The 56,320-nt window shown below is 65.1% G+C and carries 53 protein-coding genes and 1 tRNA gene (1 of these 54 running past the window's edge); 39 read left to right on the top strand and 15 right to left on the bottom strand.

Features of this window, described 5'->3' with window-relative positions; translation table 11 throughout:
• Together ABIE57_RS02010 and ABIE57_RS02005 are read right to left on the bottom strand one after the other, a co-directional pair.
• Nucleotides 1–2,162: the 5' portion of an NADP-dependent isocitrate dehydrogenase gene (locus tag ABIE57_RS02010; RefSeq protein ID WP_354537305.1), read on the bottom strand. It extends 37 nt beyond the left edge of the window; only the first 2,162 of its 2,199 coding nucleotides appear in the window; the start codon lies at nucleotides 2,160–2,162; its stop codon lies beyond the left edge, outside the window.
• 117 nt (nucleotides 2,163–2,279) lie between these two features.
• A complete protein-coding gene (locus tag ABIE57_RS02005) occupies nucleotides 2,280–3,497 on the bottom strand; it encodes an MFS transporter (protein WP_354537304.1) in 1,218 nt (405 codons plus the stop codon).
• A gap of 131 nt (nucleotides 3,498–3,628) precedes the next feature.
• Here ABIE57_RS02005 and ABIE57_RS02000 point away from each other — a divergent pair, with 131 nt between their 5' ends.
• Nucleotides 3,629–4,852, top strand: a complete 1,224-nt coding sequence (locus ABIE57_RS02000; RefSeq protein ID WP_354537303.1) for a DegT/DnrJ/EryC1/StrS family aminotransferase — start codon at nucleotides 3,629–3,631, stop codon at nucleotides 4,850–4,852.
• Between the two features lie 2 nt (nucleotides 4,853–4,854).
• Here the strand turns inward: ABIE57_RS02000 and ABIE57_RS01995 are convergent, their stop codons facing one another.
• Nucleotides 4,855–5,034 (bottom strand): hypothetical protein, encoded by a 180-nt coding sequence (locus ABIE57_RS01995; RefSeq protein WP_354537302.1) that lies wholly within the window; start codon nucleotides 5,032–5,034, stop codon nucleotides 4,855–4,857.
• On the bottom strand, nucleotides 5,031–5,573 hold the full coding sequence (gene hpt / locus ABIE57_RS01990; protein WP_354537301.1) for a hypoxanthine phosphoribosyltransferase: 543 nt from the start codon (nucleotides 5,571–5,573) through the stop codon (nucleotides 5,031–5,033). Before hpt ends, ABIE57_RS01995 begins: the two co-directional genes overlap by 4 nt.
• Before the next feature lie 72 nt (nucleotides 5,574–5,645).
• Between hpt and ABIE57_RS01985 the strand changes: the two genes are divergently transcribed.
• Complete coding sequence (locus ABIE57_RS01985; RefSeq protein ID WP_354537300.1) at nucleotides 5,646–6,092, top strand: type II toxin-antitoxin system RatA family toxin; 447 nt, start codon at nucleotides 5,646–5,648, stop codon at nucleotides 6,090–6,092.
• Here the strand turns inward: ABIE57_RS01985 and ABIE57_RS01980 are convergent.
• The 3 genes from ABIE57_RS01980 to ispF are packed head-to-tail and all read right to left on the bottom strand — an operon-like array spanning nucleotide 6,083 to nucleotide 8,180.
• Nucleotides 6,083–6,562: a CinA family protein gene (locus tag ABIE57_RS01980; protein WP_354537379.1), complete on the bottom strand. Its 480-nt coding sequence runs from the start codon at nucleotides 6,560–6,562 to the stop codon at nucleotides 6,083–6,085. The two genes, ABIE57_RS01985 and ABIE57_RS01980, sit on opposite strands and share 10 nt — an antisense overlap.
• Nucleotides 6,562–7,056, bottom strand: coding sequence for a phosphatidylglycerophosphatase A family protein (locus ABIE57_RS01975; protein WP_354537299.1), 495 nt, complete (start codon nucleotides 7,054–7,056; stop codon nucleotides 6,562–6,564). The genes ABIE57_RS01980 and ABIE57_RS01975 overlap by 1 nt, the downstream gene beginning before the upstream one ends.
• Nucleotides 7,047–8,180 (bottom strand): 2-C-methyl-D-erythritol 2,4-cyclodiphosphate synthase, encoded by a 1,134-nt coding sequence (ispF, locus tag ABIE57_RS01970; protein ID WP_354537298.1) that lies wholly within the window; start codon nucleotides 8,178–8,180, stop codon nucleotides 7,047–7,049. The genes ABIE57_RS01975 and ispF overlap by 10 nt, the downstream gene beginning before the upstream one ends.
• 160 nt (nucleotides 8,181–8,340) lie before the next feature.
• Here ispF and dusB point away from each other — a divergent pair, with 160 nt between their 5' ends.
• From dusB to ntrX, 5 genes are all read left to right on the top strand, one after another.
• Nucleotides 8,341–9,324 carry a tRNA dihydrouridine synthase DusB gene (gene dusB / locus ABIE57_RS01965; RefSeq protein WP_354537297.1) on the top strand — a complete coding sequence of 328 codons (984 nt, stop codon included), beginning with the start codon at nucleotides 8,341–8,343 and terminating at the stop codon, nucleotides 9,322–9,324.
• Nucleotides 9,321–10,391 carry a two-component system sensor histidine kinase NtrB gene (locus tag ABIE57_RS01960; protein ID WP_354537296.1) on the top strand — a complete coding sequence of 357 codons (1,071 nt, stop codon included), beginning with the start codon at nucleotides 9,321–9,323 and terminating at the stop codon, nucleotides 10,389–10,391. The genes dusB and ABIE57_RS01960 overlap by 4 nt, the downstream gene beginning before the upstream one ends.
• Before the next feature lie 3 nt (nucleotides 10,392–10,394).
• On the top strand, nucleotides 10,395–11,756 hold the full coding sequence (locus tag ABIE57_RS01955) for a response regulator (protein ID WP_354537295.1): 1,362 nt from the start codon (nucleotides 10,395–10,397) through the stop codon (nucleotides 11,754–11,756).
• Between the two features lie 132 nt (nucleotides 11,757–11,888).
• Entirely contained in the window at nucleotides 11,889–14,120 is a 2,232-nt protein-coding gene (locus ABIE57_RS01950) for a sensor histidine kinase NtrY-like (protein WP_354537378.1), read from the top strand.
• Nucleotides 14,121–14,129: 9 nt separating this feature from the next.
• On the top strand, nucleotides 14,130–15,512 hold the full coding sequence (ntrX, locus tag ABIE57_RS01945) for a nitrogen assimilation response regulator NtrX (protein WP_354537294.1): 1,383 nt from the start codon (nucleotides 14,130–14,132) through the stop codon (nucleotides 15,510–15,512).
• Between the two features lie 18 nt (nucleotides 15,513–15,530).
• Here the strand turns inward: ntrX and ABIE57_RS01940 are convergent, their stop codons facing one another.
• Entirely contained in the window at nucleotides 15,531–15,854 is a 324-nt protein-coding gene (locus ABIE57_RS01940; protein WP_354537293.1) for a hypothetical protein, read from the bottom strand.
• A gap of 398 nt (nucleotides 15,855–16,252) precedes the next feature.
• Here ABIE57_RS01940 and ABIE57_RS01935 point away from each other — a divergent pair, with 398 nt between their 5' ends.
• The 11 genes from ABIE57_RS01935 (at nucleotide 16,253) to ABIE57_RS01885 (ending at nucleotide 25,078) form a co-directional block, all read left to right on the top strand.
• Entirely contained in the window at nucleotides 16,253–17,602 is a 1,350-nt protein-coding gene (locus ABIE57_RS01935; RefSeq protein WP_354537292.1) for a tyrosine-type recombinase/integrase, read from the top strand.
• Nucleotides 17,599–18,288, top strand: coding sequence for a hypothetical protein (locus ABIE57_RS01930; protein ID WP_354537291.1), 690 nt, complete (start codon nucleotides 17,599–17,601; stop codon nucleotides 18,286–18,288). The genes ABIE57_RS01935 and ABIE57_RS01930 overlap by 4 nt, the downstream gene beginning before the upstream one ends.
• Nucleotides 18,289–18,382: 94 nt before the next feature.
• Nucleotides 18,383–18,568 (top strand): helix-turn-helix transcriptional regulator, encoded by a 186-nt coding sequence (locus ABIE57_RS01925; RefSeq protein ID WP_354537290.1) that lies wholly within the window; start codon nucleotides 18,383–18,385, stop codon nucleotides 18,566–18,568.
• A gap of 310 nt (nucleotides 18,569–18,878) precedes the next feature.
• Entirely contained in the window at nucleotides 18,879–19,568 is a 690-nt protein-coding gene (locus ABIE57_RS01920) for a hypothetical protein (RefSeq protein WP_354537289.1), read from the top strand.
• A 134-nt stretch (nucleotides 19,569–19,702) separates the two neighbouring features.
• On the top strand, nucleotides 19,703–20,446 hold the full coding sequence (locus ABIE57_RS01915; protein ID WP_354537288.1) for a DUF7146 domain-containing protein: 744 nt from the start codon (nucleotides 19,703–19,705) through the stop codon (nucleotides 20,444–20,446).
• Nucleotides 20,443–21,945: a YfjI family protein gene (locus ABIE57_RS01910; RefSeq protein WP_354537287.1), complete on the top strand. Its 1,503-nt coding sequence runs from the start codon at nucleotides 20,443–20,445 to the stop codon at nucleotides 21,943–21,945. The genes ABIE57_RS01915 and ABIE57_RS01910 overlap by 4 nt, the downstream gene beginning before the upstream one ends.
• On the top strand, nucleotides 21,935–22,234 hold the full coding sequence (locus tag ABIE57_RS01905; RefSeq protein ID WP_354537286.1) for a hypothetical protein: 300 nt from the start codon (nucleotides 21,935–21,937) through the stop codon (nucleotides 22,232–22,234). Before ABIE57_RS01910 ends, ABIE57_RS01905 begins: the two co-directional genes overlap by 11 nt.
• A gap of 28 nt (nucleotides 22,235–22,262) precedes the next feature.
• Nucleotides 22,263–22,508: a hypothetical protein gene (locus ABIE57_RS01900; protein ID WP_354537285.1), complete on the top strand. Its 246-nt coding sequence runs from the start codon at nucleotides 22,263–22,265 to the stop codon at nucleotides 22,506–22,508.
• A gap of 159 nt (nucleotides 22,509–22,667) precedes the next feature.
• Entirely contained in the window at nucleotides 22,668–23,339 is a 672-nt protein-coding gene (locus ABIE57_RS01895) for an HK97 family phage prohead protease (RefSeq protein WP_354537284.1), read from the top strand.
• Nucleotides 23,340–23,343: 4 nt separating this feature from the next.
• Nucleotides 23,344–24,516 (top strand): phage major capsid protein, encoded by a 1,173-nt coding sequence (locus ABIE57_RS01890; RefSeq protein WP_354537283.1) that lies wholly within the window; start codon nucleotides 23,344–23,346, stop codon nucleotides 24,514–24,516.
• A 226-nt stretch (nucleotides 24,517–24,742) separates the two neighbouring features.
• Entirely contained in the window at nucleotides 24,743–25,078 is a 336-nt protein-coding gene (locus ABIE57_RS01885) for a P27 family phage terminase small subunit (protein ID WP_354537282.1), read from the top strand.
• Between the two features lie 756 nt (nucleotides 25,079–25,834).
• On the opposite strand, the gene ABIE57_RS01880 is transcribed toward ABIE57_RS01885, so the two are convergent.
• Nucleotides 25,835–25,922 (bottom strand) — tRNA-Ser (locus ABIE57_RS01880).
• A gap of 177 nt (nucleotides 25,923–26,099) precedes the next feature.
• Here ABIE57_RS01880 and ABIE57_RS01875 point away from each other — a divergent pair.
• The 7 genes from ABIE57_RS01875 to ABIE57_RS01845 are packed head-to-tail and all read left to right on the top strand — an operon-like array spanning nucleotide 26,100 to nucleotide 32,421.
• The gene (locus ABIE57_RS01875) at nucleotides 26,100–26,966 is read left to right on the top strand and encodes an SPOR domain-containing protein (protein ID WP_354537281.1); all 867 of its coding nucleotides are present in this window, start codon (nucleotides 26,100–26,102) and stop codon (nucleotides 26,964–26,966) included.
• Nucleotides 26,967–26,984: 18 nt separating this feature from the next.
• A complete protein-coding gene (locus ABIE57_RS01870; protein WP_354537280.1) occupies nucleotides 26,985–28,142 on the top strand; it encodes a D-alanyl-D-alanine carboxypeptidase family protein in 1,158 nt (385 codons plus the stop codon).
• Nucleotides 28,139–28,765 carry a dTMP kinase gene (gene tmk, locus ABIE57_RS01865; RefSeq protein ID WP_354537279.1) on the top strand — a complete coding sequence of 209 codons (627 nt, stop codon included), beginning with the start codon at nucleotides 28,139–28,141 and terminating at the stop codon, nucleotides 28,763–28,765. The genes ABIE57_RS01870 and tmk overlap by 4 nt, the downstream gene beginning before the upstream one ends.
• Nucleotides 28,762–29,880, top strand: coding sequence for a DNA polymerase III subunit delta' (locus ABIE57_RS01860; RefSeq protein WP_354537278.1), 1,119 nt, complete (start codon nucleotides 28,762–28,764; stop codon nucleotides 29,878–29,880). Before tmk ends, ABIE57_RS01860 begins: the two co-directional genes overlap by 4 nt.
• Nucleotides 29,881–29,898: 18 nt before the next feature.
• Nucleotides 29,899–30,690 carry a TatD family hydrolase gene (locus ABIE57_RS01855; protein ID WP_354537277.1) on the top strand — a complete coding sequence of 264 codons (792 nt, stop codon included), beginning with the start codon at nucleotides 29,899–29,901 and terminating at the stop codon, nucleotides 30,688–30,690.
• Nucleotides 30,690–31,487 carry an MBL fold metallo-hydrolase gene (locus ABIE57_RS01850; RefSeq protein WP_354537276.1) on the top strand — a complete coding sequence of 266 codons (798 nt, stop codon included), beginning with the start codon at nucleotides 30,690–30,692 and terminating at the stop codon, nucleotides 31,485–31,487. Before ABIE57_RS01855 ends, ABIE57_RS01850 begins: the two co-directional genes overlap by 1 nt.
• Before the next feature lie 4 nt (nucleotides 31,488–31,491).
• Nucleotides 31,492–32,421 (top strand): AEC family transporter, encoded by a 930-nt coding sequence (locus tag ABIE57_RS01845; protein WP_354537275.1) that lies wholly within the window; start codon nucleotides 31,492–31,494, stop codon nucleotides 32,419–32,421.
• Here ABIE57_RS01845 and ABIE57_RS01840 read toward each other — a convergent pair whose 3' ends face one another.
• From ABIE57_RS01840 to putA, 3 genes are all read right to left on the bottom strand, one after another.
• Nucleotides 32,422–32,790, bottom strand: a complete 369-nt coding sequence (locus tag ABIE57_RS01840) for a GFA family protein (protein WP_354537274.1) — start codon at nucleotides 32,788–32,790, stop codon at nucleotides 32,422–32,424.
• On the bottom strand, nucleotides 32,787–33,533 hold the full coding sequence (locus tag ABIE57_RS01835) for a rhomboid family intramembrane serine protease (protein ID WP_354537273.1): 747 nt from the start codon (nucleotides 33,531–33,533) through the stop codon (nucleotides 32,787–32,789). Before ABIE57_RS01835 ends, ABIE57_RS01840 begins: the two co-directional genes overlap by 4 nt.
• 118 nt (nucleotides 33,534–33,651) lie before the next feature.
• Nucleotides 33,652–37,083, bottom strand: coding sequence for a bifunctional proline dehydrogenase/L-glutamate gamma-semialdehyde dehydrogenase PutA (putA, locus tag ABIE57_RS01830; protein WP_354537272.1), 3,432 nt, complete (start codon nucleotides 37,081–37,083; stop codon nucleotides 33,652–33,654).
• A 103-nt stretch (nucleotides 37,084–37,186) separates the two neighbouring features.
• Here putA and ABIE57_RS01825 point away from each other — a divergent pair, with 103 nt between their 5' ends.
• A complete protein-coding gene (locus ABIE57_RS01825; protein ID WP_354537271.1) occupies nucleotides 37,187–37,666 on the top strand; it encodes an Lrp/AsnC family transcriptional regulator in 480 nt (159 codons plus the stop codon).
• A 458-nt stretch (nucleotides 37,667–38,124) separates the two neighbouring features.
• Here the strand turns inward: ABIE57_RS01825 and ABIE57_RS01820 are convergent, their stop codons facing one another.
• Nucleotides 38,125–39,951 (bottom strand): PHA/PHB synthase family protein, encoded by a 1,827-nt coding sequence (locus ABIE57_RS01820; RefSeq protein WP_454283710.1) that lies wholly within the window; start codon nucleotides 39,949–39,951, stop codon nucleotides 38,125–38,127.
• 214 nt (nucleotides 39,952–40,165) lie between these two features.
• Here ABIE57_RS01820 and ABIE57_RS01815 point away from each other — a divergent pair, with 214 nt between their 5' ends.
• The 12 genes from ABIE57_RS01815 (at nucleotide 40,166) to ABIE57_RS01760 (ending at nucleotide 52,953) form a co-directional block, all read left to right on the top strand.
• Nucleotides 40,166–40,546, top strand: a complete 381-nt coding sequence (locus ABIE57_RS01815; protein WP_354537269.1) for a hypothetical protein — start codon at nucleotides 40,166–40,168, stop codon at nucleotides 40,544–40,546.
• Nucleotides 40,543–43,242, top strand: a complete 2,700-nt coding sequence (locus tag ABIE57_RS01810) for a cation-transporting P-type ATPase (RefSeq protein WP_354537268.1) — start codon at nucleotides 40,543–40,545, stop codon at nucleotides 43,240–43,242. Before ABIE57_RS01815 ends, ABIE57_RS01810 begins: the two co-directional genes overlap by 4 nt.
• 116 nt (nucleotides 43,243–43,358) lie before the next feature.
• A complete protein-coding gene (locus ABIE57_RS01805) occupies nucleotides 43,359–44,507 on the top strand; it encodes a muconate cycloisomerase family protein (protein WP_354537267.1) in 1,149 nt (382 codons plus the stop codon).
• A 71-nt stretch (nucleotides 44,508–44,578) separates the two neighbouring features.
• Nucleotides 44,579–45,967 (top strand): benzoate 1,2-dioxygenase large subunit, encoded by a 1,389-nt coding sequence (gene benA / locus ABIE57_RS01800; RefSeq protein WP_354537266.1) that lies wholly within the window; start codon nucleotides 44,579–44,581, stop codon nucleotides 45,965–45,967.
• A 13-nt stretch (nucleotides 45,968–45,980) separates the two neighbouring features.
• A complete protein-coding gene (benB, locus tag ABIE57_RS01795; RefSeq protein WP_354537265.1) occupies nucleotides 45,981–46,502 on the top strand; it encodes a benzoate 1,2-dioxygenase small subunit in 522 nt (173 codons plus the stop codon).
• A gap of 73 nt (nucleotides 46,503–46,575) precedes the next feature.
• Nucleotides 46,576–47,598, top strand: a complete 1,023-nt coding sequence (benC, locus tag ABIE57_RS01790; RefSeq protein ID WP_354537264.1) for a benzoate 1,2-dioxygenase electron transfer component BenC — start codon at nucleotides 46,576–46,578, stop codon at nucleotides 47,596–47,598.
• Nucleotides 47,595–48,374: a benzoate diol dehydrogenase BenD gene (gene benD, locus ABIE57_RS01785; protein WP_354537263.1), complete on the top strand. Its 780-nt coding sequence runs from the start codon at nucleotides 47,595–47,597 to the stop codon at nucleotides 48,372–48,374. Before benC ends, benD begins: the two co-directional genes overlap by 4 nt.
• Nucleotides 48,375–48,416: 42 nt before the next feature.
• Complete coding sequence (locus ABIE57_RS01780; RefSeq protein WP_354537262.1) at nucleotides 48,417–49,592, top strand: ABC transporter substrate-binding protein; 1,176 nt, start codon at nucleotides 48,417–48,419, stop codon at nucleotides 49,590–49,592.
• A gap of 55 nt (nucleotides 49,593–49,647) precedes the next feature.
• Complete coding sequence (locus tag ABIE57_RS01775; RefSeq protein ID WP_354537261.1) at nucleotides 49,648–50,517, top strand: branched-chain amino acid ABC transporter permease; 870 nt, start codon at nucleotides 49,648–49,650, stop codon at nucleotides 50,515–50,517.
• 4 nt (nucleotides 50,518–50,521) lie between these two features.
• Nucleotides 50,522–51,526, top strand: coding sequence for a branched-chain amino acid ABC transporter permease (locus ABIE57_RS01770; protein WP_354537260.1), 1,005 nt, complete (start codon nucleotides 50,522–50,524; stop codon nucleotides 51,524–51,526).
• Complete coding sequence (locus ABIE57_RS01765; protein ID WP_354537259.1) at nucleotides 51,519–52,262, top strand: ABC transporter ATP-binding protein; 744 nt, start codon at nucleotides 51,519–51,521, stop codon at nucleotides 52,260–52,262. The genes ABIE57_RS01770 and ABIE57_RS01765 overlap by 8 nt, the downstream gene beginning before the upstream one ends.
• Entirely contained in the window at nucleotides 52,255–52,953 is a 699-nt protein-coding gene (locus ABIE57_RS01760) for an ABC transporter ATP-binding protein (protein ID WP_354537258.1), read from the top strand. The genes ABIE57_RS01765 and ABIE57_RS01760 overlap by 8 nt, the downstream gene beginning before the upstream one ends.
• Nucleotides 52,954–52,961: 8 nt before the next feature.
• Here ABIE57_RS01760 and ABIE57_RS01755 read toward each other — a convergent pair whose 3' ends face one another.
• On the bottom strand, nucleotides 52,962–53,852 hold the full coding sequence (locus ABIE57_RS01755; RefSeq protein WP_354537257.1) for a LysR family transcriptional regulator: 891 nt from the start codon (nucleotides 53,850–53,852) through the stop codon (nucleotides 52,962–52,964).
• 273 nt (nucleotides 53,853–54,125) lie between these two features.
• Between ABIE57_RS01755 and ABIE57_RS01750 the strand changes: the two genes are divergently transcribed.
• Complete coding sequence (locus ABIE57_RS01750) at nucleotides 54,126–55,091, top strand: MBL fold metallo-hydrolase (protein WP_354537256.1); 966 nt, start codon at nucleotides 54,126–54,128, stop codon at nucleotides 55,089–55,091.
• Between the two features lie 174 nt (nucleotides 55,092–55,265).
• Here the strand turns inward: ABIE57_RS01750 and ABIE57_RS01745 are convergent, their stop codons facing one another.
• On the bottom strand, nucleotides 55,266–56,141 hold the full coding sequence (locus ABIE57_RS01745) for a dioxygenase family protein (RefSeq protein WP_354537255.1): 876 nt from the start codon (nucleotides 56,139–56,141) through the stop codon (nucleotides 55,266–55,268).
• Nucleotides 56,142–56,320 lie beyond the last annotated feature (179 nt).

The following is a 56,320-nucleotide window of genomic DNA, read 5'->3' as shown; positions in this document are numbered from 1 at the left end:
ATCACGGCGGCGAGTTTTTCGGGGTCGGGGTGATAGTAGCCGCCGATATCGGCGGGCTTGCCCTGGGCCGCGGCCAACTCGGCCACGATTGCGGCTTCGTTCTCGGCCAGCGCCTCTGCGATGGGGCCGAATTCCTCGGCAAGGGCCGCGTCGTCGGATTGCGCGGCCAGGGCCTCGGCCCAGTAGCGGGCGAACCAGTAATGGCTGTCGCGGTTGTCGGGCTGCCCCGCCTTGCGCGAGGGTGAGCGGTCGTGATCGAGGATGCCTTGGGTCGCCGCCTCGACCGCCTCGCCCAACACGCGGGCGCGGGCGTTGTCATGCGTTTCGGCCAGGAACTTGAGGCTTTCGCCAAGGGCGCAGAACTCGCCAAGGCTGTCCCAGCGCAGGTGGTTCTCGGCCTGCAATTGCTGCACATGCTTGGGGGCAGAGCCGCCCGCGCCGGTCTCGAACAGCCCGCCGCCATTCATCAGCTTGACGATCGACAGCATCTTGGCCGAGGTGGCCAGTTCCAGGATCGGGAAAAGGTCGGTCAGGTAGTCGCGCAGCACGTTGCCGGTGATGGCGATGGTGTTCTCGCCCTTGGTGATCGTCTCGAGGCTGGCGCGGGTCGCCTCGCGCGGGGCCATGATCTCGAACCTGTCGGCAACGCCCGCCGCCTCAAGGATGGGTTTCACATAGGCGATCAGTTCGGCATCATGGGCGCGCGCCGCATCGAGCCAGAAAATCGCGCGATAGCCCGTGGCCTTCTGCCGCGCGATGGCAAGGTTCACCCAATCCTCGATGGGGGCCTTGCGCGCCGAGGCTGACCGCCAGATGTCGCCCGCCGCGACCGCATGTTCGTGCAGCACGGTGCCGTCGTCGAGGATCATTCTGACGGTGCCCGCTTCGGGGATCTCGAAGGTGGTCGGATGGCTGCCGTATTCCTCGGCCTTCTGCGCCATCAGGCCAAGGTTCTGAACGGTTCCGGCGGTGGCGGGGTTGAGCTTGCCGTTTTCCTTGAAGAACCTGATCGTCTCGTCATAAACCGGCGCATAGGAATTGTCGGGGATGACGCAGGTGCAATCATGCTCCTTGCCGTCCGGCCCCCAGCCCTTGCCGCCCGCACGGATGAGCGCGGGCATGGAGGCATCCACGATCACATCCGAGGGCACATGCAGGTTGGTGATGCCCTTGTCGCTATCGACCATGTAGAGCGGCGGGCGCTCGGCGAGGCAGGCGTCGATGGCGTCCCGGATGTCGGCACGGTCCTTGACGCGGGCCAGAAGATCGCCCAGCCCCGCATTGGGGTTGACGCCGAGTGCGGCCATGTCATCGCCGAAGCTCTCGAACACCGGGGCAAGATAGGTGCGGACCGCGTGGCCGAAGATGATCGGGTCCGAGACCTTCATCATCGTCGCCTTGAGGTGGAGCGAAAACAGCGTGCCCTCGGCCCCGGTGCGCTCGATTTCCTGCGTGAGGAAGGCGTCGAGCGCGGCGGCGCTCATGTAGGTGGCATCGACCACGGTGCCTGCCGGATAGCTCACCGCGTCCTTGAGGACAGTTTCGCCGCTTGCCGTCTCCAGCACGATCCTTGCCGTTGCGGCCTTGGCGAGGGTGGCGGAGCGCTCGTTGGAGAAGAAATCGCCCCCCGACATGGCCGCGACGCGGGTCTTGCTCGCGGCGGTCCACTCGCCCATGGAATGGGGATTGGCCTGCGCGTAGGTCTTGACCGCGCTTGCGGCGCGGCGGTCGGAATTGCCCTCGCGCAGCACCGGGTTCACGGCAGAGCCCTTGAGCGCGTCATACCGCGCGCGCGCGGCCTTTTCGGCGTCGGTCACGGGCTCGTAGGGGTAATCGGGCAGCGCGTAGCCCTGGGCCTGCAATTCCTTGATCGCGGCGACTAGCTGCGGCTCGGAGGCGGAGATATTGGGCAGCTTGATCACGTTCGCGCCGGGGGTTTTGACCAGCTCTCCCAGTTCGGCCAGATCGTCGCCGATGCGCTGATCCCCGGTCAGATGATCGGAAAAGGCCGCAAGGATGCGTCCGGCAAGCGAGATGTCGCGCGTATCGACCGAGACACCGGCCGCAGACGCAAACCGGCGGATGATCGGCAGGAGCGAGGCCGAGGCAAGCTCGGGCGCTTCGTCCACCTTGGTGTAGATGATGTCGGGGGTGTTGGCCATCGGGGGGCTCCTTTTGTCGATCCGGTCGCGGGGTCGAGTCTGGTTCACTCGCCTGCCTCATAGACGAAAAAGCGGACCGGGAAAAGATAGTATGCGACGGTATACAAAATTTTTCGCTCACGCCGTCCCGGCCAGCCTGCCGCGCAGCGGGTGCAGGATCACCAGCCCCGCCAGCACAGCCCCCAGCACGCCCAGATGCGCGGGCATCGGCGTGCCGGCAAAGGCCTGACCGATGGGAATCGCCAGCGCCACGCTGCCCACCGTGGCCACCGCGCCGGTCACGCTCGCCGCCATGCCCGCAATGGCACCCATCGGCTCCATCGCCAGCGCGTTGAGATTGCCGAGGGTAAAGCCCGCCTGCATGAACACGCCCGTCTGCCAGATCAGGAACACGGCGAATTGCGCGCCCGGCGGCAGGCCGATCTGCCATGCGAGGATGGCCAGCACCGACAGCGCCGCCTGCACGCAAAGCGCCGCGCGCACCATCCGCACCATGCCCAACCGCACCACGAGGCGCGCGTTGATCAGGCTGCCCATGCCCGCCACCAGCGCCATGCCGAAAAACCAGAACGGAAATTCCGCTCCGCGCCCGAAGCTTTCGTCAAAGACCGGCTGCACCACCGAGAGCGAGGTGAAGAGCGTCGTCATCGCCAGCATCTGCACCGCGATGGCACGACGGGTCACGGGATGGGCCACAACCTCGCGCGCGGCCATGGCCAGCGGTGCCACGCGGAACGGGCGGCGGCGGTCGGGGGGCAGCGGCTCGGGCAGGCGCAGCATCATCCATGACGAGAGCACCAGCGCGAAAAGGACGAAGGCGGCAAAGACCGCGCGCCAGCCCGCCAGCGCGATCAGCCCCGCCCCGATGAGCGGCGCAAAGGCGGGGGTGAGCGCGAACACCATCATCACGAAGGACATGAGCCGCGCCATCTCGCGCCCCGATGTCATGTCGCGGATGATGGCGATGGAAACAATGCGAAACGCCGCCGCCCCCAGCCCCTGCACCGCGCGCGCCACCAGCAGCGCCTCGAGCGACTGCGCCAGCATGGCCAGTGCAGCACCACCCATGTAGATCGCCGCCCCCCAGAGGATCACGCGCCTGCGCCCGAAACTGTCCGAGAGCGGCCCCGCGAGGAAGGTGCCGACGCCAAGCCCCGCCAGAAAGGCGGTGATGATGAGCTGCGCGCGGTTCGGGGCCTCGGGGCTGAGCGATTGTGCGATATGCGGCAGGCCGGGCAGCATGGCGTCGATGGAAAAGGCCACGGTCGCGGCCATCATCGCCATGAGCGCGATGAATTCGGCGGGTCTGAGGGGCAGGGCGGTTGTGCCGGACATGGGAGGCTTTCACTGACGTGGCTCTGCCTTAGCACGCCGGGAACGGCGCGCCCAGAGCAAGGCGCGCGGGAAAGCGGGGAACCTCGCCCCTGCCCATTGACGCGCCGCCGCGTGCGCGCCAAAACTGCCGTATGAGCGAGGTCTTCAAGGGCACATTCACGCAGCAGGAACCGATCCCCGACGAGGGGATCGCGGCGGCGCTGGACGTGCTGCGCTCGGGGCGGTTGCACCGCTACAATCTGGTCGGCGACGAGCCGGGTGAGGTCGCGCTGCTCGAGCGTGAATTTGCCGCCTACACGGGCGCGCGCCATGCGCTTGCCGTCACCTCGGGCGGCTATGCCATGGCGACGGCGCTGCGCGCGCTCGGCGTGAAACCGGGCGACCCGGTGCTGACCAACGCCTTTACGCTGGCCCCCGTGCCGGGCGCGATTGCCAGCGTGGGCGCGGTGCCGGTCTATGTCGGCGTGACCGAGGGGTTGACCATCGACCTTGACGATCTGGCCGAAAAGGCAGGGCAGGCGCGGGTGCTGATGCTGAGCCACATGCGCGGGCATCTGGCGGATATGGACCGGCTGATGGCGATCTGTGACGCCGCAGGGGTGAGCGTGATCGAGGATTGCGCGCATACGATGGGAGCGGCGTGGCGCGGTGTGCCATCGGGGCGGTGGGGGCGCGTGGGCTGTTATTCCACCCAGACCTACAAGCACATGAATTCGGGCGAAGGCGGGTTTCTGATCACCGATGACGATGAGGTGATGGCCCGCGCCGTGATCCTCTCGGGCTCCTACATGCTTTACGCGCGGCACGGCACGGTGCCGCCTGTCGAGGTGTTCGAGCGGGTGAAATACGACACGCCCAATGTCTCGGGGCGGATGGACCACCTGCGCGCGGCGATTTTGCGGCCGCAATTGCGCGCGCTGGATGCGCAATGCGAGAAATGGACCGCGCGCTACCGCGTGGTCGAGGAGGGCTTGCGCGGCACGCCGGGTCTGCGGATCGTGGAGCGGCCCGAGGCGGGACGCTTCGTCGGCTCGTCGATCCAGTTCCTGCTGCTCGACTGGTCCGGGCCGCGCATCGAGGAGGTTCTGGCCCGCTGCGCCGCGCGGGGGGTGGAGCTGAAGTGGTTCGGCGGGGCAGAGCCGAAAGGCTTCACCAGCCGCTATGACAGCTGGCGCTATGCGCCCCATCCCGCCATGCCCGGGAGCGACCGCATCCTGCGGGCGATTCTGGATATGCGCCTGCCGCTCACCTTCAGCCTTGAGGATTGCGCGCAGATCGCGCGGATCATCCGCGCCGAGGTGGGGGCGGTCTGGCAGGCCGGTGATCTACATGAGGATCGTTCGGCAAGCGCCTGATACTATGGTCGAAAAACTGACCTGCGCGGCTCCAGCGTCAGCGCCTCCGGCCAGCCGAGGAAGAACTCGATCCCGGCAATCGTCAACGCAATCCCGATCACGATCAGCCAGAGCCGCACGGTGCGTGGCCCCGGCGGGCGGCGCGCCCATCGGGCCAGACGCAAAAGCCATGTGATGTTCATGGGCCGACAAACCGGACCTTGCCGATAAACGGCAGGTTGCGGTTGCGCTGCGCGTAGTCGATGCCATAGCCCACGACGAATTCATCGGGGATCTCGAACCCGATCCAGTCGGCGCGGATATCGGCCTCGCGGCGCGACGGCTTGTCAAGCAGGGCGATGGTCCTGAGGCGCGCGGGGCGACGGCTCCGGAGCAGGTGCAGGACGTGAAAAAGCGTGTGCCCGGTGTCGACGATATCCTCGACCACGAGCACGTCGCGCCCTTCGATATCGCCGCGCAAGTCCTTGAGAATACGCACCTCCCGGCTCGATTCCATCGTGTTGCCATAAGATGATGTCTCGACGAAATCGACCTCGACCGGCAGATCCAACTCGCGAACCAGATCGGCGATGAAGATGAACGAGCCACGCAGGAGGCCCACCACGATAAGCTTTTGGGTGCCCGCGAATTCCGCCTCGATCTCGTGCGAGAGCACCTCGACGCGCGCGGCGATGCTCTTGGCGGAGATGAGCTTGTCGATCACATAGTCGCGCTGCGTCATGACTTCCCCTTGCAAAATCGCGGCCAGTCTATGAAAAACCGCGCCACTGTCACGCGGAAAACCGGGGAAGCCATGCCGACACATGCCGAAACGCGGGTTCTGCCCTACACGGCGGACCAGATGTATGGGCTGGTCGCCGATGTCGCGCGCTATCCGGAGTTTCTGCCCTGGACGGCGGCGGCGCGGGTGCGCAGCGTGACCCCGCGCGACGATGGCGCAGAGGTGATGGAGGCCGATCTGGTGATCAGCTTCAAGGTCTTCCGCGAGCGATTCGGCAGCCGTGTCCTGCTCTGGCCCGAGGTGCTGCGGATCGAGACCGAGTATTTGGACGGCCCGTTCAAACACATGCGCTCGAACTGGGCGTTCCGCGATGTGGAGGGCGGTTGCGAAGTGGCCTTTGACGTGGATTTCGCGTTTCGCAACAGGCTCTTGCAGTCAGCGGCGGAGATGTTTTTCCACGAGGCGATGAAACGGATCGTGCGCGCCTTTGAGGCGCGCGCGCAGGCGCTTTACGGCTGAGGGGCCTCTAGCGCGGCCAGCAGCAACGCGAGCGCGTGATCGCGGCTGAGGCGTCGGACCTCGGCGCGGCCCGCGGCACCGAACTCCTGCGTTTCGCTATGCGTCGTGCGGCCCGCCATGGCGCGGCCGAAGCAGACGCGCCCCTCGGGCTTGTGCTCGGACCCGCCCGGCCCGGCGATGCCGGTGATCGAAACGGCCAGTTGCGCGCCGCTATGGGCAAGCGCGCCTTGGGCCATTTCGCGCGCAACCTCTTCCGAGACGGCACCATGGGCGGCAAGGGTGGCGGGCGCGACGCCCAGCATCTCTGTCTTGGCCGCGTTGGAATAGGTGACGAAACCGCGCTCCACCACCGCGGAGGAACCCGCAACATCGGTGAGTGCAACCGCGACCATGCCACCTGTGCAGCTTTCGGCGGTGGCAATCATGATGCCTTTTTGTTTTGCAATATCAATAATTTGTGCGGCGATCATCATGCAAAAACCACATGCGCGAGAAAGGCCCCCAGCATCACGCAGAGCGCCGCCGCCACCCCGGCGAGGATGTCGTCGAGCATGACGCCAAGCGCATCCCCCCGCCGGTCGGCCCAGCCAATCGGCCCCGGTTTCCAGATGTCGAAGAGGCGAAAGGCGAGAAAGGCGGTGATCCAGCCCGGCCAGAGCGCGGTGAGCGCCACACCTGCATGGGCCGCACCTATTGAAACGGGCAGGAAGGCGAGCCATTGCCCCGCCACCTCGTCGATCACGATCTCCGACGGGTCGTGATTGTCTTTTCCTTTTGTTTCCAGATATGTGGCCCACCATCCTGATGCAAACGACACGACGACGCCAAGCGCCAGAAGGATAGGCCCGCCAAGCGCGTGGAGCGCCCAAGCGAATGGAAATGCGGCGAGCGAGCCCCATGTGCCGGGCGCGGGGCGCAGGTGGCCGACATGAAAGAACGTGGCGATGACATGGCTCAGGCGCATGGCTTCACCAGCGTGACCACGGTTTGTGCGGCGATACCCTCTTCGCGGCCGGTGAAGCCAAGACGTTCGGTGGTCGTGGCCTTGACCGAAATACGGTCGAGGGACACGCCGGTGATCGCGGCCAGCGCCGCGCGCATGGCTTCGGCATGGGGGCCGATCTTGGGACGTTCGCAGATAAGAGTGACATCCATGTTGCTGATATTAAAACCCTTGTTGCTGGCAAGCCCGACCGCGTGACGCAGGAAGATATGGCTCTCGGCGCCTTTCCATTGCGCCTCGGACGGCGGAAAATGCCGCCCGATATCGCCCTCGGCCAGCGCGCCGTAAATGGCGTCGGCGAGCGCGTGCAGCCCGACATCGGCGTCGGAATGGCCCTGCAGGCCCCGCTCATGCGGCACGGCGACACCGCAGAGCATGCAATGATCGCCCGGCCCGAAACGGTGCACGTCAAAGCCGGTGCCGGTGCGAATATCCATCTGTGCCCCCAGAATGCGGTTGGCCCGGGCGATATCGCCGGGATGGGTGATCTTGAGATTGTCGGCGTGGCCGTGGGTGATCGTCACCGGCAGACCGGCGGCGCGGGCCACGGCGACATCGTCGTCGGCGTCGCCCTCATGCGCGCGATGTGCGGCGAGGATAGACGCGAAATCAAAGCCTTGCGGGGTCTGTGCGGCAAAAAGACCTGCGCGGTCCTGCGTGCCGGTGACCGCGCCGTCAAGGCCGGTCCAGAGCGCGTCGGTCACGGGCAGCGCGGGGGCGGCGGCAGGCGCGCCTGCCTCCAGCGACCCGAGCACACCCCGGATGACGCCGGGCGGCAGGGTGGCGCGGGCGGCGTCGTGGATGAGCACAAGGCGCGGCGGCGTGCCGGTCCGCGCCAGATGCTCCAGCCCGTTGAGGACCGAGGCGCGGCGGGTGGCCCCACCCGTCGTGACCTCGACGCCTTTGGGCGCAAGGGCCAGATCGTCGGGGTGCAGCACGATCAGCGTGCGGCCGACAAAGGGGCCGAACGCGGCGATGGTCCAGTCGATCACGCGGCGGCCCGCGAGGGGCTGCCACTGTTTCGGATGCTCCCCGCCCGCGCGGGTGCCCCGGCCGGCGGCGGTGATGAGGGCGGCGATTGTCATGACCCTTGATTAGGGCGCGGCGCGGACAAGCGCAATGCCGGGGCATGTGCCTAAAAAGCAGGCAATCGTGCCAGTGAGGGCGCGGATTTGGGCCGTCCGGCGTTGTGACCAAGGAGCGAGGCAGGTAGAAGAGCGCTATTGCACAAGGATTGGGCACATCATGCTGACTTTGGCCGATAGGCCCCTGACCCCGCCGGTCCTGCTCGCGCCGATGGCCGGAATCACCGATCTGCCGTTCCGCGATCTGGTGAGCGGGTTCGGCGCGGGGCTGGTGGTGAGCGAGATGATCGCCAGCCGCGAGATGCTGAGCGCGCGACCAGGCGTGCGCGAGAAGGCGGAGCTGGGTCTGGGGGCGGGCAATACCTCGGTGCAGATCGCGGGCTGCGAGGCGGGGCCGATGGCCGAGGTGGCACGCAGGCTGGAAGGTGAGGGCGCGCAGGTGATCGACATCAACATGGGCTGCCCCGCGAAAAAGGTGACGCGGGCGCGCGGCGCGGGTGCCTCGGGTTCGGCGCTGATGCGCACGCCCGACCATGCGTTGCGGCTGATCGAGGCCGTAGCGGGGGCTGTCGAGGTGCCGGTCACGCTCAAGATGCGGCTGGGCTGGGATCACGCAAGCCTCAACGCGCCGCAGATCGCGGCGCGCGCCGAAGCTGCGGGCGTGGCGATGATCACGGTGCATGGGCGCACGCGCTGTCAGTTCTACAAGGGCTGTGCCGACTGGACGGCGATACGGGCGGTGAAAGACGCGGTGCGCGTGCCGGTGATTGCCAATGGCGATATCGTGGATGCGGCCTCGGCGCGGCGCGCGCTCGCACTTTCTGGCGCGGACGGGGTGATGATCGGGCGCGGCGCGCGCGGGCGGCCCTGGCTCCTGGCCGAGGTGGCCGCGTCCCTCTGGGGCACGCCCATGCCAATGGTGCCGCAGGGTGCGGCGCTCGCGGATCTGGTGGCGGGGCATCACGCGGCGATGCTGTCGTTTTACGGCCCCGATCTGGGAGGGCGCGTCGCGCGCAAGCATCTGGGCTGGTATATGGAGGCGGCCGCGACACCCGCGGCGCTGCGCCGCGCGGTGCTGACCGCCCCGCCCGCGCAGGTGGCGCGGCTCTTGCCCGAGGCGTTCGGGCTGCGGTGCGCGGCATGAGCGCGGACGAACCGCTCTGGGCGTCGCTGCCGGTGCCCGCGCTGGTCATCGACGAAGACGACCGCATTGCGCGGCTCAACCCGGCGGCGGAGGGGTTCCTGCTTGGCTCGGCGCGCGCGCTGGTGGGGGCGCCGGTCTGGGACCGGCTGGCCGTCGATGCGCCGCTCGAGGCGGCCTTTTCCCGCGCGCGGGAAAGCGGCGCGCCGCTCTTCGTCAACGATGTGGATGTGGGCACGGGCACGCGGCCGCCGGTGATGTGCTCGCTTCAGGTGGCCCCTATGGCGGGCGCGCCGGGGCGGATGCTGATGCTGATCGCCCCGCGAGAGATGGCCGGGCGCGTGGGGCAGAACAGCACCGTCAAATCCGCCGCGCGCTCGGCCATCGGCATGGCCGAGATGCTGGCGCACGAGATCAAGAACCCGCTGGCGGGGATCACCGGGGCGGCGCAGCTTCTGTCGATGACGCTCACGGCGGAGGACCGGGAGTTGACCGATCTCATCGTGAGCGAGAGCCGCCGCATCGTGGCGCTCCTGGAGCGGGTCGAGCAGTTCGGCAATGTCGGCGCACCGGTGCTGCAAGCGGTCAACCTGCATGACGTGCTTGACCGGGCGCGGCGCTCGGCGATGCTGGGTTTCGCCGGCGGGATGCGCTTTGTCGAGGACTACGACCCCTCGCTGCCGCCCGCGCTTGGCGACGGGGATCAGCTTGTGCAGGTGGTGCTCAACCTCTTGAAGAACGCCGCCGAGGCCGCGCCGCAGGGCAGGGGCACGATCCGGCTGCGCACCCATTACGACGCAACCCTGCGGGTGCGGCGCGGCGGCGACGCGCGCGCGCTGCCCCTGCATCTCGAGGTGATCGACGACGGGCCGGGCCTGCCGCCCGAAATCGCAAGCGATGTGTTCGAGCCCTTCGTGTCGGGGCGCGAGAACGGCACCGGGCTGGGGCTGGCGCTGGCGGCCAAGATCGTCTCGGACCATGGCGGCTGGATTTCGGTCGACTCGGGGCCGGGGCGCACGGTGTTCCGCATATCGCTGCAACGCGCGGATGCGCAGGACAAGGAGGGCTGAGACATGGATGGCACGGTTCTGGTCGCCGATGACGACCGCACGATCCGCACGGTTCTGACGCAGGCGCTGACGCGGGCGGGGTGCAAGGTCCATGCCACATCCTCGCTGACCACGCTGATGCGGTGGGTGGCCGAGGGCCGCGGCGATGTGGTGATCTCGGACGTCATGATGCCCGATGGCAACGGGCTCGAGATGCTCCCCAAGATCGCGCAGGACCGCCCCGGCCTGCCGGTGATCGTCATTTCGGCACAAAACACCATCATGACCGCGATCAAGGCCGCCGAGGCAGAGGCGTTCGACTACCTGCCCAAGCCGTTCGACCTGCCGGACCTGATGAAGCGCACCGCGCGGGCGCTCGCCGCGCGCGAACGCAAGGGCGCGCGCGAGGCCCCCGATGAGCGGCCCGAGGACTTGCCGCTCATCGGGCGCAGCGCGGCCATGCAGGCGCTCTACAAGGTCGTGGCGCAGGTGATGCATGCCGATCTGCCGGTGATGATCTGCGGCGAGTCGGGTACGGGAAAATCGCTGGTGGCGCGTGCGGTGCATGATTACTCGGACCGCCGCAGCCTGCCTTTCGTGACCGTCACGGGCGCGGACCTCCATGATATCGACGGCCCGGCGCAGGTCATGGCGCGGGTGCGCGGCGGAACGCTGGTGCTGGACGAGGTCAGCGATCTTTCGCCCGAGATACAGGGCCGGGTGGTGCGGATGATGGAGGCACCGGGCGAAAGCGCGCCGCGTTTCATGGCGACAAGCCGGGTGCCGCCGGCGCAGGCGCTGGAGGAAGGGACCCTGCGAGAGGATCTCTATTACCGGCTGAGCGGGGTGGTGATCGACGTGCCGAGCCTGCGCGCCCGGATCGAGGATATCCCGATCCTCGCCACGCATTTCCTCGCGCGCGAGGACCGGCCCGGCGCACCCGAGCGGCGGTTGTCGGAGGAGGCGGTGGATCTGATGCGCGCCTATAGCTGGCCGGGCAATGTGCGGCAGTTGGAAAACGCCATGCGGCGGCTGGCGCTCACGGCGCAGGCCGAGGTGATCGGGCGCGCCGAGCTGGCCGCCGTGCTGGGCACCCAACCCAAGGCAGAGCCGGTGATGCGGCCGGGTCGGGGCGAGACGTTGAGCGGCGCGGTCGGCGCCCATCTGCAACGCTACTTCGACCTGCATGGCGGAGAGTTGCCGCCCTCTGGCCTGCACGCGCGGATCCTGCGCGAGGTGGAGGCCCCGCTCATCGAGATCGCGCTCGAGGCGACGGGGGGCAACCAGATCCGTTGTGCCGACCTTCTGGGAATCAACCGCAATACGTTGCGAAAGAAAATGACCGATCTGGATATTCGCGTGACACGCCGCCGCAAGTTGATGTAAAACTGCAACAGCACTGTGGCGGTGAGGGCGAAGGTCGCGCTTGTCGTCTGCATGTTGGGGTGGGGGCAGAGGTCCCCACAACCAGAGCCGGGGGGCGGCGTGGCAACACAGACACGCAATGTGAGCGGACCGATGCGCGGTGCCTTCGGCTCGGCGCGGTTGCGCAGACTGAGGGGCTGGGGCGCGCTTGGCCTTGTGCTGCTTGGTCCGGTGCTGGCGGTTCTGACCTATCTGGTGATGGGTCCGCTCGACCGGGGCAGCGGGTCAGACCTGCTGCGGCTCGTGCTTTTGGCGGACATGGTCTATGTGCTGGTGGTTGCGGGGCTGGTGCTGCAACGGGTGGCGCGGATGGTGGCGGCGCGGCGCTCGCGCTCGGCGGGCTCGCGGTTGCACCTGCGGCTGACCGGCGTCTTTGCGCTGATGGCGCTGCTGCCGACGATTTCGGTCGCCGTCTTTGCGATGCTGTCGATCAACATGGGGCTGGAGGCGTGGTTTTCCGAGCGGGTCGGGCGCGTGGTCGATAGCTCCGTGGCCGCCGCACAGGCCTATGAAGAGGAACACCGCCGCGATCTGGTGGCCGACGCGCAGGTTCTGGCGCGGGTGATCGACGCCACACGGCGCGTCACGGCCTTCATGGGCGATGGCGACATAAGGCAGGTGCTGTCGTCGGGGCAGCGCGAGATCCAGCGCGGCCTCAAGGAGGCCTTCGTGATCGACGGAACAGGCGAGATCCGCGCGCGCGGCGAGCGCTCGTATCTCTTCGATTACGAGCGCCCGACCCCTGAGCAGATCGCGGAAGCGCGCGCCGAGGGTGTGCTTGTGATCCGCGACTGGGACAATGACGAGTTTCGCGCGCTCCTGCCGCTTGACGCCTTTCCCGACCGGCTGCTTTACGTGAGCCGCACGGTGGATGGCGCGATCCTCAACCTGCTCGACGACACACAGGAAACCGCCACCTTTTACAAGCAGCGCGAGAGCGAGCGGGGCCGGGTCCTTTTCGAGTTCGGGCTGGTCTATTTCGGGTTCGCCGTCATTCTCATCCTTGCCGCGATCTGGCTGGGGATGTGGTTCGCGGAACGCCTGTCGCGGCCCGTGGGGCGGCTCACGGCGGCCGCGCAGCGGGTGGGTGAGGGCGATCTGGAAACGCAGGTGCGCGAGGAGGAGGGCGACGACGAAATTGCCCTGCTCAGCCGGTATTTCAACCAGATGACCCGCCAGTTGAAGGGCCAGCGCGACCGGCTTCTGGCCAATACACGGCAGATCGAGCGGCGGCGGCGGCTGTTTGATTCGGTGCTGGGGTCGGTCTCGTCGGGCGTGGTGGGCCTTGATGCCAAGGGGCGCGTGACCTTCGTCAATCGCGCTGCCGAACGTCTGCTCGACTGGAAGGAGGATCAGCAGTCGCTGGCGCTCTCGATGGCGGTGCCCGAGTTCGGACCGCTCTTCGACCGGCTGATGCAGAGCCCCGGCGGCTTTGTCCAGGAGGAGATCCGCGTCACCCGCGGGCGGCGACAGGAAAACCTGCTGGTGCGCATGTCCACGCGCCACACCGAGGGCGGGCAGCGCGAAGGCTTTGTGGTGGCGTTCGACGATGTGACCGATCTGGTGAGCGCGCAGCGCATGGCCGCCTGGGGCGACGTGGCGCGGCGCATCGCGCACGAGATCAAGAACCCGCTGACGCCGATTTCGCTGAGTGCCGAACGCATCAAGCGCAAGTTCGCCCGCCAACTGCCCGAGGACGAGGCGGCGAAGCTTGAGGAGTTGACCGATGTGGTGGTGCGCCAGACCAATGACCTGCGCCGGATCGTCGACGAGTTTTCCAAGTTCGCCCGCATGCCCGAACCGCAGACGCGCACCGAGAGCCTGAGCAAGGTGCTGCGCGACGCGGTGCTGTTGCAGGAGGCGGGCCAGCCCGAGGTGCGGTTCGACCTGGCGCTCGACGAGGGGCCGCTGGCGGCGCGGATTGATCCGGCGATGATCGGGCAGGCGCTGACCAACCTGATCAAGAATGCGGGCGAGGCGATCGAGAGCCTGCGCGAGAAGGGCGCGCCCGAGGGGCATGTGCCGGTGATCCGCATCGAGAGCGGGGTAGAGGACGGCAAGGCCGTCATTGCCATTTCCGACAACGGCATCGGCCTGCCCGAGGATCGCGCGCGGCTTTTCGAGCCTTATGTGACAACGCGCGACAAGGGCACCGGCCTTGGCCTGCCCATCGTCAAGAAGATCATCGAAGAGCATGGCGGAACGCTGATGCTGGAGGATGCAGAGCCGTTTTCGCCGGGGGCGCATGCGGGCGCGCGCGCGGTGGTGCGGCTGCCGCTGATGTCGGCGACCGATACGACAGGTGAGGCCCGGGCGGCCGAGTGAGGGGGACCCATGAGTGACATTCTGATTGTCGATGACGAACGCGATATCCGCGAGCTGATTTCGGATATTCTCGAGGATGAGGGCTATACCACGCGGCGGGCGGGCAATTCCGACGAGGCGATGGCGGCGATCCGGGCCGAGCAACCCGGCCTTCTGATCCTCGATATCTGGCTCAAGGACAGCCAGATGGATGGCATCGACATCCTCAAGGCGGTCAAGCGCGATTACCCCGATGTGCCGGTGGTGATCATTTCGGGCCATGGCAATGTCGAGATCGCCGTCGCGGCGATCAAGCAAGGGGCCTATGACTTCATCGAAAAGCCCTTCAACATCGATCAGTTGATGGTGGTGATCCGGCGCGGCATGGAGACAAGCCGCCTGCGCCGTGAAAATCAGGCGCTCAAGCGGCGCGAGACGGCCCCGTCGGAAATGCTGGGCGACGCGCCCGCCTTTCGCGCGCTTCTGGGCCAGTTGGAGAAGGTCACGAAATCCAATGGCCGGGTGATGCTGAGCGGGCCTGCGGGATCGGGCAAGGAACTGGCGGCGCGTTATATCCACGCCCATTCGGCGCGCAGCCAGAGCCCCTTTGTCACCGTCGCCTGCGCCTCGGTCGCGCCGGAACGCATGGAGGAGGTGCTCTTCGGCCGCGAAAGCCCCGAGACGGGTGTGGCGCCGGGTCTGCTGGAGGAGGCCAATGGCGGGGTGATCTATCTCGACGAGGTGGCCGACCTGCCCGAGGGCACGCAATCCAAACTCTTGCGGGTGTTGGTCGATCAGACCTTTCTGAGGGCGGGGGGCAGCACCAAGGTCAAGGTCGATCTGCGCGTGATTTCCTCGACCAGCCGTGATCTGGAGGCCGAGATTGCCGCCGGCCGGTTCCGGCGCGAGCTTTATCACCGGCTCAACGTGGTGCCGGTGCGGGTGCCGGGGCTCGACGAGCGGCGCGAGGATATCCCGCGACTGGCCCAGCATTTCATCGCGCTTCTGAATGCCACGCAGGGCCTGCCGCTGCGCGCGCTCTCGGAGGAGGCGGCGGCGCTCTTGCAGACGATGACCTGGCCCGGCAACGTGCGCCAGTTGCGCAACGTGATCGAGCGGGTGCTGATCCTTGGCGACAGCGGCGGGCCGATTTCCGCAAGTGAATTACCGGGCGAGAGCGCGGTGCCGCTGGAGCAGGGGCGGGTGATCATCTCCGGCTCGATCGCGACCCTGCCGCTGCGCGAGGCGCGCGAGGCCTTCGAGCGGGAATACCTGATGACGCAGATCAACCGCTTTGGCGGCAATATCAGCCGCACGGCGGAATTCGTCGGCATGGAGCGCAGCGCGCTGCATCGCAAGCTCAAGTCGCTCGGCGTGGTGGGCACGACCCGCGAAAGCGAGGCGGCGGAGTGACCCGCCGCCTCTGCCGTGTCAGAGCATGTCGCGCAGCCGCCAGCCGCCCGCGTGCAGACGCAGACGCCCGCCGCCGGTGACGGCGAGGATCGCCACCGCAAGCAGCGCCACGACGCGTTCGGGGCCAAGAACCGGCCCGTGATAGAGCGCCGCCGCCGCCGTGCAGACCACGATCCCGATGACCGCCACGACCCGGCTGTAGATCCCGAGCAGCAACCAGAGCGCGATCAGCGCCAGAAGTCCGGCCACGCCCAGATCGAGCACCGCAGCCCCGGTGATCACGCTGTGACCCGAAAACCCGAAAATCACCCCGGCCGTCTCGGGTGCGAGATAACTGCTCACATGAGCCATGAAAAATACTGCCAACCAGAGTCGGCATACCAGTCCGACGGTGGGGATCAGTGCCTGTTGCATGTGTTGCCTCGATTCGCCTGTAAGTTTCTTGATCTATGCAAGTCAAGGTGGGGCAGGAAGCCGGAGACAGTCAACCAGAGCTTGTGCAAGGCTGAGCTTGCAGAATGAGCAAGACCATCCGGTCCGGCGCTCCGGTCACGTCATGACCGGGCATGATCGGGCCTGTGGCGGAAGGGGTGGCCGCCATAGGCAATTCCGGGCCATTCCGTAAGAGGCCGTAAAAGCCTTTGATATAAGGCTATTTTTCCCTTTCATTGTCCTGAACTTTCCGTCATATTCCGGGGCAGTCCTCGTTAAGGTGGGGGATAAATAGGGGAATAGGAATTATGGCGGACAAGGCAATTCGCAGACCCGAAAAGGTGCTTTCACCTCGTTTCGTGGAGACCGTGAACGAACCCGGCAAATACTTTGACGGGCAAGGCTTGTATCTTCGCGTGCAGCCGAACGGTTCGCGGCAATGGGTTCAACGTATCACGATACGGGGCAAGCGGTGCGAAATGGGGCTTGGAAGCCCGCCCGCAATATCTCTTGCCGTGGCGCGGAATATGGCGCTGGAAAACCGAGGCAAGGCCATGACGGGCCGTGACCCCTTGGCAGAACGGCGCGAGGCGCGGGGCGGGCTAAGCTTCGCGGATGCAATGGACAAATACCTTGCCGCAAAGCTTCACGAATTCAGGAACGAAAAGCACAAGAAACAATGGCGCTCGACGCTCGACACATACGCCTTGCCGGAACTCGGGCCGAAGCTGGTGGCGGAAATCGACACGCGGGACGTGCTAAAGGTTCTGCAACCTATCTGGCAAAGCAAGACTGAGACCGCGAAGCGGCTGCGCGGGCGCATAGAGGCCGTGTTGTCATGGACAACCGTGGCCGGGCACCGCAAGGGCGACAACCCAGCCCGCTGGAAAGGCAACTTATCGGAAATCCTGCCCAAGCCTTCCAAGGTGGCAAAGACTGGCAATCAACCGGCGCTGGCGCTGGCTGACGTGCCGCGCTGGTGGGCAGAATTGGCAGGCCGTGAAGGCATGGCGGCAAGGGCTTTGCAATTCCTCACGCTCACGGCGGCACGCTCTGGCGAGGTTCGCGGCATGACATGGGCGGAACTTGATTTTGAACCGGGCGGGGCCGCTACACCCGCTACAACCGCTACACGGGAAACCGAAATTCAGGGCAAGGGGGCTGCTACACCCGCTACAACCGCTACTTGGACTATCCCGGCAAGCCGTATGAAAGCGGGCAGGCCGCACCGCGTGGCGCTAACACCCGAGGCGGTGGCAATTCTCGAAAGCCTGCCCCGCATGGACGGAACGCCCTATGTTTTCTTCGCGCCGCGCGGCGGGATGCTTTCCGATATGAGCATTTCAGCCGTCATGCGCCGGATGCAGGAAGCCGAAGAAAAGGCCGGGCGGGCTGGATACCTCGACCCGCAGAACAAACGCCCAGCCGTGCCGCACGGGCTTCGCTCGACATTCAGGCAATGGGCAGCCGAACAGGGCTTCCCGCGCGACATGGCCGAAATCGCGCTGGCGCATTTTATCGGCAGCGACGTTGAGCGCGCCTATCAGCGAAGCGACATGCTCGAACGGCGGCGCGCAATGATGGCCGCATGGGCTTCCTTCCTTCGCGGTGAGACGGTGCAGGGCGGCAACGTGGTGGCGCTGGGGGTAGCGCAATGAGCAATGAATGGGGCACCCCAGACTGGCAGGTTGCGGCAGCCTATGGCGACGTGAAAAGCTGGAATCTAAACCGGTGGCGCTGGGAATTTACGCGGCGGCGGGATGACGTGCGCGCGGCATTTCAAGAAAGCGCAGAGGCCAGTTTTCAATACCGGCAACCATTTGTGGGCAAACCCGGCTTCCCGATGGCGCACCTTCGCCCAGATGAACCCGGCTTTACCGCCATGCACCCGCTTGCGAAAAGCTTAGGATTGCCACAAATTCCAAACCCGAGGATCGGGGCACAGCCATTTCAATCAATCGGCTTTTCGGATTGGGATGAGGTCGTGCAGTGGTTCAATTCAGATAAACCGCCAGAAGGATTTGAGCGCATTGATTTTGACCTGTCCAAGCCGCTTGAACCGCAATTAAGAGCGGCTTCCATGCTACTGAAAGATTTGCAAGAAATGAGAATTGGCAAGGTCGTTCAGAGGCGACGGCATCCTGCGAAATGGCTTGCTTATTTGCGCACGCTCGACGCCCGCGAGGCAATGCCGGATGCAAGCTGGCGCGAATTCACCGACGCCTTGTTTCATGCCGGTTTGCTAGAGCGACACAAAAACCCTGCGGGCGGATATTGCGCCCCGCCGCCGCAAGCTGGACGCGACAAATGGGAAGCGGCGAACGCCTTGCGAAATAATTTCTGAATTTCGCCCGCAATCCAAACCCGCAAAAGCCGCGCTTACTTTCCGACAGACGCCGAAGCATTCCCGCTTGGGCGCAAATGGAAAGGGCCGGAACATGGCTGAGAAACTTTTGAGACGCCCCGAAGTCGAGAACGTCACGGGGCTTTCCCGATCGACGCTTTACGACTGGATGAAAAGGGGCGAATTCCCGCAGCCGGTGAAGCTGGGCACCCGCCTTGTTGCGTGGCGCGAGAGCGACATTGCCGCGTGGCTCAAAAGCCGCGAAACTCGGGCCGCTTGAAATGAGCGGCGGGCAATTGGAAGCCCCGCGCGGCTGGCAGGCCGACACGGGGCAAGGGAACCGCTCTGCGGAAGCGGCGGGCACCCTTAAGATAACACAAACGGCGGCAAGCGCAAAGCGCACGCGCCCCCGAGGCTTCGCGCCTTGGAAGCCGCGCGCGGCATCGCTGGCGCTGGTGCAGGACGTGCAGGCCGTGCTTAGCGACTATCGCGCGCACCTGCCCCTGACCATTAGGCAAGTATTCTATCGGCTTGTCTCGACACGCGGCTTTGACAAAACGGAAACAGCGTATTCCCGGCTTTGCGAAACCGTGAACCGTGCGCGACGGGCCGGTTTTATCCTTTTCGAGGCGATCCGCGACGATGGCCCTAGCCGCTACCAATGGCAAAGCTGGCCTAGCGCAGAAAGCTTCCTGATTGACATGCGCGACGACGCCGAGGGTTTCACACTCGACCGACAGGACCGGCAGCCTGTTCGCCTCTGGACGCTTTGCGAAGCGGGCGGCATGGCACCCATGTTAGCGCGCGTGGCGAACCCCTATGGCGTGCCCGTCCTCACCTCGGGCGGCTTTGATAGCCTGACGGCAAAGCACGACTTGGCGCGCGAATTGGCGGCGGCAATGGATATGGGGCAGCCCGCCGAAATCCTGCACATTGGCGACCTCGACCCTAGCGGCGAACATCTTTTCACGTCTCTGGCCGAGGACGTTAGCGCGATGACCGAAACCCTATTCGGGGCCGCGCCGCGATTCACCCGCCTTGCCGTTACACGCGAACAGGCGGCGGCGCTCGACCTGCCAACCGCGCCCCCAAAGCCGACCGACAAGCGGCGCTTTGAGGGCGATACCGTGCAATGCGAGGCCATAGACCCCGCGACCCTTTCCGGCATTTTGCGCGACGCAATCGAGGCGAGACGCAATGCAGACGCGGCGGCGCGCTTGCTCGACCGCGAGGCCGCTATTCGTGCCGACTTGGTGGCACGGCTGGGGGGCGCAATATGATTGACGCAAGGAAATTGACTCTGGATTTAGGCGGGCGCTGGCATGGCCGATATGGGGTTTGCGCCTGTCCGGTATGTCAAAGTGAGCGGCGGAAAGAGCAAAACGCCCTGACCATTTCAGACGGCGGTGCGGGCTTGCTTTTGCATTGCAAGAAAAGCGCTTGCTCCTTTCTCGACATTCTGGCGGCGGCGGGGCTGCGCTCTGGCGACTATCGCGCCCCGGACCCGGCAACGTTGGCCCAGCGCGAACGGGAACGACGGGCCGAAGCCCAGCGCAAAGCGGAACAGGCAAAACGGCTTTGGCAGGAAGCCCAGCCCATCGCGGGCACGGTGGCGGAAGCCTATTTGCGCGGGCGGGGCATCACCTGCGAATTGCCCCCCACGCTTCGCTTTCACGGCTCTTGCTGGCACGGGCCGACCGCAAAACGGCACTCGGCACTTGTCGCGGCGGTGCAGGGCACGGGCGCGGCGGCAATCCACAGAACTTTTTTGCGCGCCGATGGCACCGGCAAGGCCGATATAGACCCGGCAAAAGTGATGCTCGGGGCCGTTGCCGGGGGCGCGGTGCGACTAACGCAAGAGCGCGGGCCGCTTGTGGTGGCCGAAGGTATCGAAACCGCCTTATCGCTTGCCTCTGGGCTACTGGGCAGAGGCGCGACGATATGGGCCGCTCTATCAACCTCGGGAATCCGGGGGCTTCACCTGCCCCCGCGCCCAGGACGGCTGACGATTGCCCCGGACGGTGACAAGGCGGGCCGTGAAGCTGCAAACGCTCTGGCAGAAAGGGCGCACGCGCTGGGCTGGGCTGTATCGCTTTTACCTGCCCCCGCTGGCCGCGATTGGAACGACATTTTGACCATGAAAGGGGAAGCCGCATGAAGGTTTTGACCCCCCAAGCCGTGCCTTTCACGCCCGAGGGGCCGCAACCGCTGGTGCGCGAAATCGCCCCCGGCATGGCCTATCCGGTGCAGGCGCTTGGGCCGTTGCGCGCGGCGGTGCAGGCCGTGCAGGGCATGACACAAGCCCCCGTGGCAATCCCGGCTCAATCGGCCTTGGCGGTGGCGTCTCTGGCCGTGCAAGGCTTTGCGGATGTGGAAACCCTGGGCGGCGCGCGCCCGCTATCGCTTTACGCCTTGACGGTGGCGCGCTCGGGCGAACGGAAATCAGCCTGCGACGCGCCCCTGCTGGCCGCGCTGCGTGACCATGAACGCGAACAGGCCAAGGCCCAGCGCGACGCCCTGCAAAGCTGGACAAACGCGCACGCGCTATGGAAGGGCGAACGCGACCGAATCCTCACGGAAGCGAAGAAAGGCAAAGGCGAAAAGCGCACGGCGGCGCAAGCTGACCTTGCCGCGCTCGGGCCGGAACCGGCAGCCCCGCCCAGCGCTGACCGAACCGTGACCGAACCGACATTTGAAGGATTGACCCGGCTTTTCGCGCACGGGCAACCGTCGCTTGGGCTTTTCTCGGATGAGGGCGGGCAATTTCTGGGCGGGCACGCCATGAACTCGGAAAACCGGCAAAAGACGCTGGCCGCGTTCAATGACCTCTGGCAAGGCAACCCGATACGCCGAACCCGCGCGGGCGATGGACATGCAACGCTCTATGGGCGGCGGCTGGCGGTGCATCTGATGGTGCAGTCGGGTATCGCGCGAACCTTCATGGCCGACCCATTGGCCGTTGATTCCGGTTTCTTGCCCCGCTTCCTTCTATGCGAACCGCCCAGCGCAATCGGGACCCGGATGCAGGCGAACGCGCGCCGCGATGAAATGGCGCTTGCAAGCTTCGCGGGACGGCTGCGCGACATTCTCGACACGCCTATGCCTATGGACCCGGAAACACGGGAACTGGAACCGCGAACGCTGCACCTGACCCCCGAAGCCCGCGCGCTGATGGTGGCGTTTTCCGACGCTATCGAGACGGCACAAGCCCCCGGCGGTGACTTGGCACATATCACCGGCACGGCTTCAAAGGCGGCGGAACAAGCGGCGCGCATCGCTGGTGTTTTGACACTCTGGCACGACCTCGACGCCCCGGCGGTGGAGGCGGGCGACATGGCTGATGCAATAGACTTGGCGCAATTCTATCTGTCCGAAGCTTCGCGGCTGGCGAGTGCTGCAGCCGTATCGGCGGAAATCGACCGGGCCGAAACCTTGCGCAAATGGCTTTTGGAAAACTGGGCCGAACCGGAAATCACCGCGCGAGACGTGGTGCAATATGGGCCAAACGCCATGCGCGAAACACCGAAGGCGCGGGGCGGGCTGGGCACGCTCGAAAAACACGGCTGGCTTATGCCGCTTGAACCCGGAACCGTGGTGCGAGGCGCGGCACGAAAGGAAGCTTGGCACATAATAAGGGGGGCTGGTGATGTGGTTTAACACACGCGCCGCGCTGGCCGAAATTTCAGGGAAGCCGCTGGCACCGCGCGCCCCAGATGTAGCGAAAGTAGCGATTGTAGCGGCACCCTTTCCTGAAATGTCAAAAGAGGAATTGGCCCGCGACATTTTCGAAGAACGATGCGCAATCCGCGAATTCGACGGCGGTCAGGACCGGGCCGAGGCCGAGCGCGACGCATGGCCCGAGGCGCAGCGGGCCGCAGGGATCACGCTGCTAGATCAATGGCGGCGCGAAGCCGACGATCCGCACAATCCCGACAACTGGAAATGAACCCGACAGAAACGGAAAGGAACACGACATGACCGACGAAAGCAAAACAGTCAGTCTTTGCGATGAAATCGTTTATCGGGCCGCGTGCCTGATGATCGAAGAGGCCGGGGCGGATATTGTCACGGTTTTGGACCGCTTGTTGACCTACAGCGCAGCGCAAGCCGTTTCCATGGATGGAGCACAGGACACGGCAGCCATATTCCGGCACCTCGCAGACCGGATCGAGGCTGGTGCATTTGCATCACTTGAGGGCAAACGGGGGAAGGTGAATTGACTTTCGCCACGTTATCACATAACTATATCGCAGGTCTGATCGCGCCCGCCACCTTAACCGGGGCCAAGCCGACGCACCGCCTTCGCAGCACCGGCAACCAGACCGGGCTTGAAGATCACCGGGCAGCTTGCCCGAATTTTCAACATGCGAGGAGGTGAAATGGACCTTCGCAAATTCTCAAATGATCTACGCCTCGCGGTCGCAACCGACCTTGAGGTGAAAGCTACTGCCGAGGGCCGGATCGAAGGTTACGCCAGCACTTTCGGCGGCGGTCCTGACAGGCATGGCGATGTTGTTTCGGTCGGCGCTTTCACGAAAACGCTTGCCGAGCACCGGGCCGCTGGCACATCGCCCGTGATGCTTTGGTCACACCGCCTTGAGGAACCTATCGGGAGTTGGTCGCATATCGAGGAGGACAGCACCGGGCTTTTCGTGGCCGGTCAAGTCAATCTCAAGACCACCAAGGGCAGGGACGCTTTCGAGCACATATCGGCGGGCGACGCAGGCGCGTTTTCCATCGGCTTCCTGACGCCAGAAGGCGGGCGGCGGTATCTCGGAAAGGGCGTGTTTGCCCTCGACCAGATCGACCTCGTGGAAGTCTCAATCGTCACCGTGCCCGCGAACACCCGCGCTCGCATCCGGGCCGTGAAACACCTCGAAAGCAAAGCCGCCACGGTGCAGTTTTTGCGCGAAGCGGGATTGCCAAAAGCGGCTGCAACAAAACTGGCGGCGGGCGGTTTCGCGGCGCTGGCAGGAACTGCGCTCGACCAAGAGCGCGTCAAGAAATTCGCCGAAATGATCGAGGCAAAAACACCTCAAATGAAAGGCTAAACCAATGACCAAACACACCACCCTCACCACCCGGCACCGCGCCGCCCTCGCCGCTGGCGCACACCTTCAGCGTAAAGACGGCGGCGACGTTCTCGACACGCTTTCGCAGAAATTCGCCAGCCATGCCGACACCGTGGCCGCTGAACTCAAGAGCGTTCGCAACGAATTGGCGGGCACCAAAGAGCATGTCCTCGAAATGCAGCAAAAGGCCGCGCGCGTTGGATCTCACGATCTGCGCCCGCAGACGTGGGGCCAACAATTCATCGAGGCCAAGGGGCTTGCCGACTTCGCCCAAGAAACCGCGCGTCCTGGGCGCTATCGGCTGGAACTGAAAGACGTTACGTCCAGCCCGACCTCGGGCGGCGCGATGGGCCAGCCGTTCCGCGACGAGGTGGCAACGCTGGCACGCCGCCGCCTGACGATCCGCGACCTTTTGCCGGTGGTGGCGGTTTCGTCGAATTCGGTCGAATGGCCCTCAATGACTTCCCGCCCCGGTGCCGCTGCGACGGTAGCAGAGGGCGCGCTCAAGCCGCAGTCGGATATGACGCTGGAATTGCGGAACGTAAACACGCAAGTGATCGCGCACTGGGTTCCGGCATCGCGGCAAATCCTCGACGACGCCCCGCAACTGCGCGACCTGATCGACACCGAACTGCGCCACGGGCTGGCATTGGTTGAAGAGGCGCAACTCTTGGCAGGCGATGGCGTGGCACCGAACCTTCATGGCCTTATCCCGCAGGCCACGGCATTCGCTGACCCGAGCGCGGGCGCTATCGTGCCGACGAACCTTATCGACCAGATCGCGTTGGCAATCCTGCAATCCGCTTTGGCCGACTTCCCGGCGACAGGCGTTATCGTGCATCCGAGCGATTGGACAAGGATGCGGATGGCGAAAGATGCGGACGGCAAATATCTCTTGGGCGCACCCGGCGCTGACGTGCCGCCGGTCTTGTTCGGGCTTCCAGTGGTGGCCAGCCAAGCTATCGCAGCGGGCAGCTACCTTGTCGGCGACTTCCAACAGGCGGCGACTCTTTACGACAGGTGGACGCCGAGAGTTGAAATCAGCACCGAACACGCCGACTTCTTCACGCGCAACCTTGTGGCGATCCTGGCCGAGCAACGTATCGCCCTTGCCGTGCGCAAGCCCGCCGCGCTCATCACCGGCACGTTCGCCTAACTCGGGAAAGGGCAGGCTGCGCCCGGTGTTCCGACGCCAAAGCAGCCCCTTAACTGGTGAGTAGGCAAACCGCCAGAGCGCGCAGCCCCACCGAACCTCCGGGGCGTGGCGCGCACCCTATACCGGGGGGGCCAAGATAACTTCACGGCTTCACCAACAGCGGACCGGCGTGGGAGCTTCCATTCTACAAAGCCTGCCCCGGTTTGAATTTCCAGAGGATCGACCAATGCCCAAGAAATTGACGCCCACGCCCTCTCACCTTAGCCCTGAGGCCGCTCAATGGTGGTGTGAGGTAGTGGAGGCTTACGCGCTCGAACCGCACCACATGAAGCTTCTACGGCTTGCTTGTGAGAGTTTCGACCGGTGCCAGCAAGCGAGGGCTGCGATTGACCGCGACGGCATCACGGTGCCCGCTGGCGACAGCGTGAAGTCTCACCCGGCGATTGCGATTGAGCGTGATTCCCGCCTCGCCTTCGCGCGCATCCTTCGCGAAATGGATCTCGACACAGAGCCGGTGCAGGATCGACGCCCGCCCGCGCTTCGCAGCAATAGGAGGGGCTGACATGCCGATCAAACGACGCACACCAAAGGGCCGCGCTCACAAGGTCACGCCAGAGGCTATCGAGGCTTTTCAGACTGGCGACTACATGGGCGTGCACCGCGCTTTAGGGCTTCGACCTTGGGAGACTTCACCTCTAGACGCAGACACGCCAGAACCGCCGGAATGGGCCGTTGAGGGGGACTTGTGGGCGCAAGGCTGGGAGACTGCTAGGGAACTGCGTGCGGCGCTCACAGAGGCCGCAGCGGCATGACGGGCGAGGTGCGCTTGTGGCACGCTATCCTTGCTCATGGGCTGCACGACGCGGCGCGGGGCGTTGATGTCGCTTGGCTTGGCTCACGCGACTTTTTCACGGTTTGCGCCTTGGCTGGGATGGACCCGCAGGCGGTGCTATCGCGGTTTGAGCCTGAGCGTTTCCGGCGGCTGATGCACGTCGCATGACGGGTCCCAATCCCGCCGATCTGCCCTCGGTCTTGCACCGGTGGTGGACATTTCCTTTCGCGCTGCGCGACCCGCAAGAAAACCGGAACTCACCCACCGGTTCACGGCAAGGCGCGACATGGCGGCATTGGCACCGTTTCGTGTAGCAAAAGTAGCGAGTGTAGCAGGCCCCCGGCGCTGAAATCAAAAATTCAGGCAACGCGCACCGGCTGCGCTCTTTTCCGGCATATTCCGACGCAATCCGCGCCAATGTGGGGGATAACTTGGGGGAACGGTTTTTCAATTATCGTGTAATTTCAATTACTTAAGGGGGCTAAATGGCGGAAGGGGTGGGATTCGAACCCACGGATGCTTGCACATCGCCGGTTTTCAAGACCGGTGCAATCGACCACTCTGCCACCCTTCCCAGCCGCGAGTAGAGTGTCCCTAGCCCTGCGCGGGCGATTCTGCAAAGCCCTGATGGGGAAAATCCGCGCAAGGCGGGCCGGGGTGCTTTTCACGCAGCATTGGACAGGTTAGACTGCGCGAAAACCAAGACCGGGCGGGGACACGCCCGCAAGAACGCAGGTGCAAGGGGCGCAGGATGGATCGGGTGACAGCGGTGATGAGGGCCGGGCGCGTATTGGCGGGGCTGGCGGTGTTCGGGCTTGCGGCCTGCGATGAGAGCGGGAATTTCAGTTTCGGGCAACCGGCGGCGCGCGAGGCGGCATCGGGCGGCAGGTCCGTGCGGCTGGTGGAGCGCGATGTGGAGGCGCCGCAGGTCTTTCAGAAAACCGATATGGGGCTTTGGGACGGGCGGCCCTCGCTTGGCGGGGTCTGGGTGGCGCATCCCGATGTGACCGACCCCGAGCGCGTGATCATCCGCAACACCGCGAACGGCACCTTCGTGATCGGCGCGCTGTTCCGGCGGCAACGCGACCTGCCCGGACCGGCGTTCCAGGTCTCGTCCGATGCGGCGGTCACGCTCGAGATGCTGGCGGGCGCGCCCGCGCAGCTCAACGTGACCGCGCTGCGCCGCGAAGAGACCCCGGTGGAGGAGGACGCCCCCGCCGAGGTCGAAGAGATCGCCGCCCCCGCCGAGATCGAGGCGACGGCCCTTGATCCGGTGGCCGGGGCCGCTGCCGCCATAGATGCCGCAGAGGCCGGCACCGCGCCGGCACAGGCAGAGCCGGAGGCGTCGTCGAAACCCGCCGCCCCGGCGCGCCCTGCGTCTAGCCTCGGCACGCCTTTTGTGCAGGTCGGGATTTTCAGCGTCGAGACGAACGCACGCAACACCGCGACCGCGCTCCGGCAGGCGGGGATGGTGCCGACGGTTCTGGCGCAGACGTCGGCGGGCAAGCCGTTCTGGCGCGTGGTCGTCGGCCCGGCCACGACGGCCTCTGACCTCTCCGCCGTGCTGGGCAAGATCAAGGGGATGGGCTTTGCCGACGCCTATCCCGTCACCAACTGACCGGGGAGGGCCCTGAAAATGGTGCGCCTTTGGATTGCAGCCCTGGCCGCGCTCATGTTGGCGCTGCCTGCCGCCGCCTTTGAGACGAGCGCGCGGGGGGCCTATGTGGTGGATGTGACCACGGGCACGGTGCTTTTGAACAAGAACGCCGACGAGCCGCTGCCGCCTGCGTCCATGTCCAAGCTGATGACGCTTTACGTCGCCTTCGAGGCGGTCCGCGACGGGCGGCTGACGCTGGATGAGCGGCTGCCCGTGTCGGAACACGCGATGAGCTTTGGCGGCTCGACCATGTTTCTCAACACCCGCGACCGGGTGCGCGTCGAGGACCTGCTGCGCGGGATCGTCGTGCTCTCGGGCAACGATGCCTGCGTGGTCATCGCCGAGGCGCTCAGCCCCGACGGCACGGAGCCGGGCTTTGCCCGGTTCATGACACAGCGCGCGCAAGCCCTTGGAATGACCAATTCGGTCTTTCAGAACGCGAGCGGCTGGCCTGCGGCGGGCCATGTCATGTCGATGCGCGATCTGGCGCTTCTGGCGCGGCGGCTGATCGAGGATTTCCCGGAATTCTACCCGATGTTCGCCGAGACCGAGTTTCGCTTTGACGGGCGCGCGCCCGCCAATATTTACAACCGCAACCCGCTTCTGGGTCTGGGGATCGGCGCGGACGGGCTCAAGACCGGGCATACGAGCGAGGCGGGATATGGTCTTGTCGGCTCGGCGGTGCAGGGCGACCGCCGGGTGATCTTCGCCATCACCGGACTGGACAGCGCCGCCGACCGCGCACGCGAATCCGAGGCCATCGTCAACTGGGCGTTCCGGCAATTCGCGCAGAAATCGCTTGCGCGCGCAGGCGAGGTGGTGGCCGAGGCCGAGGTCTGGATGGGCGATGTGCCGCGTGTGGGGCTGATGCCCGCCGAGGATATCGACACGCTCTTGCCCATTCTCGGGGCTGACCGGATCGCGGGCGAGGTGGTCTATACCGGCCCGGTGCGCGCGCCGGTGGCCAAGGGCGACGTGTTGGCCGAACTCGTGTTTGCACCCGAGGGCCTGCCCGAGACGCGGGTGCCGCTGGTGGCGGCCTCGGATGTGGCACCCGGCGGGTTCATGACCCGGTTGCGCACGGTTTCGGGGCTGCTTCTCACCCGTCTGCGCGAGGGTCCCGAGGGGGCGCTTTGAGCGCGCGCGGTCACTTCATCAGCTTCGAGGGGATCGACGGCTCGGGCAAGTCCACGCAGGCGCGCCTGCTGGCCGAAGCGCTGCGGGGACAGGGCCGCGAGGTGGTGCTCACCCGCGAGCCGGGGGGCAGCGCGGGGGCCGAGGAGATCCGCAAGCTGGTGCTCACGGGCGCGGGCGACCGTTGGTCGCCGGAGACCGAGGTGCTGCTCTTCACCGCCGCGCGGCGCGACCATCTGGAGCGGGTGATCGCGCCCGCGATTGATCGCGGCGCGGTGGTCATCTCGGACCGCTTTGCCGACAGCACGCGGGTTTATCAGGGCGTGGGCCGGGCCGATCTGCGTCCGCTGGTGGACGAATTGCACCGGCTGGTCATCGGGCAGGAGCCGGATCTGACACTCCTGATCGACATCGACCCGGCCATGGGTCTGGCGCGCGCGGAGGCGCGCGGTGGCGGCGAGGCGCGGTTCGAATCCTTCGGGTTGGGTCTTCAGGAGCGGTTGCGCGCGGGGTTCCTGGCGCTGGCCCGCGAGGCACCCGGGCGCGTGCAGGTGATCGACGGCGCGGGCGAGGCGCAGTCGGTGGCGGCGGAGGTGGCGCGCGTGGTCGCCGCGCGGCTGGCATGAGCGAGGCGCTGCCCGAGCCCGACCGCGCCGAGGGCGCACCGCACCCGCGCGAGACGGTCCGGCTTTTCGGGCAGGGCGCGGCGGAGGCCGAATTCCTTGACGCCCATGCCACCGGGCGGCTGCATCACGGCTGGCTTCTGACCGGGGCGCAGGGCATCGGCAAGGCCACGCTCGCGTGGCGCATCGCGCGGTTTCTGCTGGCCAGTCAGACCCCGGCGGAGGAGGGCCTGTTCGGCGCGCCGCCCCCGCCCGAGAGCCTCGATGTAGACCCCGAACACCCCGTCGCGCGGCGGCTGCGGGCGCTGTCGGAGCCGGGGCTGTTCCTTCTGCGGCGCGGTCCCAATGACAAGGGCGACCGGCTGGCGCAGGAAATCCGCGTCGTCGAGGTGCGCAAGCTGGCGAATTTCTTCGGGATGTCGGCCACGGATGGCGGACGGCGGGTGGTGATCGTCGATGCCGCGGACGAATTGAACACGCAGGCCGCGAACGCACTTCTGAAGATGCTCGAAGAGCCGCCGACGCGCACGGTCCTGCTGCTGGTGGCGCATCAGCCCTCGCGCCTTTTGCCGACGATCCGCTCGCGCTGCCGGATGCTGCGGCTGGCACCGCTCGGTGCGCCCGATATGGCGCGCGCCTTGCAACAGGCGGGGATCGACCCCGAGGGCGATCCGGCGGCGCTGGCGGAACTGGCGGGCGGATCGGTGGGCGCGGCGGTGCGCATCGCATCCCTTGGCGGTCTGGCGCTCTATGCCGAATGGGTGGCGCTGATGGAGAGCCTGCCGCGCCTTGACCGCCCGCGCGCGCTGCGGCTGGCCGAAACGGCGGCCATGCGTGGCGCGGAGGCGCGGCGCGACCTTCTGTTCACGCTCATCGGCCTTTTTCTCGTGCGGCTTGCCCGCACCGGGGCCACAGGTATGCCCCCCGAGATCGAGGCCGCAAAGGGCGAGGCCGCGCTTCTGGCCCGGCTGGCCCCCGATCCGCACCGCGCGCAAGTCTGGGCCGCGCTCTCGGAAGAGGTGGGCGCGCGGGCGCGTCATGGTCTGTCGGTCAATCTTGACCCTGCCGCGCTGCTCCTAGATACCGTGTTCAGGATCAAGGAGACCGCCGGGGGATGACCCGGCCATCGGAGGCCCATGACCGGCACGAACCGCATCACCGACAGTCATTGTCACCTCGACTTTCCCGATTTCGACGGCGAATTGGGCGAGGTGATCGCGCGCGCGCGTGCGGCGGGGGTGCACCGGATGGTGACGATCTGCACCCGGCTGCGCAACGAACCGCAGGTGCGCGCCATAGCCGAGGCACATGCGCCGGTCTTCTATGCCGCAGGCACCCATCCGATGAGCGCGGCAGAGGAGCCGCTGGCCACGGTTGACGCGCTCGTGGCGCTGGCCGCGCATCCGAAATTCGTGGGCATCGGCGAGACCGGCCTTGATTACCACTACACCGCCGAGAGCGCCGAGGTGCAAAAGCAGAGCCTGCGCATCCATATCGCGGCGGCGCAGGAAACCGGGCTGCCGCTGATCATCCATGCCCGCGACGCGGATGAGGACATGGCCCGGATCCTCACCGAAGAGTTCAGGAACGCCCCCTATACCTGCGTGATGCATTGTTTTTCGTCGGGGGCGGGGCTGGCGCGGGCGGCGCTCGATCTGGGGTTTTACCTGTCGATGTCGGGGATCGTGGCCTTTCCGAAGAGCCAGGCGTTGCGCGATATTTTCGCCGCCGCCCCGGTGGAGCGCATCCTTGCCGAAACCGACGCGCCCTATCTCGCGCCGCCGCCCCATCGCGGCCGCCGCAACGAGCCTGCCTACACGGTGCATACCGCGCAAAAAGGGGCCGAGGTCTTCGGCATGGACTGGCCGGCGTTTGCCGCACAGCTTGAGGCCAATTTCGAACGGCTCTTCCCCAAGGCGGTGCTGTGATGGGCGAGTTGCGCTTTACCATCCTCGGGTGCGGCTCGTCGGGGGGGGTGCCACGGCTGGGGGGGCATTGGGGCGATTGTGACCCGACCAACCCGCGCAACACCCGCCGCCGCTGTTCCCTGCTGATCGAGCGCGAAACGACGGACGGCACCACCCGCGTTCTCATCGACACCGCGCCCGATCTGCGCGCGCAACTGCTCGACGCGGGCATAGGCAGGCTCGATGCGGTGGCCTATACGCATGCGCACGCCGATCATGTCCACGGTATCGACGATCTGCGGATGATTGTTTTCAACATGCGGCAGCGCCTGCCGGTCTGGGCCGATGGCGACACGCAGAACGCGCTTTACGCGCGCTTCGGCTATGCCTTCATGCAGCCCGAGGACAGCCCCTATCCGCCGATCCTCGACATGCACACGATCGACGGGGCCTTCACCGTCGAGGGGGCAGGGGGGGCGATTACGCTCACGCCCTTCACGGTGGGTCATGGCAGTATCGACGCGCTTGGCTTTCGCGTGGGCGGCCTCGCCTATCTGCCCGATGCGGTCAAGATCCCCGAGCCGGTCTGGCCCCTGCTCGAGGGTCTGGATTGCTGGGTGGTCGATGCGCTGCGCCGCACGCCGCACCCGACCCATGCCCATCTCGAGATGACGCTGGGGTGGATTGCGCGCGCCGCCCCGCGCCGCGCGGTTCTGACCAACATGCATATCGACCTCGACTATGCGACCATCGACGCCGAAACGCCCGATCACATCACCCCCGCCTTTGACGGAATGGTGATCCGCTACCCGGTCTGAGCCGGTGCAGGCGCTGATCGAGGTCATCCTTCCGGTCTTTCTGGTGATCGGGTTCGGCTATCTGGCGGTCTGGCGCGGCTGGTTCAGCACGGCGGGGGTGGACGGTCTGATGACCTTTACCCAGAAATTCGCCATTCCCTGCCTCCTGTTCGCGGCCATCGCGCGGCTCGATCTGGCGCAGAATTTCGACTGGCGCCTGCTGCTGAGTTTCTATGGCGGCGCGCTTTCGGGGTTTCTGCTGGGGCTTGTCGGCGCGCGGGTCCTCTTCGGGCGGTCATGGGAGGATTCGGTGGCCATCGGCTTTGCCAGCCTCTTTTCGAACTCTGTTCTTCTGGGCCTGCCGATCATGGAGCGCGCCTATGGGCTTGGCGCGCTCTCGGCCAATTTCGCCATCATCGCGATCCATTCGCCGTTCTGCTACGGCATCGGCATCACCGCGATGGAGGTGGCGCGCGCGCGCGGACAGAGCGCGGGGCAGGTGGCGGCCAAGGTCTTTCGGGCGATGTTCTCGAACACGCTCATTCTCGGGATTGCCGCGGGATTTGCCGTCAACCTGTCGGGTCTGCCGATTCCGGGGCCGGTTGGCGATGCGCTTGACCTGATGGTGCGCGCGGCGCTGCCCGCCGCACTTTTCGGGCTGGGGGGCGTTCTGGTGCAATACCGCCCCGAGGGCGACATGCGCGCGATCCTCTATGTCTGCGCGATCTCGCTTCTGGCGCATCCGGCGATCACCTACGGGCTGGGGCTGGTGCTGGACCTGTCGCCCGGGGCGCTGCGCTCTGCGGTGGTGACGGCGGCGATGGCACCGGGGGTCAACGCCTATATCTTTGCCAACATGTATGGCCATGCCAAGCGTGTGGCCGCCTCAAGCGTGCTGATTGCCACGGGGCTGACGGTGCTGACGGCCTGGGGCTGGTTGCAGATCCTGCCGTGATCAGCGGTCGGCGGGGTGGTTGCGCCCGTCCACCCAGGGGATTTCCCCCAGATCGCGCGGGTGACAGCCCTCCAGGCAGGCGAGGTTGACGCCGTATTCATTGGGGTTCGAGCGGCGGCGATGATGGGTGTAGATGCCGCAGGTCTTGCAGAAATAATGCTGCGCGGTGTGCGTGCCCCATGTGTAGAGCGCGAGGTTGCCCTCTCCGCGCACCACCTCAACCCCCTCGAGCGGGGCCGAGACCGCCACCGCCCCGCGCCGCGCGCAGAACGAGCAATCGCAGCGGCGCGCGCTGGCCAGACCCTCGGACAGGGTCACGCGCAATTCGACCGCGCCGCAATGGCAGGTGGCCTTGAGGGCATCGGTCATCGGCGTCGCCTCACGCGGGGAATGGAGGTGTGGCGAAATTCGTAGCGCGCCTGTGGGTTGGGCGGCACACCACCATGCAACACCCAGAAGCGCGGCCCGCCAAGCCGCACAAAGAGCGGCAGCGCCAGCACGATCCCCGCCACGAATCCGCCCGCGTGCGCCCAATAGGCAACGCCGCCCGCATCGGGGTTGCTGCCCAGCCCGGCGAAAACCTGGATGGCGAACCACAACAGCAGGACAAGTGCGGCGGGAATCGTGATGATGCGAAAGAAGATGATGAAGATCAGCAGGATATCAACGCGCGCGCGCGGGAAAAGCAGCAGGTAGCCGCCCATCACCCCGGCAATCGCCCCCGACGCGCCCACCGTCGGCACCTGCGAGAGCGGCCCGCCAAAGATATGCGCCAGCCCCGCCGCGATGCCGGTCGCAAGGTAGAAGGCAAGATAGGGCAGATGGCCCATCCGGTCCTCGAGATTGTCGCCGAAAATCCAGAGAAACAGCATGTTGCCCGCGAGATGCATGAGCCCGCCATGCAGGAACATCGAAGTGACGATGCCTGACCACACGCCCCCCTGCGTGACCTTCGCCGGGATCATCGCATAGTCGAAATAAAAGCGCATGAGCGCGCGCTCATCCCCGAAAAGCGGCAGGTACCCGATAAAAATCAGGATATTGGCGGCAATCAGCGCATAGGTCACATAGGGCGTGCGCTGTGACGGGTTGTGATCGCGGATCGGGAACATACGGTGAAGCTAGCGCGGTTGCGCCCTCCCGAAAAGGCGCAAACGCTCGGGCGAGGCACCGCTTTCTTGAAAAGAAAGCGGCCCGAAATCTTTTGAAGATTTCGGGGCTCTCGCGCGGTCAGGACATGCCACCCAGAAGCGCCGCGTTGCCGCCTGCCGCGGTGGTGTCGACGCAGACGTGACGCTCGTGGAGCGCGTGGCCCAGATCGGGCAGCGCGGTGATCAGCGGCAGGATCGGCCCTGCGCGCCGCGCCATGGCCCCCGCATAGGCGCGCGCCTCGTCCGCGCCGCCCCACCAGAGCGCGCCCGAAAGGCCACCCATGGTGACAAGCGCCTCGGGGTCCACCCGGCCCGTTGCCGCGACCGCCACGCCGCCAAGCGCCTCGACCGCGCGTTTCTGGGCCGCTGCGGCCTCACCCCCCGGCCCGAGGCAGAGAAGGGCGGGGCGCAGATGCGTGGTGAGGCGGTTCGACTCACCCGTCGGCCCCGGCAGCACCAGCGCCGCGCGCGGCGCGTGACCTGCGGCATTGGCCTTGTCGAGCGCGGCTTGCGCGTCGCGCACGGGCATCGCGGTCTCCCATTTCTCACCCTGCACCGGCGCGGGCTGCGCGGTGAAGCGCGTCAGGTAATGCGGCCCGCCCGCCTTGGGGCCGGTGCCCGACATGCCCTCGCCGCCAAAGGGCTGGGAGCCCACGATGGCGCCGATCTGGTTGCGGTTGACATAGATATTGCCCGCATGGACCGCCTCGGTCACGTGCTGCACGCGGTCGTCGATCCGGGTCATCAGGCCAAAGGTCAGGCCATAGCCGGTGGCGTTGATCGCCCCGATCACGCGGTCGAGATCGCGCGACTTGAAGGTGGCGAGATGCAGCACGGGGCCGAAAATCTCGCGCTCCATATCCTCGATGCCACCGACTTTGATAAGTGTGGGCGCAATATAAGTGCCGGCATTGGGCGTCTTGAGTTCGTGCAAGAGCCGCCCCTCGGCGCGGGCCTGCTGAATATGCGCGGCAATGCCGGCTCGGGCCTCCTCGTCGATCACGGGGCCGCAATCGGTGCTCAGGTGCCAGGGGTTGCCCACAGTGAGCGCATCCATCGCGCCGGTCAGCATTTCGCTGAAATGTGGCGCGATATCCTCCTGCACGTAGAGGCAGCGCAGCGCGGAGCAGCGTTGCCCGGCGGATTGGAAAGCGGATTCGACAATCGCCTGCACCGCCTGTTCCGGGAGCGCGGTGCTGTCCACGATCATTGCGTTCATCCCGCCGGTCTCGGCGATGAGCGGCGCGCCGGGGGCGAGGTGTTTGACCATCGCCGCACGGATTTTCAGGGCCGTGTCGGTCGAGCCGGTGAAGGCCACGCCGCCCACGCGCGCGTCAGAGGTGAGCGCCGCACCGACCTGACCCGCACCGGGCAGGAGTTGGCAAGCCGTGGCGGGCACGCCCGCGCGGTGCATGAGGGTCACGGCCAGATGCGCGATGAGCGGGGTCTGTTCGGCGGGTTTCGACAGCACCGCATTGCCAGCGGCAAGGGCGGCGGCGATCTGGCCGGTGAAGATGGCGAGCGGAAAGTTCCACGGGCTGATGCAGGTGAAGGTGCCCACGGGGGCCGCTTCGGGCGCGTTCGCGGCGTAGTAGCGCAGGAAATCCACCGCTTCGCGCAATTCGGCCACGGCGTCGGGAATCGACTTGCCGGCCTCGCGTGTGAGAACCGCGAATATCTCGCCGTAATTTTCTTCGTAAAGGTCGGCCACGCGGTTAAGGATCGCGGCGCGTTCGGTCGCTGACGCCTCCCACGGGGCGGCGGCGGCGAGCGCGGTTTCCACATCCGCTTTCGACGCCCACGCCACGGTGCCGGGGCTGTCTGCGGGATCGGCGGGGTTCTCGACGCGTTCGGGTGCCTCAGGCTGCGCCTTGCCCGCCAGAAGTGGTGCCGCGTCCCATTTGTGCGAGGCAAAGGGTGCGCGCGCCGCCTCGATGGCGTCGAGCGTGGGTTGGTGGCGCAGATCGAAGCCGCGCGAATTGGGCCGCTCGGGCAGGAACAGCTCGGGCCCGGTGGGCAGGTGCGGCGCGGGATCGTTCACCGCGTCGAACGGGTCGCGGGCGACGGTCTCGGGGGCCACGCTGTCATCGACAATCTGGTTGACGAAGCTGGAGTTGGCCCCGTTTTCCAGGAGACGCCGCACCAGATAGGCCAGCAGGTCCCGATGCGCGCCCACAGGGGCGTAGATGCGGCAGCGGGTGCCCTCGGCCTTCAACACGATGTCATGCAGCGCCTCGCCCATGCCGTGCAGGCGCTGGAACTCGAAGGCGCGCTTGTCGCTGGCCATGTCGAGGATCGCGGCGGCGGTGTGGGCGTTGTGGGTGGCAAATTGCGGATAGATGCGGTCGGTCATTGACAGCAGCTTGCGCGCATTGGCGATATAGCTGATGTCCGTCGCCGCCTTGGAGGTGAAGACCGGAAAGCCGTCAACGCCCGCGACCTGCGCGCGCTTGATCTCGGTATCCCAATAGGCCCCCTTGACCAGCCGCACCATGATGCGGCGGTCGAGCCGCGTGGCGAGGTCATGGAGAAAGTCGATCACGTGGCTGGCGCGCTGACCGTAAGCCTGCACCACCACGCCGAACCCGTCCCAGCCCGCCAGCGCAGGCTCCGAGAGCACGGTTTCGATCACGTCGAGCGAGAGCGACAGGCGGTCGGCCTCTTCGGCGTCGATGTTGAGGCCCATCTTCGCCGACTTCGCAAGAAGCGCGAGGCTGCGCAGGCGCGGCACAAGCACCGCCATCACCGCGTCGCGCTGCGCCACCTCGTAACGCGGATGCAGCGCCGAAAGTTTCACCGAAATGCCGGGGTTGGCGCGGATGTCCTTGTGGGTGCAGGCATTGGCAATGGCGCTGATCGCGCGGCTGTAGCTCAGGTGATAGCGCGTGGCATCGGCATCGGTGCGCGCGGCCTCGCCCAGCATGTCGTAGGAATAGGTATAGCCCTTCTTTTCCATCCCTGCCGCGCGGTCCATCGCGCCCTGGATCGTCTCGCCCAGAACGAACTGACGGCCCATTTCCTTCATCGCGCGGCCCACGGCGGTGCGGATGACCGGCTCACCCAACCGTTTGATCGCGGCGCGCAGGTGGCCCACGGGGCCGGGGGCCTCGTCCTTGAGCACGCGGCCCGTCAGCATGAGCGCCCAGGTCGAGGCATTGACCAGCGACGAGGTGGAGTGGCCCATATGTTTGCCCCAGTCCGACGGCGCGATCTTGTCCTCGATGAGCGCGTCGATCGTGTCGGCGTCGGGCACCCGCAAGAGCGCCTCCGCGAGACACATCAGCGCAATGCCCTCATCGGTGGAAAGCCCGTATTCGGCCAGAAACACCTCCATCAGGCCTGGGCTCGATTGCCCCCGGATGGCGCGCACCAGATCGGCACCGCGTGCGGTGATGCGGGTGCGGTCGGCCTCGCTCAGCGCGGCGAGATCCGTGAGGCGCGCCAGAACCCCGCTCTCATCGGCATAGGTGGCAAGGTCGATGGCGCGGCGAATATCGGTGTCGTATGGCATGGAAACCCCCCAATGTGTCATGATCATGATAGCATCGGTTTGGTGGTGACATTTCCCGATTGATGTGCGATTGACAGGCGATTGGATCGTTCAGGGGGCAGAATTGAGCCAAAGTGAATATTCCGACCTCGACCGCTTCGACCGGGCGATTCTGCGGGTTCTGGCGACGGACGGGCGGATCAGCGTGACGGATCTGGCGCGCGAGATCGGCCTGTCGAAATCGCCCACGCAGGCGCGGTTGCGCCGGTTGGAGAGCGCGGGCGTCATCACCGGCTATCGCGCGCTCTTTGATCCGATCCGGTTGGGGCTCGATCATGTGAGCTTTGTCGAGGTGCGCCTGCATGACACGCGCGAGGCGGCGCTGGCCGCCTTCAACGCGGCGGTGGCCAAGATCCCCGAAATCGAGCAGGCGCATCTCATCGCCGGGAACTTCGACTACCTGCTCAAGGTGCGCACGCAGAACATGGCCGATTACCGCCGCGTCCTGGCGGAACAGATCTCGACCTTGCCGCATGTGTCCAACACCTCAACCTATGTGGCGATGCAGGCGGTCAAGGAAAACGCGCTTGGCGATGTGATCTGAGCGCACGCCGCCACCGCCACAGGAGACAAGGGGCAGAACGGCGGTAGCCTTTGGCGACGTTCTATGTGATATGCTGAAGCCGGAATGCGGACGTGGTGGAATCGGTAGACACAAGAGACTTAAGCCATGTTTTGAGTGCCCCGGTGGAAACGCCGGGTGCAGAACTGCTCAAATTCGGGGAAAGCTAACGGCCGTGATCATGGCCCATGCCAATCCCGAGCCAAGCCGGTCGAGACCTCAACTCGGACGGAAGGTGTAGAGACTAGACGGGCAGCACCTAAGGCCGGGGACCCGGTGATGGTGAAGGGATAGTCCAGACCACGAACGGCGCGTCTGCGTCGGCGGTGAAAACCGTAGCAGGTATGAAAATCTCTCGATCGTATGATCGTGCGGGTTCGAGCCCCGCCGTCCGCACCATTCCCATGCCCGGCCTGCTGTCCTTCGGCGTCCGGGCTATCTCAGTCCTGATGGATATATGATCCCGGCGCTTGGGCAAGGGCGGGGTGATCGGGGTGATCACCGGGCACACGCGCGGGCACCGCGCCGCTGCTGTGGCCTGTCAACCAGCGGCCCCATTCCGGCCACCAGGACCCTTGCACGGGGTCATGCGCTGCCAGCCATGTGTCAGGGTCGCGGTAATGCGCCCCGGCGGGGCGGTGGCCGATCCGGTAATGCCGCCCCTTGTGGCCCGGCTCTGACAGGATGCCGCCATTATGGCCGCCCTTGGTCAGCAGGAAATGCATGTCGCAATCGGTGAAAAGCGCGGTCTTGTAGACCGAGCGCCAGGGCGCGATGTGGTCGGTCTCGGTGCCCACCACAAAGATCGGCACGGAAATGTCCTTGAGCGCGATCACCCGGCCCTCAACCGCGAAGCGCCCTGCCGTGACGCGGTTCTCAAGGAATATCCCGCGCAGATATTCCGAATGCATCCGCGCGGGCATGCGCGTGGTGTCATTGACCCAGACGGTGACATCGGTGGGCAGGTCCGGCTCGCCCAGCCAGTAGCGCCGCACCGCGCGCGACCAGATCAGATCCTCCGCGCGGATCGCGGCAAAGGCCCCGGACATCTGCGGACGGTCCAGATAGCCCTGAGACCACATCAGATCCTCGAGGAACGCGACCTGGCTTTCGTCGAGGAAAAGCAGCAATTCGCCCGCTTCGGCAAAATCCACCTGTGCCGCCATCAGCGTGACCGAGGCGAGGCGGTCGTCACAGTCACGCGCCATCGCCGCCGCCGCGATGGCCAGAAGCGTGCCGCCGAGGCAATAACCGTTGGCATGCACCTTTTGGCCCGGCACGATCTCGTTGATCACGTCGAGCGCCTGCATGACGCCCGCCTTGCGATAATCTTCCAGCGACAGGCCCGCGTGTTCCGCGCCGGGATTGCGCCACGAGATGCAGAACACCGTATAGCCCTGCGCGACCAGCCAGCGGATCAGCGAATTCTCGGGCGAGAGGTCGAGGATGTAGTATTTCATGATCCAGGCGGGCACGATCAGCACCGGCTCGGCCTGCACCTTGTCGGTTGTGGGGGAATACTGGATCAGTTCCAACAACTCGTTGCGATAGACCACCGCCCCCGGCGTGCAGGCCAGCGCCTTGCCCAGGGCGAATGCCTCGGGCACGGGGCGATGTTCCTGCGCCAGGATGTGGCGCGCGTCGTCGGCGTAATGTGCCGCCCCCTCTATCAGGTTGCGCCCAGCCGTCGCGCGCGTCCGCTCGAGGATTTCGGGGTTGGCAAGCGGGAAGTTCGCGGGCGACACGGTATCAAGAAGCTGCCGCATCAGGAACCCGGTGCGGTCGGCGTTCTGGCGGCGCAACCCGCGCAGATCGGAGGTGGCCGCGTGCCACCAGTCCTGCGTGGCCAGAAATCCCTGCTGCCAGAGCGCAAAGGGCGCGTTCCCCCAGCCCTCATGGGTCCAGCGCGTGTCATGACGTCCGGGCGCAAAGGGTTTTTCCGGACTCTGTCCCATCATCTGCGCGGCACTGTATTGCGCGAGCTTCATCGCGTTGGCCTGCGCCCGCTCGATCAGCTCCAACTGCCGTCCCGGCGCGCGCGCAAGATGCATCGCCCAGTCGCTCCAGGCGTCGATCATCGCATGGGGCGAGAGCCCGCCGGTGAACCGTGCAAGGCTGGCCATCGCACTGCGGTCAAGGGCGGCATGGAGATGCGGCTCGGCTGCGTCGGCTGCGGGCACCGGCGCGGGCGGCACCACGGCCGGGAGGCACGGTGCGGGCGCGTCGTTGGCCGGGCGGGTGCGGCTGCGAGTTGGTTTGCGGGTCATGCGGCTTCGGCCTCGGTTGGTTTCAGGGGGGGCAAAATCATCGGGCGTGATCGTTTCTCGTTCCAGCAGCAGGCGCGCGTCGGCTTCCAGATCATCGTGGTTGTGGCGCAAGAGGTCCACCGAACGGGCGTAGGCCGAACCAATCAGATCCCGCACCGCAAGATCGACATTGCACCAGCAGACGCACCATCAAGGTGGCGGCGAAAGACCAGAAATGGATGTGCTGCTTCTTGTCCACGACGTCTCCATGCAAATTTCGCCTGTTGTCCGGCGGGGAGGCAACCGCCTGCTTACGTTAGGTTGTTACGCGACGGTTGCGACCTGGACCCTGGCGGCCATGGTCATCGCCACTCTTGCCCAATTCGGTCGCGGTGCCCCTGATTTGAATCAAGTCGCCGCACATAGGCGTCAACTACGATGTGGCATGCCATCCTTTACTGCCAAGAATACACGTCTGCTGGTCGAGGACCACATTTCCGAACGCCGCCATCCGATCCGCCGGCAAGGGTCGCGGGCGGTTGTCGCAGTTCGGCGGGGGCTGTTCATGCGCCTGTTGCCGGCATCGGCGACACTGACCGAAAGGGCAAACCGATGACCGACCCCGTTCAAGGCCAAACCCTGCATGACCGTCCGCATCAGGCCGTGCTGGACGCCCTTGGAGCGACCGCAGCAGGGCTGAGCACCCAAGAGGCGATGCGCCGTCTGGCGGAACATGGCCCGAACCGACTGCCCGAACCGCCCGGACGCCATCCGATCCTGCGCTTTCTCGGGCATTTCAACAATGTGCTGATTTACGTGCTGCTGGCGTCTTCGGCGGTCACGGGGGCCTTGGGGCATTGGGTCGATACCGGGGTGATCCTTGCCGTGGTCATCGCGAATGCAATCATCGGCTTCGTGCAGGAGGGCCGTGCCGAACAGGCCATGGCCGCGATCCGCACCATGCTTGCCCCGCATTGCGCCGTGCTGCGCGACGGGCAAAGGACAAGCATCGACGCCGCTGATCTGGTGCCGGGCGATATCGTGCTGGTCGAGGCGGGTGACCGGGTGCCTGCGGATCTGCGGCTGATCGAGGCGCGCGGCCTCAAGGCGGAAGAGGCGATCCTGACCGGGGAATCCGTACCCACGGACAAGGCGACCGCGCCGGTCGCCGCGGATGCGCCGCTTGGCGACCAATCGTCGATGCTGTTCTCCGGCACGCTCATCGCGGCGGGCACGGGGCGCGGCGTGGTCACCGCCACCGGCGGCAAGAGCCAGATCGGACGCATCAGCGGGATGCTGGGCAGCGTCGAGACACTGACCACGCCGCTGGTGGCGCAGATGGACCTGTTCGCGCGCTGGCTGACGGTGTTCATCCTGATCGTCGCCGCCTCGGTCCTGACCTACGGATATTTCGTCGGCCACATGCCGTTTCGCGACCTTTTCATGGCGGTTGTCGGCCTCTCTGTCGCGGCGATTCCCGAAGGGTTGCCTGCTGTCATGACAATCACGCTTGCGGTCGGTGTGACGGCGATGGCGCGGCGCAACGCAATCATCCGCCGCCTGCCTGCGATTGAAACGCTGGGGGCCGTGTCGGTGATCTGCACCGACAAGACCGGCACGCTCACGCGCAATGAAATGATGGTGACGGCACTTGCGACGCAAGGGCATGTGTTCTCGGTCGGTGGCAGCGGATATGCACCGCATGGCTCGCTGCAGTGGCGCGACGCCGATGCCGATCCCGATGACCACGCCGTTCTGGGCGAGTTTGCCCGCGTGGCCGCGCTCTGTAACGATGCCGCGCTGCAATACCATGGTGATGACTGGCGCGTGGAGGGCGACCCGATGGAGGGCGCGCTGGCGGCGCTTGCCGGAAAGATAACGGGCGATGGGCATACATCGTTTGAAGACTGGCGACGCCTTGATGCGATCCCGTTCGATGCGGCGCATCGCTACATGGCGACGCTGGATCGTGATCCCGGCGGCCAGTCATTCATCCACGTCAAGGGCGCGCCCGAGGCGGTGCTGAAACTCTGCGCCGGTCAGCGTGGCGACGGCGGCGCGACAGGTCCGCTCGACGCGGCCCATTGGCACGCCAGGGTCGAGGAACTCGCGGCAGAGGGGCAGCGGGTGATCGCGGTTGCCACCTGCATGGCACAGCCGGATCAGGCAACCCTGACCGCCGGGGGCCTTGACGGGCATCTCACCCTGATTGGCCTTGTCGGGTTCATCGACCCACCCCGCCCCGAAGCCATTGCGGCGGTCGCGGACTGTCATGCCGCCGGTATTCGCGTCAAGATGATCACCGGCGATCATGCCGCGACGGCGCGCGCCATTGGCGCCATGATCGGCCTCACGAACAGCACGCGCGTCCTGACCGGTGCCGAGCTTGAGGCGATGGACGATGCCGCGTTGACCGAGGCGGCTGTTGCGACAGATATATTCGCGCGCACCTCTCCGGCGGACAAGTTGCGTCTGGTCACTGCGTTGCAGGCACGCGGGCTGGCCGTGGCGATGACCGGCGACGGGGTGAATGATGCGCCCGCCCTCAAGCGCGCGGATGCCGGGATCGCCATGGGTCTCAAGGGCAGCGAGGCCGCCAAGGAAGCCGCCGATCTGGTTCTGGCCGATGACAATTTCGCCTCCATCGCCGCGGCGGTGCGCGAGGGACGCACGGTCTATGACAACATCAGGAAGGTGATCAGCTGGACCCTGCCCACCAATGCGGGCGAGGCGATGACCATCATGGTGGCGCTCTTTGCCGGCATGACCTTGCCGATCACGGCGGTGCAGATCCTTTGGGTCAATCTCGTCACGGCCGTGACCCTTGGTCTGGCGCTCGCGTTCGAGCCGTCCGAGCCCGGCACCATGCGCCGCCCGCCGCGCGCGCGGGATGCGCCCCTCCTGACGGGGAGGTTGATCTGGCAGATCGTGCTTGTCTCGGCGCTGATCCTGATGGCGGTGTTCGGCGTGTATTTCTATGGCATCGACAGGGGTTATCCTGTCCCTCTCGCGCAGACCATGGCGATGAACATGCTCGTCGTGCTTCAGATCTTCTACATGTTCTTCATCCGCAATATCCATGGCCCCTCCCTGACCTGGGCTGCGGCAAGGGGCACGCGGGTCGTCTGGGCCTGCGTGATCGCCGTGACCGCGGCGCAATGCGCCATCACCTACCTGCCGCCGTTTCAGGCTATCTTCGGCACCCATGCCGTGCCGCTCTTCGACGGGATCGTGATCATCGCGGTCGGGGTCGCCTTCTTTGCGCTGATCGAGACGGAAAAGCAGATGCGGCTTGCCTTCCTGCCGCGTTGAGTTGCGGCCTCGGGTGATGCCGCAGGGTATCACCCAAGACCCCACCCATCATCGACACACACGCCCCCCAACAGGCAATCTGCATCTCAACGAAACTTGCAGATGTGGTGAACCCCGTGACCAAGATCGACCAGATCGAGACGATGATCCTCGATATCCCGACCATCCGGGGGCATGTGCTGTCCATGGCCACGATGCGGGTGCAGACCGCCGTTCTGGTCCGGGTCCGGTTCTCGGACGGCTCTGAGGGTATCGGCGAGGGCACCACGATTGGCGGGCTGAGCTATGGCGCGGAAAGCCCCGAAAGCATCCGGTCGGCCATCGACACCTATATCGCGCCCGCCCTGATCGGCCTTGAGGCCGATAACATCAACGGCGCGATCCAGTTGATCGACAAGCTGGTCAAGGGCAACCGCATCGCCAAGACGGCGGTCGAGATCGCGCTTTGGGATGGGTTGGGCAAGCGGCTTGGCGTTCCGGTGTCGCAACTGTTCGGTGGCGCGGTGCATGACCGCCTGCCGGTGGCGTGGACGCTGGCCTCGGGCAATTCCGACACCGATATTGCCGAGGCGCTGCAGATGATCGAGGCCCGCCGCCACAACATCTTCAAGCTGAAGATCGGCAAGCGGTCCGTGCGCGAGGACGTGGCGCATGTGGCGCGCATCAAGCAGGCCGTCGGCGATGCCGCCAGCGTGCGGGTTGACGTGAACACCGCCTGGTCGCTGCAAGACGCCCGCTGGGGGCTGAGGGGCCTTCAGGATGCGGGCTGCGAGTTGGTGGAACAGCCGATCCCGGCCCGTTTTCGCCGCGCCATGGCCGAATTGACCCGCAGCTATGAAATCGCCGTCATGGCCGATGAGGCGCTGAACGGCCCGGAGGATGCGCTGGAAGTGGCCAGCACCAAATCCGCCGATGTCTTTGCCGTCAAGATCGGCCAATCCGGCGGCCTGAAACGCGCCTCCGAGGTGATCGCCATCGCGCAGGCGGCGGGGCTGGGGCTTTATGGCGGCACCATGCTGGAAACGGGGCTCAGCACTGCCGCCGCGCTGAACCTTTTTTCAACCGTCGAGACGCTGCACTGGGGCTGCGAGCTTTTTGGCCCGCTGCTGCTGACCGAGGACATTCTGGCAGAGCCGATCATCTACCGCGATTTCTGCGTCGAGGTCCCGACCGGCCCCGGCATCGGCGCGCGGCTTGACCCCGACAAGATCGCCTTTTTCCGCTTCGACAGCGGCCAACGCATCAAGGCCGCCGCCGGGCAATAACCGGCGGCACGAGACCAAACCCAGCCAAACCGCGCGAGGACGCGGCGCGGCGATCAGGAGGAGACCCGACGATGTTCACACAATCCAATCTTGATGAATTCGAGGCCCGTATCGACGGCGCCATTCAGGATGATCCGGAAAACGGTATTTTCCGCTGCCGCCGCGACATCTTTACCGACGAAGATCTGTTCGAGCTTGAGATCAAGCACATCTTCGAGGGCAACTGGATCTACATGGCGCATGAAAGCCAGATCCCGAACCCCGGCGATTATTTCACCCTGACCATGGGGCGCACGCCGGTTGTCATCACCCGCGACAAGGACGGGGCATTACACGCCCTTGTCAATGCCTGCTCGCATCGCGGCGCGCAGCTGTGCCGCTTCAAGCGGCGCAACCAGAAAACATTCACCTGCCCCTTTCACGGCTGGACCTTTTCCAACACCGGCAAGCTCTTGAAGGTGAAAGACCCCAATGGCGCGGGCTACCCCGAGCAGTTCAACAAGGATGGCAGCCACGACCTGACCCGCGTGGCGCGGTTCGAGAATTATCGCGGCTTCCTGTTCGGCTCGCTCAGCGCCGATGTGAAACCGCTCGAGGACTATCTCGGCGAGGCGCGCAAGATGATCGACATGATCGTCGATCAGGCCGATGAGGGGCTTGAGGTGCTGCGCGGCTCGTCCACCTATACCTATGACGGCAACTGGAAGCTTCAGGCCGAAAACGGCGCCGATGGCTATCATGTGTCGGCGGTGCATTGGAACTATGTCGCCACCACCGCGCACCGCACCGATGACGGCAAGGAAGACGCGATCAAGGCCACCGACGCCAGCAAATGGGCCAAGCAGCGCGGCGGCTTTCACGCCTATGACAACGGTCATATCCTGCTCTGGACGGAATGGGCCGACCCGACCAACCGCCCCAACTATCCGCGCAAGGATGAGTGGACCGAGAAATATGGCGCGACCAAGGCCGACTGGATGGTGGGCGTGCTGCGCAACCTCTGCCTTTATCCCAACGTGTTCCTGATGGATCAGTTTTCCAGCCAGATCCGCGTGTTCCGCCCCATCAGCGTCGATCAGACCGAGGTGACGATCTATTGCATCGCGCCCAAGGGCGAAGCCCCCGAGGCCCGCGCCCGCCGCATCCGCCAGTATGAGGATTTCTTCAACGCCTCCGGCATGGCAACCCCCGACGATACCGAGGAATTCCGCGCCACGCAGCGCGGCTATGCCGGGGCCGCCCACGCCAAGTGGAACGACCTGACCCGCGGCGCGACCCAATGGATCAAAGGCCCGGATGAAGATGCCAAGGCCCTTGGCATCAGCCCGATCCTGTCAGGGGCACGCACCGAGGATGAGGGGCTGTTCGTCATCCAGCACAGCAACTGGTCCGAGCGTATGAGCGCCGCGATTTCCAAGGAACGCGAGACCGCGCCCGGCGCGTCCGTCGCGGCCGAATGAGGAGGAAAAGACAATGAGCACCGCAACACTTGACCGCACCGATGCCACGATGAGCTTCGACGATATCCAGGCCTTCCTCTTTGCCGAGGCGCGCGCGCTCGATGACCGCGACTGGGATACGTGGCTGGGCTTTTACCACAAGGATTGCCCGTTCTGGATGCCTGCCTGGGATGATTACGACACGCTGACCGAAGACCCGCAAAACGAAATGTCGCTGATGTATTACCCCAACAAGCAGGGGATCGAGGATCGCGTGTTCCGCATCAAGACCGATCGTTCGTCCGCCACCTCGCTGCCCGAGCCGCGCACCAACCATTACCTGTCCGGCATCGAGATCCTCAGCCGCGAGGGAAACACGATCAAGCTGCGCTTCAACTGGCAAACGCTCAGCTATCGCTATCACACCACCGATCAGCACTGGGGCACGTCGTTCTACACGCTCGACACCAGCGGCGCGCGGCCGGTGATCACCGACAAGAAGGTGGTTCTGAAAAACGATCACATCCACCACGTGATCGACGTCTACCACATCTGACCCCGCCCGTTTCGGGAGCCTGAGACCACCGCGCAGCTTTGCCATGCTGCGCGGCGAAGGGAGGAGCATGGCCATGACGACCTATAACATCGCCCTGAATTTCGAGGATGGCGTGACCCGCGTCATCCAATGCGACGACGACGAAAAGGTGACAGATGCCGCCTTTCGCCAAAAGATCAACCTGCCGATGGATTGCCGCGATGGCGTCTGTGGAACCTGCAAGTGCTTTGTCGAAAAGGGCAAATACGAGCTGGAATTCTACATGGACGAATCGATGAGCGACGAAGAGGCCGAGCAGGGCTTTGCCCTTGCCTGCCAGATGATCCCCGAAAGCGATTGCATCGTGCGGGTTCCGGCCTCTTCCGCCATCTGCAAGACCGCGCCCGAGGCGGTCGCGGCCGAGGTGCAGGGCGTTGACCGGCTGTCCGAGACCTCTTTTGGTCTGCGCGTCAGGCTGGCCAAGCCGATGGGCTTTCTGCCCGGTCAATATGTCAACCTGACGGTTCCCGGCGCGGGCAAGCACCGCTCTTATTCCTTCTCCTCTGCGCCGGGCGCGCAAGAAGCGACGTTTTTGATCCGCAACCTGCCCGGCGGGGTGATGAGCAGCTATCTGGGCGAGCATGCCCAACCCGGCGACGCGCTGACCGCGACCGGCCCGATGGGGGCATTTTATCTGCGCCCGATCACGCGCCCGCAGCTTTGGCTGGCGGGGGGGACGGGGCTTGCGCCGTTCCTGTCGATGCTGGAACAGGTGGCCAAGACCGGCGCGGATCAACCCATCACGCTCTATTACGCCGTGACCCGCGCCGCCGATCTGGTGGAGCTTGACCGGGTGATGGCCTTGGCCGAGGCCATTGGAAATGTGACCGTGATCACGGTTCTGGCGGACAAGACCGAGGCGCATGAGCGCAAGGGCTTTGTCACCGACCATGTGACCGCCGCAGACCTCTGCGAGGGCGAGTGCGATGTCTATCTCTGCGGCCCGCCGCCGATGGTTGATGCCGTGCGCGCGCATTTCGGCAAACTCGGTGTCGAGCCGGTCAATTTCTACTTCGAGAAATTCAACCCCACCGAAGCCGAGGCGGACGCCGCATGACCCGCCGTTTCGAGGATAAGGTGATGGTCGTGACCGGCGCGGCGCAGGGCATTGGCCGCCGCGTCGCCGAACGCGCAGCAATCGAGGGCGCACGCGTGCTGATCGTCGACCGCTCGCCCGCCAGCGGCGATGTTGTCACCGCCATCCGCAACGCAGGCGGCATTGCCGAGGCGATCAATGTTGATCTGGAAACATGGGAGGGCTGCGCGGCCGCCATGAACAAGGCCGTCGAAATCTGGGGCCGCATTGACATTCTGATCAACAACGTGGGCGGCACGATCTGGGCCAAACCCTATGAACATTACGCGCCGCAAGAGATTGACGCCGAGGTGCGGCGCTCGCTCTTCCCGACGCTTTACTGTTGTCGCGCCGCCATCGAGCACATGCTGCCGCAAGGGTCGGGCGTGATCGTCAATGTCTCGTCCATCGCCACGCGCGGCCTCAACCGGGTGCCCTATGCGGCGGCCAAGGGCGGCGTGAACGCGATCACGGCAAGCCTCGCGTGGGAAGTGGGAGAACGCGGTATCCGCGTCGTCGCGACCGCACCGGGCGGCACAGAGGCCCCGCCGCGCATCACACCGCGCAACCCCAATGCGGCAGAGGAACAACGCGAAGACTGGTATCAGACCATCGTCGATCAGACGATCCGGTCAAGCCTGATGAAACGTTACGGAACGCTCGACGAACAGGCAGGGCCGATCCTGTTTCTGGCGTCGGACGATGCCTCCTACATCACCGGCGTCACGGTGCCGGTGGGCGGGGGCGATCTTGGATAGGCCCTGAGGAGGGGCCGCAACACCAACCGGAGGAACTACACGATGAAACGCGCAATTCTGGCGGCCCTCGGGCTTGCCACTGGCCTTGCTGTGCCTGCAACAGCCCAGGACATCAAGGTGGGGCTGCTCTTGCCCTTTTCCGGTGTTTATGCCGCCCTTGGCAACGATATCGAGGCCGGTTTCACAACCGCGCTTGAGCAATTCGGGTCCGAGACCCCGGCCACGTTCGAGATCATCCGCGAGGATACCGAGGTGAAACCCCCGGTCGCCCTTGGCAAGGCCAAGAAGCTGATCCTGCAAGACAAGGTCGACGTGATGGCCGGTATCGTCAGCTCTGGCGTTCTTGGCGCGGTGCGCGATATGGTGCATGGCGCGGGCGTGCCGCTCATTGTGGCCAACGCGGGCAATGACGAGGCGACGGGCGCGGCCTGTTCGCCCTATATCACGCGCATGTCCTTTTCCAACGGGCAGGTCAACCGCCCGATGGGGCAATGGATGTATGATCAGGGCATCCGCAAGGTCTATACCCTTGCCCCCGATTATGCCGCCGGTCGGCAGATGATCGACGGCTTCGCGCAGACCTTCACCGCCGCGGGCGGCGAGATTGTCGGGCAGGAGTTCACCCCCTTCCAGAAAACGCAGGATTTCGGCCCTTACCTTGCGCAGGCCAAATCGAGCGGTGCCGAGGCGGTGTTCGTCTTTTACGCGGGTGGCGAGGCGATTTCCTTCGTCAAGCAATATGACAGCTTTGGCCTCAAGGCCGATCTGCCGCTCTATGGCTCGGGTTTCCTGACCTCGCCGCTTTACGTCAATGCAGAGGGGCCTGCCGCCGAGGGCGTGATCACCGCGCTGCATTATGTGCCCACCATCGACAGCCCCGCCAACGCGCAATTCGTCGCGGCGTTCACCGCCAAGACGGGCCGCGTGCCGTCGGAATTCGCGGTGCATGGCTATGATGCGGGCCGCGCGCTGATCGAGGCGGTCAAGGCGGGTGCCACCGACCGCGAAAGCTTGGCCAATGCGCTGCGCTTGGTCAGCTTCGAGGGGCCGCGCGGCGCGCTTTCGATTGATCCTGCGACCAACAACATCATCCAGCCGATCTATGTCTACGAGACCGTCGCAGGCGCGGATGGCATGACGCAGAAGGTGCTGGCGCAACTGCCCGCCGAGGCCGATCCGGTCAATGGCTGCGAGATGGCCGCGCCGGTCAGCAACTGACACACAAGGCCCGGCCATATTCCTGGCCGGGCCTCTTTTGGGAGGAGGCTTTGACATGTCACACGATATCGGGTTCTGGACATTGCAGGCGCTCAATGCGCTGCAACTTTCGATGCTGCTGTTTTTGCTGTCAATCGGTCTGACGGTCATCTTCGGGCTGATGCATTTCGTGAACCTGGCGCATGGCTCGCTTTATGCGCTTGGGGCTTATTTCGCGGCCTCTCTGGCGGCGGTTGGCGGCTATTGGATGGGGTTCTTTCTGGCCCCTGTCGCGGTCGCCGGGGTTGGCATGTTGCTTTATACCGGGCTGATCAAGCGGATGCGCAAATCGGGGCCAATGGCGCAGGTTCTGGTCACTTTCGGGCTGATCTTTGCGATGCTTGACCTCACGCGCATCTTTTGGGGCGATCTGGCGCTGGCCATCGAGGTGCCCGCGCTGCTTGAGGGACGGCTGGCCTTTCTCGGGGTCGAATATCCCACCTATCGCCTGTTCGTGATCGCGCTTGGGGCTTTGATCCTTGGCGCGCTGGCCTTTGTCCTTGGGCGCACGCAGATCGGCGCGATGATCCGCGCAGGCGTTGACAATGACGCGATGGCGGCCTGTCTCGGCATCAATGTGGAACGGTTGTTCTTCATCGTCTTTTGCGTCGGGTGCGCGCTGGCGGGGCTGGCCGGGGCTGTTGCCGCGCCGCTTCTGAGCGTGACGCCAGATATGGGGCTGCAAATCCTGATCCCCACCTTGATCGTGATCGTGATCGGGGGTCTGGGCTCGCTCAAGGGGGCCATTGCAGGCTCGCTCATCTATGGGGTCGTGCAGACCTTTGGCGCGGTGCTGGCACCGCAACTGGCCTCTGTCCTCATCTACGCGCTCTTGGCGGCGGTCCTTGTGATCCGGCCCGTGGGCCTCTTTCCGGCGAAAGGATAAGCCGATGTTTCGTCATAACGCACTGCGCTATACCGCGCTTGTCCTGCTGGCCGCGGGCGCCCTGTTTCAGGCGCTGACGGCCGAGTATTTCGGCCTCGAAATCCTGACCGAGATCCTGATCCTTGCCATTCTGGTGCTGGCGCTGGATATCGTCGCGGGCTTTGGTGGCATGGTGTCGCTGTGTCATGGCGCGCTGATGGGGGTGGGGGCCTATGCCTATGCGCTTTTGTCCACCAAGGCCGGGATCGCGCCGCCCGTGGCCATGGCCGGGGCCATCGCGCTGACCGGGGCGATTGCCTGGGGGATCGGCGCGATCTGTTCGCGCAGCCACGGCATCTATTTCATCATGGCGACGCTCGCCTTTGGGCAGATGGGCTATTCCTATGTGTTTGAGGCACCGATCTTTGGCGGCGATGACGGGCTGGGCGGGATTGCGCGGCTGGATCTTGGCCTGATCGGCGTTGATCTGAACGACAGCCGCAGTTTTGCGCTCTTTTGCCTTGCCGTGCTGGGCGCGGCCTATGGCGCGGCGGTGCTGATCCTGCGCTCGGGGCTGGGGCGGTCGCTGTCGGGCGTCATGCACAATGAACAGCGGATGCGCGCGCTTGGCCTGACGGTCTGGCGCGTCAAGGCCGATGTCTTTGGCCTGTCGGGCATGATCGCCGGTGTGGCGGGGGCGCTGGCGGCGCAGCATGTCATGTATATCTCGCCCGGTCTGCTGAGCTGGACCGTGTCGGGCGAGGCGCTTGTGGTCGTGATCCTTGGCGGTCTGGGCACGCTGGTTGGGCCGTTGATCGGGGCGGCGGCCTTTGTGCTGCTCAAACATGAGCTGAGCGCGATCACGACCTATTGGCATCTGGTTGTCGGCGTTCTTCTGATCGCCGTGGTGATGAGCCGCGCCAATGGCATCTTCGGCTGGATCGAGGCGCGGTGGGGTGCCCGCATGGAACGCCGCATCGCGGATGCTGCCCGCAAACATCAGCCCGAGGAGGTGGCAAGCGATGCTTGAGACACGCAATCTGGACAAGAGCTTTGGTGCCGTCCACGTCACCCGCAATGTCTCGCTAAAGCTGGAGCGCGGCGAGCGGCGCGTGATCCTCGGGCCGAACGGGGCCGGAAAGACGACGCTTTTCAACCTGTTGGTGGGAGAGTTGACGCCCAACAGCGGCTCGGTTCATCTGGCGGGCGAGGATGTGACCGCGCTGCCGGTCGCCCAACGTGCCCGCCGGGGCTTGTCGCGCAGCTATCAGAAGAACACGCTTTTTGATGGGCTGACGGTCGAGGAAAACCTCGGGCTGGCCGCCGCCGTCCATACCGGCCACGCCACGCGGCTGTGGTCCGACAGCCTGGCCAAGCCCGAGGTGCGCGAGATCGTCGCCGAGGTCGCCGAACAGGTCAACCTGATGCCCTATCTCCACGCGCGTGTGTCCGAGATCAGCTATGGCGTGCGCCGCCAGTTGGAGGTTGGCGTGGCCCTTGCGACCCGTCCGCTTGTCCTGCTGATGGACGAGCCAACGAGCGGCGTCGGGCCGGAAATGTCGAAAGGCTTTCACGAGTTGCTGAACAACCTGCCGCGCGATCTGACCATGCTGATCATCGAGCATGACATGGATCTGGCCTTTGACGTGGCCGACACGATCACAGTGCTGAACTATGGCGAAGTGGTATTCGACGGCCTGCCGGAGGAAGCACGCGGATCGAAACTGCTCAAGGACATTTATCTGGGGAGCTGGGAAGATGCTTGAACTCAACGCAATTCAGTCGGGCTATGGCGAAACGCAGGTGCTTTATGGCCTGACGCTCACGGCGCAGACGGGCCGGGTTCTGGCCATTCTGGGACGCAATGGCGCGGGCAAGTCCACCACGCTCAAGACCATCATGGGGCTGTTGCCGCTGACATCCGGCGACATCCTGTTTGACGGCAAGCCGATTGCGCGCCAGCCCTTCGACATTGCCAAAAGCGGCATCGCCTATGTGCCCGAGACGCGCGATATCTTTCCGTCGCTGACGGTGCGCGAGAACCTCGAAATCGCGGCGAAACGCTTTGGCGGGGCAGGGGCCGACTGGACGATGGAGCGGGTGCTGGACCTCTTCCCGCGTCTGGGCGAGCGGATGGAGAATGGCGGGATGCAATTGTCGGGCGGCGAGCAGCAGATGCTGGCCATCGCGCGCGCCCTGCTGATGAACCCGCGCCTTCTGATTCTTGATGAGCCGACCGAGGGGCTGGCGCCGATCATCGTCAAGCTGATCCACGACAAGTTGCAGGAGTTGAAGGCGGCGGGGCTGTCGATGATCATCGTCGAGCAGAATTTCGGCTTTGCCACCTCGCTTGCTGATGATGTGGTGGTGGTCGGCAAGGGTCAGATCGTCTGGACCGGCAGCGCGGCGGACATCAAGGCCGACGAGGATGCGCAACATATGTGGTTGGGCGTCTGAGCGCCCGATCACAGAACCTTGCGCGCCACCTTTTGCGCGATGCTGACGAAGTTCTTCACATGCACGCCCTGTTCGTCCAGCCGGTAATTCACCGATAACTCCGTGCGCGCGATTTCCGGCTCGATCTTGAGGAATTTCATGCCCTTGCGCGGCGCGCTTGCCACAGATTCAGGCACGATGCACACGCCTTCGCCCACGGCGACCAGACTAAGCGCGGTTTGCAGGTCCATGCACCAGATGCGCAGGGGCGCCTCGAACCCCGCGCCCTCGACCGCCTGCAGGACCATGTCGGCATAGCTGGGGCGGGGCCGTTCGGGATAAAGGATCAGGTTATGCGTCATCAGCCGTTCCAGCTTGGCCACGGTGCGCCCGCCGGTATCCACAATATCGGGAAGGGCCAGAATGAGCTTTTCCGCGATCAGGTGTTTTGACAGGAATTCAGGGTCTTTCAGCGTGGGGCGGGCAAAGACCACGTCAAGCTCGCGCGCCACAAGGGCGCGGTGCAATTCGGCGTTGTTCATGGGGTTGAGGCTCAGGTTGACCTCGGGATAATGCGCGCGATACGACCGGATGATCATCGGCAGGATGCCATAGGTCGCCGAGCCGACAAAGCCGATGCGCAACCGCCCCTCGGCCCCCTGACCCAGGCGGCGCACCTCTAGCCGGGTATCCTCAAGCTGCGCCAGGATCGACTTGCCACGCTCCAGCAGACGTTGACCGGCCTGCGTCAGGGTGATGGCACTTCGGCCCCGGTTGAACAGGATCGCGCCCAGCTCTTCCTCGATCTGCTTGATCTGGCGGCTGAGCGGGGGCTGCGCCATGTCCAGCCGATCCGCCGCGCGCCCGAAATGCAGCTCTTCGGCGACGGCGATGAAATAGCCCAATTGCTTGAAATTCATGGATCGGCCCCCCTCGCGACACGTTAGGCGATCCCGTGAAACGAAAAAAGGCCCCCTGTGAAAGGGGGCCAGATCATGGGTTTTCTGAGCCGTGTTCGGCTGCGCCGGAATTCCAGAGTTCACACGTGCAAACGAAGGCTTTTCAGGCGCATTCCGAAACGGATGGCCGGACGCTGGACAGAAAGGACCCGTCGGATGGTGGTCTGACCCGACCCAAGCGAAAACGCGCGCGGCTTGGTGTATCGAACAGGTGACGAGAGGAAGGAATACGTCATGGATTTTCGCATGTATCGTGGCTGCATGGTTGCGGGCGTGCTGCTCGCGGCCAATCCGGGCGGGGCGGCATCGGCGCAAAGCCTGTTCGATGGTTGTCCCTCTGCCCCCATTCTGGAGAGGTTTGTGGATTTCGGACGAACGGGCACGATGCCGCGCGATCTGGGCCAATGGTTGAATGCGCCCGACGCGCAACATGTTGCTCCGTGGCGGGCATTCGACAATGTCGATTACGTTGGGGTGTGTTGGGTGTCGGCTTGGCTTGTGCATACCGAGGCGGGAAGCGTGCTGATTGATACGCTTTATGGCCCGTTCCAGCAGACTCTCCTCGACAATATCGCGCAGACCGGGACGGATTTGGCGGATATCAGGTTTGTTCTCATGACGCACGGCCATTTCGATCATGTTGGCGGCGCGCACGCCTTGAGGCCGCTCTTGCCCAACGCGACATTCGCCATGACGCAGGCGGGCTGGGAAGAGGCGGTCGCATCCTCCAGAGCATCGCAAGGCGGGCCGCGCGCATGGGACATGATTGCGCCCGAGATGGTTGTGGCCGATGGCGATGTGATTTCGCTTGGAGACAACAGCTTTACCGTGATCGAGACGCCGGGCCATACGTGGGGCACGGCCTCTTTTCTTTACAACGTGACTGAGGGGGCCGAGACCTATCGTGCCATCACGATTGGTGGCCTCGGTTTGAATGCTATCGAAGGTCCGCCGCAGGTAGAGGCCTTTATCGAGAGTCTCGACCGCGTGCGCGCGCTTGCGGAGAGCCGGGACATGGCGGTGACGGTCCACCTGACCACACATGGATTCTCGAACAATCTGGATGAGAACCGTCAGGCGCTGGCCAGCCGTCAGACCGGGGAACCCAACCCCCTGGTTGATCCGAACGGCCTGCTGGCACAGATCGAAACGCTGCGCGCCAACGCAGTCGAGCGGCTGGAGATCGCGCGGTCAAGGTAGGGCTGCGACAAGACCCAAGGCCCTCGGCGGCATCACACCCGCAACGACACTGAATATGGCCGCGTGAATTCTACGGAGGCACCCCGTTAAAAATGGAGAGATTACCGGGCGAGCCAGCGCCGCGAAAAAAGGCCCCCTGTGCAAGGGGGCCAGTTTGCAGGGAGGTATCAGGGGTTATTCGGCGGCAACGGCCTGCGCGGCGGCGGCGGTCTTGAGCACGAAATCGAACTCGAAATGCAGATCGGTGCCAAGCTCTTTCGGGGCGGGCTCGAAGTGGCCGATCAGGCTTTGCTTGACCGCGAACACGCTGTCATCTTCCAGCCAGGCGCTCTCGGCGTCGTAGATCTGGCTGATCAGCGGGCGGTAGCCGTCTTTCGAGATGATGAAATGCATATGGCCGGGGCGGTTCGGGTGATGGCCCATGTAGCGCAGCAATTCGCCCGCGGTTTCATCCTCGGGGATCGGATAGGGCACGGGGCGCACGGCGACAAAGGCATAGTGGCCATTCTCGTCGGTCTCGAACCGGCCACGCAGGTTGTATTCCGGCTGATCGGGGTCAAGGTTTTCGTAGACGCCGTTGGGCGCGTCTTCCCAGACATCCATGGTCACACCGGCAATGCCGTTGCCGGCCTCATCACGCACATAGCCCTCGTAATAGGCGGTTTCCTCGTTCTCGTAATGCTTCTGGATGGTCGAGCCGCCCTTGGGCAGAACCGGCGGGTTCTCGCGGTAGAACGGGCCAAGCACGGTGGATTCGCTGGCATTGCCCTCGACCGGGTTGGTCATCATGTCGACCAGAACCTCAACCCCGATGATATCGGCCAGCAGGATGAATTCCTGACGGTTGTCATTGCTCAGCTTGCCCGCGCGGACAAGATAGGCGCAGGCCTCCAGAAACTCGCTGTGTTGCAGCTTCACGTCCTTGATGAAGCCGTGCATGTGCCTGATCAGCGATGTCATGATTTCGCGCTGGCGATCGGTGATCTCGCCATTCTTGCCAAGGCTTTCGATCACGACCTCGGTGATGTTGTCCTGGTTAACGATGCCCATGGGTGTTTCCTCCTCCTGGCGGTCTGAACTGTTGATGCCGGTGTGCGCTGGCACCTCCGTCGCCGACCACCTTCGCCGAAACCAGCCCGCACCCCAATGCCTCTGGCGGTATCGGGTCATACCGCGATTGGCCGCCGCGCCATAGCGGGGCAATGCCAAAGTATCGCCCCATACCCCCC

The sequence above is a fragment of the Roseovarius sp. MBR-6 genome (assembly GCF_040547525.1).
Lineage (GTDB): Bacteria > Pseudomonadota > Alphaproteobacteria > Rhodobacterales > Rhodobacteraceae > Roseovarius.
This window is presented reverse-complemented; position numbering and strand designations above follow the sequence as displayed.

Bases quoted from the DNA above. Each gene is read 5' to 3' on its own strand.
- ABIE57_RS02005 (WP_354537304.1), bottom strand. From the start codon at position 3,497: ATGTCCGGCACAACCGCCCTGCCCCTCAGACCCGCCGAATTCATCGCG.
- ABIE57_RS02000 (WP_354537303.1), top strand. From the start codon at position 3,629: ATGAGCGAGGTCTTCAAGGGCACATTCACGCAGCAGGAACCGATCCCC.
- ABIE57_RS01995 (WP_354537302.1), bottom strand. From the start codon at position 5,034: ATGAACATCACATGGCTTTTGCGTCTGGCCCGATGGGCGCGCCGCCCG.
- hpt (WP_354537301.1), bottom strand. From the start codon at position 5,573: ATGACGCAGCGCGACTATGTGATCGACAAGCTCATCTCCGCCAAGAGC.
- ABIE57_RS01985 (WP_354537300.1), top strand. From the start codon at position 5,646: ATGCCGACACATGCCGAAACGCGGGTTCTGCCCTACACGGCGGACCAG.
- ABIE57_RS01980 (WP_354537379.1), bottom strand. From the start codon at position 6,562: ATGATCGCCGCACAAATTATTGATATTGCAAAACAAAAAGGCATCATG.
- ABIE57_RS01975 (WP_354537299.1), bottom strand. From the start codon at position 7,056: ATGCGCCTGAGCCATGTCATCGCCACGTTCTTTCATGTCGGCCACCTG.
- ispF (WP_354537298.1), bottom strand. From the start codon at position 8,180: ATGACAATCGCCGCCCTCATCACCGCCGCCGGCCGGGGCACCCGCGCG.
- dusB (WP_354537297.1), top strand. From the start codon at position 8,341: ATGCTGACTTTGGCCGATAGGCCCCTGACCCCGCCGGTCCTGCTCGCG.
- ABIE57_RS01960 (WP_354537296.1), top strand. From the start codon at position 9,321: ATGAGCGCGGACGAACCGCTCTGGGCGTCGCTGCCGGTGCCCGCGCTG.
- ABIE57_RS01955 (WP_354537295.1), top strand. From the start codon at position 10,395: ATGGATGGCACGGTTCTGGTCGCCGATGACGACCGCACGATCCGCACG.
- ABIE57_RS01950 (WP_354537378.1), top strand. From the start codon at position 11,889: ATGCGCGGTGCCTTCGGCTCGGCGCGGTTGCGCAGACTGAGGGGCTGG.
- ntrX (WP_354537294.1), top strand. From the start codon at position 14,130: ATGAGTGACATTCTGATTGTCGATGACGAACGCGATATCCGCGAGCTG.
- ABIE57_RS01935 (WP_354537292.1), top strand. From the start codon at position 16,253: ATGGCGGACAAGGCAATTCGCAGACCCGAAAAGGTGCTTTCACCTCGT.
- ABIE57_RS01930 (WP_354537291.1), top strand. From the start codon at position 17,599: ATGAGCAATGAATGGGGCACCCCAGACTGGCAGGTTGCGGCAGCCTAT.
- ABIE57_RS01925 (WP_354537290.1), top strand. From the start codon at position 18,383: ATGGCTGAGAAACTTTTGAGACGCCCCGAAGTCGAGAACGTCACGGGG.
- ABIE57_RS01910 (WP_354537287.1), top strand. From the start codon at position 20,443: ATGAAGGTTTTGACCCCCCAAGCCGTGCCTTTCACGCCCGAGGGGCCG.
- ABIE57_RS01905 (WP_354537286.1), top strand. From the start codon at position 21,935: ATGTGGTTTAACACACGCGCCGCGCTGGCCGAAATTTCAGGGAAGCCG.
- ABIE57_RS01900 (WP_354537285.1), top strand. From the start codon at position 22,263: ATGACCGACGAAAGCAAAACAGTCAGTCTTTGCGATGAAATCGTTTAT.
- ABIE57_RS01895 (WP_354537284.1), top strand. From the start codon at position 22,668: ATGGACCTTCGCAAATTCTCAAATGATCTACGCCTCGCGGTCGCAACC.
- ABIE57_RS01890 (WP_354537283.1), top strand. From the start codon at position 23,344: ATGACCAAACACACCACCCTCACCACCCGGCACCGCGCCGCCCTCGCC.
- ABIE57_RS01885 (WP_354537282.1), top strand. From the start codon at position 24,743: ATGCCCAAGAAATTGACGCCCACGCCCTCTCACCTTAGCCCTGAGGCC.
- ABIE57_RS01875 (WP_354537281.1), top strand. From the start codon at position 26,100: ATGGATCGGGTGACAGCGGTGATGAGGGCCGGGCGCGTATTGGCGGGG.
- ABIE57_RS01870 (WP_354537280.1), top strand. From the start codon at position 26,985: ATGGTGCGCCTTTGGATTGCAGCCCTGGCCGCGCTCATGTTGGCGCTG.
- ABIE57_RS01860 (WP_354537278.1), top strand. From the start codon at position 28,762: ATGAGCGAGGCGCTGCCCGAGCCCGACCGCGCCGAGGGCGCACCGCAC.
- ABIE57_RS01855 (WP_354537277.1), top strand. From the start codon at position 29,899: ATGACCGGCACGAACCGCATCACCGACAGTCATTGTCACCTCGACTTT.
- ABIE57_RS01850 (WP_354537276.1), top strand. From the start codon at position 30,690: ATGGGCGAGTTGCGCTTTACCATCCTCGGGTGCGGCTCGTCGGGGGGG.
- ABIE57_RS01840 (WP_354537274.1), bottom strand. From the start codon at position 32,790: ATGACCGATGCCCTCAAGGCCACCTGCCATTGCGGCGCGGTCGAATTG.
- ABIE57_RS01835 (WP_354537273.1), bottom strand. From the start codon at position 33,533: ATGTTCCCGATCCGCGATCACAACCCGTCACAGCGCACGCCCTATGTG.
- putA (WP_354537272.1), bottom strand. From the start codon at position 37,083: ATGCCATACGACACCGATATTCGCCGCGCCATCGACCTTGCCACCTAT.
- ABIE57_RS01820 (WP_454283710.1), bottom strand. From the start codon at position 39,951: ATGACCCGCAAACCAACTCGCAGCCGCACCCGCCCGGCCAACGACGCG.
- ABIE57_RS01815 (WP_354537269.1), top strand. From the start codon at position 40,166: ATGGATGTGCTGCTTCTTGTCCACGACGTCTCCATGCAAATTTCGCCT.
- ABIE57_RS01810 (WP_354537268.1), top strand. From the start codon at position 40,543: ATGACCGACCCCGTTCAAGGCCAAACCCTGCATGACCGTCCGCATCAG.
- benA (WP_354537266.1), top strand. From the start codon at position 44,579: ATGTTCACACAATCCAATCTTGATGAATTCGAGGCCCGTATCGACGGC.
- benB (WP_354537265.1), top strand. From the start codon at position 45,981: ATGAGCACCGCAACACTTGACCGCACCGATGCCACGATGAGCTTCGAC.
- benC (WP_354537264.1), top strand. From the start codon at position 46,576: ATGACGACCTATAACATCGCCCTGAATTTCGAGGATGGCGTGACCCGC.
- benD (WP_354537263.1), top strand. From the start codon at position 47,595: ATGACCCGCCGTTTCGAGGATAAGGTGATGGTCGTGACCGGCGCGGCG.
- ABIE57_RS01780 (WP_354537262.1), top strand. From the start codon at position 48,417: ATGAAACGCGCAATTCTGGCGGCCCTCGGGCTTGCCACTGGCCTTGCT.
- ABIE57_RS01775 (WP_354537261.1), top strand. From the start codon at position 49,648: ATGTCACACGATATCGGGTTCTGGACATTGCAGGCGCTCAATGCGCTG.
- ABIE57_RS01770 (WP_354537260.1), top strand. From the start codon at position 50,522: ATGTTTCGTCATAACGCACTGCGCTATACCGCGCTTGTCCTGCTGGCC.
- ABIE57_RS01765 (WP_354537259.1), top strand. From the start codon at position 51,519: ATGCTTGAGACACGCAATCTGGACAAGAGCTTTGGTGCCGTCCACGTC.
- ABIE57_RS01760 (WP_354537258.1), top strand. From the start codon at position 52,255: ATGCTTGAACTCAACGCAATTCAGTCGGGCTATGGCGAAACGCAGGTG.
- ABIE57_RS01755 (WP_354537257.1), bottom strand. From the start codon at position 53,852: ATGAATTTCAAGCAATTGGGCTATTTCATCGCCGTCGCCGAAGAGCTG.
- ABIE57_RS01750 (WP_354537256.1), top strand. From the start codon at position 54,126: ATGGATTTTCGCATGTATCGTGGCTGCATGGTTGCGGGCGTGCTGCTC.
- ABIE57_RS01745 (WP_354537255.1), bottom strand. From the start codon at position 56,141: ATGGGCATCGTTAACCAGGACAACATCACCGAGGTCGTGATCGAAAGC.